Source organism: Dokdonella fugitiva, from assembly GCF_004342425.1.
Taxonomy (GTDB): domain Bacteria; phylum Pseudomonadota; class Gammaproteobacteria; order Xanthomonadales; family Rhodanobacteraceae; genus Dokdonella_A; species Dokdonella_A fugitiva.
The window spans coordinates 763,280-819,822 of the sequence record NZ_SLWQ01000001.1 but is presented as its reverse complement, the minus strand read 5'-3'; the positions used below and the strand labels follow the sequence as shown (position 1 = coordinate 819,822).

Below are 56,543 nucleotides of genomic sequence, written 5' to 3'. Positions count from 1 at the left end.
CGGCGAGGCCGCGAGCGACAAGGCCAAGCTCGAGCAGCGCTTCGCCGCCGACGCCGAGCGTTACGGCGAAGCGAAGACGGTCGAGTTCGACGGCAAGGCGCCCGTGCTCGGCGAGCCGAATTCGGCCGACGTCGTCGTCACGTTCCGCAACGTGCACAACTGGGCCGTCGGCGGCACCGCCGAGGCGAAGTTCAAGGCGTTCTTCGACGTGCTCAAGCCGGGTGGCGTGCTCGGCGTGACCGACCACCGCGCCGCGCCGGACGCGGACTTCGGGAAGATCAAGGATTCGGGCTACCTGCCGCAGGACATGGTCGTGAAGTTCGCCACCGATGCGGGCTTCAGGCTGGTCGAGTCGAGCGAGATCAACGCCAATCCGAAGGACACCAAGGACTACGAGAAGGGCGTGTGGACGCTGCCGCCGACGCTCCAGCTCGGCGACAAGGACAAGGACAAGTACCTCGCGATCGGCGAGTCGGATCGCATGACGCTGAAGTTCGTCAAGCCCGGTGCCGACACGATCTTCCGCCAGCCGGACCAGGCGCAGAAGCACTGACGTGATCCCGGCGCGGTCGCCCCGTGCGAACGCGCCGTCCGGCGGCGCGCATGCTCGTCCTGCTCAACAAGCCGTACGGCGTGCTGTGCCAGTTCACCGACCGCAGCGTGCCGCCGCGACGCACGCTGGCCGAGTTCGTCGACGTGCCGGACGTCTATCCGGCCGGACGGCTCGACCACGACAGCGAAGGCCTGCTGCTTCTCACCGATGACGGCGCGCTCGCGCATCGCCTGACCGATCCACGCCACAAGCAGCCCAAGACGTATCTCGTGCAGGTCGAGGGCACGCCGACGGCGGCCGCGCTCGACGCACTTGGGCGCGGCGTCGTGCTCGCCGATGGCCCGACCCTGCCGGCCGAGGTCGAGGCACTCGCGGCGGAGCCCGACTGGCTCTGGCCGCGCGACCCGCCCGTGCGCTTCCGCAAGACCGTGCCCGATGCATGGCTCAGGCTCACGATCCGCGAAGGCCGCAACCGCCAGGTGCGGCGCATGACCGCCGCGGTCGGCCTGCCAACCTTGCGCCTCGTGCGCGTGCGCGTCGGCGCGTATGCGCTGGATGGGCTCGCGCCAGGCGGAATGCGCGTGCTGCGTTGAGGGCACGGCTTCCTGAGGAGCCCCCCCGGGGTGACCGCGACACCGCGATACGACGGGCGTCGGTCACCGGGTGCGCTCGCGCATGGGTGTGTCGTGTGCCGCGCAACGCGATACACTGGAAGGTGACGGTCGCGCACAGGGTGCGCTCCTGCACGGGTGTCATGAGCTTCAAGGATCACTTCTCCGGCCACGCAGGCGCCTACCACGAAGCGCGCCCGACCTATCCCGAAGCGCTGTTCGACTGGCTCGCCTCGCAGGCGCCGTCGCGCGATCTCGCCTGGGATGCGGGTTGCGGCAACGGGCAGGCGAGCGTCGCGCTTGCACGCCGCTTCGCGCGCGTGCATGCGACCGACCCCAGCGCGGCGCAGATCGCCAATGCGGAGGCGCGGCCGAACGTCGACTACCGCGTCGAGCCTGCGGAAGCGTGTTCGCTCGCCGGCGCGAGCGCCGGCCTTGCCACCGTCGCGCAGGCGCTGCACTGGTTCGACCATGCGCGCTACCACGCCGAAGTGCGGCGCGTGCTCGTGCCGGGCGGCGTCGTCGCGGCGTGGGCGTATGCCGACTGCAGCGTGGCACCTGTGGTCGACGCGGCGAAGGACCGCCTCTACGTCGATCTCACCGGCCCGTACTGGCCGCCGGAGCGGCGCTACATCGACGAGGGCTATCGCACCGTGCCGTTCCCGTTCGACGAGATCGACGTGCCGGCGTTCGACATGCACGTCGACTGGACGCTCGCGCAGTTCCTCGCCTATCTGCGCTCGTGGTCGGCGACGCAGCGCTACCTCGCCGCGAACGGCGAGGATCCGGTCGCGCTGGTCGAGGACGAGATCACGCGCGGCTGGGGCGACCCGCACGCGGTGCGGCGCGTGCGCTGGGACTTCCACCTGCGCGCGGGGCGCGTCTGACGCAGCCGATCGGCTCCATCGACCGCGCGCGAAGTGGACCGTGGCAGCGGACAGCGCCCGACTAGACTCGTCGGCGATGCGGCTCGCGCATCGCCACCACGAGGTCTCCCATGCGCTGCCATCGGTTCCTTCGCCGCGCGACGTTCGCGGCCGCATGCGCCGCAACGACGGCCGCATCCGCATCCACGTCGCCCCCGTCGCTGCCGGACCCGCCGGGCTACACGACCGCGCGTACCGGCGGCGCGCACGACTTCGAATACTTCGCGGGCGGCTGGCGCACGACGCAGCATCGACTGAAGGCGCGCGGCGTCGGCAGCACCGAGTGGGACACGTTCCCGGCGACGTTGTGCATGACACCGTACCTCGACGGCCGCGTCACCGCGGACGAGATCCGCTTCCCGACCAAGGGCTGGGCCGGCTTCACCCTGCGCAGCTATGACCTCGCGAAGAAGCAGTGGTCGATCTGGTGGATCAACAGCACGAGCGGCCGACTCGAAACCCCGGTCGTCGGCGGCTTCGACGGTGCGCGCGGCGAGTTCTACGGCGAGGACGTCGACGACGGCCGGCCGGTCAAGGTGCGCTTCCGCTGGGACAAGGTCGACCACGGGCACGCGCGCTGGGAACAGGCGTTTTCCTACGATGGCCATGCCTGGGAAACCAACTGGACCGCCGACTTCGCGCGCGCCGACACCGCGAGCGCATGCCGCGACGGGCGGCCGCGCGACTGAGCCGGGTCGTCGTGGCGCTAGAGGCGCGTCCAGTCGATGCCGAGCGCGCGCAGGCCGGCATCGCCGTGCGCGCCGAGCGCGAGCGCGCGTGAATCACGCCGCGGCCGCAGCCAGCCGCGCTCGAACAGGCGCGAGGCGAGGTGGTTGCCGAGCGCGCCGGCGAGATGGAAGCGGCGCTCGGTCCAGTCGACGCAACTGCGCCCGCCGAGCGCGAGACCTTCGTCGTCGTCGTCGAACAGGCCGGCCTCGTGCAGCCAGCGCGCGCCCGCCGCGTTGAGGCGGATCGCGTCGCTGCCGAGTTCGAGTGCATCGTGCCCGCGCAGGCACTCGAACAGCGCGACGCCGAGCTGGCCGGCGAGGTGGCGGTAGCGTCTCGACGAGGTGCGCGACGTCTTCGTCGGCGAGGTGGAAATAGCGATGCCTGCCTTGCGCGTGCACGGCGAGCAGGCCGCCGGAGACGAGGCGCTGCAGGTGTGCGCTCGCGGTCGCGGGCGCGATGCCGGCGAGCGCCGCGACCTTGCCCGCCGGCCGCGCATGGCCGTCGATGAGCGCGAGCAGGATGCCCGCGCGCGCGGGCTCGGCGAGCAGGGCGCCGATCTCGGCGAGGCGGCGGCGGCTGGTCGGTGCGGCATCCGTCATGCGACCGGACCTAGCCGATCCGTGCCGGCGTCGTTTCGTCCGGCGCCGAAGCGTCGCGCGCGGCCTTCCGGCATGCTGCGACCGGTCCCATCCGATCCACGCGAACTGGACCGCCGCGGGGACTGGATCTGGCCGAGACTGGCCACATGCAGGGACACCTGCCGCCCCGCGATTGCCGGAGTACCGCGCCATGAACGACACGCTCGCCGCGACCGCCGCGCCGCGGACCGACTGGTTCACCCCGCTCGAACTCATCGCGCTCGGCGCGATCTGGGGCGGCTCGTTCCTGTTCATGCGCGTCGCCGCGCCACAATTCGGCCCGTTCGCGCTGGTCGAGGTGCGCATCGTGCTCGGCGCGCTGATCCTGCTGCCGTTCCTCTGGCACGCGCGCGCGCTGCTCGATGCGAAGCGTATCGTCCAGTTCGCGATCGTCGGCGCGCTCAATTCGGCGATTCCGTTCTCGCTGTTCGCCTGGGGCGCCGAGCGCGCGCCCGCCGGCGTCGGCGCCATCGCGAACAGCCTCACGGTGCTGTTCACTGCGCTCGTCGCGCTGCTCGTCTACGGCGAACGCGTGAGCCTGCGCCGCGCGCTCGCGATGATCGTCGGCTTCGTCGGCGTGGTCGTGCTCATGAGCGGCAAGGTCGCCGGTTCCGACGTGTTCTCCGCCGCGCTCGCCGGCACCGCGGCATCCGCCTGCTACGGCGTCGCCGCGAACTTCACCAGGCGCTGGTTCGCCGGCGTGCCGCCGCTCGCCGCGGTCGCGGGCACGCTCGGCAGTGCGGCGATCCTGCTCGCGCCATTCGCACTCGCGAGCTGGCCGGCGCAATCGCCGTCGGGCGCGTCCTGGGGCAGCACGATCGCGCTCGGCGTGCTTTGCACCGGCATCGCCTACGCGTTGTTCTTCCGGCTGATCCAGCGCGTCGGCGCCGCCCGCGCGACCACCTGCACCTACCTCGTGCCGCTGTTCGGCGTGTTCTGGGGATGGCTGCTGCTGGCCGAAACGCCGACCGTGACGATGCTGGTCGCCGGCACGATGATCCTCGGCAGCGTGATCGCGAGCCAGCGCGAGGCGCAGGCCCGGCGTTGAGCTGCCGCCTTCGGTGGGCCAAGGGCTGGCCCGGGGCGACCGCGGCGCCGGTCGCGCACAGGGTGCGCTCTGCAGGTGATGTGCGCCCGCGCTTGTGGTGCCACCGCGATGCCGCGGCGTCTCCAGCCGCAGCGTCGCGTTGTGCCGAGGCGCGCCCGATGGGCCTTCGCTCGTGTGGGAGCGATGCTCTCCAGCCCCGGGGCCCTCGGCGTCACGTCCCGCGCGGTTTCGCCCGATGCGTCGGCGCCGCGGTCCAGGGATCGTCCGGCCACGGGTGCTTCGGATAACGACCCTTGAGCTCCTTCTTCACTTCCGGATACGTGCGTTCCCAGAAGCTGCGCAGGTCCTGCGTGACCTGCACCGGCTTGCCGCCCGGCGAAAGCAGGTGCAGGGTGAGCGGCACGCGGCCGCCGCCGATGCGTGGCGTGTCGGCGAGGCCGAACAGCTCCTGCAGCTTCACCGCGAGCACGGGCGCCGCGCCGTCGGCATAGCTGATGCGGCGTTCCATGCCGCTCGGCACGCGCAGCGCGACCGGCGCCTGCTCGTCGAGCGCGCGCCGCTGCGCGAAGTCGATGCGCGAAGCGAGCGCTTCGGAGAGTTCCGCTGCCTGCAACGCATCGAGGCGGCGCTTGCCGGCGAGATACGGTGCGAGCCATTCATCGAGCGAGGCGAGCAACGCCGCGTCGGAGAAGTCGGGCAGGCCGAGTTCGGGGCACCAGCTGCGCAGCGCGTTGACGCGCAGGCGCAGTTCGCGCGCATGGTCGCTCCACGGCAGTGCCGCGAGGCCGAGTTCGCGTACCGCGCCGAGCAAGGCGGGCACGGCGTCTTCCGGCCGCGCCGGCACGCCGCGCCGCTCGAGCACGATCGCGTCGAAGCGGCGCAGCTCGAACGCATCGACCGCGCGCGTGTCGCGATTCCAGGTGACGCTGCGTTCGCGCACGAGGCGATCGGCGAAATCGCGCTCGAGCAGCGCAGGATCGAACGGCGCGGCGGCATGCACGAGGCTGTCGCGGTCCTCCTGGCGCAGGTCGACGACGACGAGCCACGGCTCGCCGTACAGCGCGCTGTCGTCGGCAAGGCGCGCACCGCGGCCGTTGGCGAGCGTGTAGCGGCGCGGATTGCCCGGGTCCTGGCGGGCGATGCGATCGGGGAACGCATGCACGAGCACGTCGCCGATCGCGGTCGCCGATGCAACGGCATCGCGGCCGGAGCCGCTCCCGGCGCGGGGGTCGCCGCAGCGGCGGCGCCACGCGTCGGCGGCCTGGGCGATCGCCGCGAGCGCCTTCGGGTCGGCGCCGGCATCGCGGACGCGTGCCTGCTCGCGTGCGCGCCACGCCTGCAATGCGGCGACGCGCACGCGGAAGTCGTCGTTGCGGCCGGCATCGCCGCGCAGCGGATTGCGCGCTTCGACGAGCGCGACCACGTCGCAGGCGAGCGCCGCCTGCGCCGCGTCCGCGCGCAGCACCGCGGCGGCGAGCCGCGGCGTCGCGCCGAGGGCGAGCATGCGCCGGCCGACCTGCGCGAGGCGGCCATCGGCATCGAGGGCACCGAGGCGCCGCAGCAGTTCGCGCGCCTGCGCGAGTGCGCCGGCGGGCGGCGGGTCGAGCCAGCGCAGCGCGTCGCTGCCCCAGGCCGCGAGTTCGAGCGCGAGCTGCGACAACTCGACCTGGGTGATCTCCGGCCGGCGCTCGGCTTCGAGGCGGCGGCTCTGTGGCCACAGCCGGTAGGCGTGGCCGGGGCCGAGGCGCCCGGCACGCCCGGCGCGCTGGTCCGCCGACGCCTGTGAAACCACGCTGGTGTCGAGCCGCGTGAATCCGCTGTTGGGGTCGAAGCGCGGTTCGCGCGCGAGGCCGAGGTCGACCACCGCGCGCACGCCGGGCAGGGTCAGGCTCGATTCGGCGACATTGGTCGCGAGCACGACGCGCCTTCGCCCCGGCGCGGCGGCGGAAAGCGCCGCGTGCTGCTCGGCGAGGGCGAGGTCGCCGTGCAGGGCCACCACGTCGACCGCGTCGCCGATGCCGGCGAGCGCGGCGTGCACGCGTTCGATCTCGCGCTTGCCCGGCAGGAACACGAGCACGTCGCCCTCGCCGTCGGTGAGCGCCGTCTCGATCGCGCGGCGCACGCCGAACGGCCAGCCGCGATCGGGCCACGCTTCGCCGCTGCGCGCGGGTGGATGCACGACGCGCACCGGATGGCTGCGCCCTTCGCTGGCGAGGCGCGGCGCGTCGAACCAGCGCGCGACGCGCTCGCCGTCGAGCGTCGCCGACATGATCACGAGGCGCAGGTCCGGGCGCAGGTTCGCCTGCACGTCGAGCGCGAGCGCGGCGCCGAGGTCGCCGTGCAGGTGGCGTTCGTGGAATTCGTCGAAGAGGATCGCGCCGACGCCGCCGAGCTCGGGATCGTCCTGGATCAGGCGCGTGAGGATGCCTTCGGTGACGACCTCGATGCGCGTCGCGGCCGATACGCGGTTCTCGAAGCGGATGCGGTAACCGACCAGCCCGCCGACGCGGCTGCCGCCCTGCGCGGCCATGAATTCCGCCGCCGCGCGCGCGGCGATGCGGCGCGGCTCGAGCAGCAGCACCTTGCGCCCGCCGAGCCAGTCGGCGTCGAGCAGCGCGGGCGGCACGCGCGTCGTCTTGCCAGCGCCGGGTGGCGCCTCGAGCACGAGCCGCGTGCCGTCGGCGAGCGCGCGCAGCAGCCCGGGCAGGATCGCGTCGACCGGGAAGCGCGCGCCGTCGTCACGCATGCGGAGTCATCGTGGGTGCCGGAAAAAACGATCCCGCCGTGCGGCGGGATCGTCGTTGCAGCCAGGCGCGCGGCTTATTCGCAAGCGAGGCCGTTGATGTCGGCGACGCGCGTCCAGATGCGCGTGCCGCTGCCACCGGGGCCGCCGTCGCCGCTCGCGGTATGGCCGTCGAAGCTGAAAGCCATGTGCATGCAGTCGGGGAACGACACCGAGATGGTGCCCCAGCTGGCGAGGTTCACGCTGGAACCGAAATCGCCGGCGAAGCCGCCGCCGCTCGTGTAGTAGACCGGCACGTTGTTGAGGTCGGTGCGGAAGTGCGGCAGCGTGCCCTGGATGACGAGCCAGTACGGCAGGCCGAGCTGGTCGTAGGTGTACCACGCCGCGAAGAACGTGCGCGAGCTCGCGTTGTTGTCGATGACCTGCGTGAGCATGCCTTCGCCATTGTGCGCGGGGTCGTACCACGAGGCGCTCAGGTAGCCGTCGATCGGAAGCGGCTCGAACGCGGCCGGGTATGTCGCCTGCGTCGGCACGTAGTCGGCGATCGAGAACTCCGCCGGCGTCACGTTGCCCGCATACGGATGTACGCGCAGCTTGAAGGCGTAGTTGTACATGTGCAGATAGTCGGCGCCGAGATTGTAGTTCTCGAGCACGAACGTCGTGCTGTTGAACACCGGCGTATCGAACATGAAGTCGGAGACGAACGTGTTCGGTTCCGTCGCCGCGCGCACGTAGCTGGCGGCGTCGTTGTAGTCCACGCTGCCCTGCGTGATCTGCAGGGCCGGGAACGTCGGGAAGTAGTCCGTGTGACCTTCATTGGCCGCGTCGCGGTCGATGCGCATCAACGTGATCGCGTTGTAGCCGCCGTCGCTGTTGTACGGCGTCTCGGCGCCCGAACTGCTGCACGGCACGCGCCAGACCGAGATGGTCACGGTTTCGGGATTGAGTACGTTGCCTGCGCTCGTGCGCGTATACAGGGGCAGGCGTGCCGTGGAAACGACGCCGCTTGCCTTGTCCGGCAGCGGCCACGCGGCGCAGCTCGGCGGATAGGCCCGATATTCGTTCGCGAGCGGCGTGCCGGGGAACACGTTGTTGCCCATCGCCTTGCTTCGCTTGGCCGTGCCGGCGGCAGCTTCACGCGCTGCATTGGCGAGGGTGGCACGTACGTGGTCGACGGCGGCCTGGTGCGCAGCCTGTATGTCGACCGGCGCCGGGGCCGGCGCCGCAGCCGCGTGCGCGGCAATGATGCCCGCGGTCAAGGTGAGCATCAGGCGGAGCGAGCTTTTCATGGTGGTTCCCCGAGTTGGACCGCGCGAGCTTCCCCGGGCGGCGATGAATTCGCAATGAACCGCCGACGGATGCGGGCCCGTCGCGGAGTGCGCATAATCGCGCGTTTGCACGGCCGGATGAAGAGCCACCCGACGATGAAGCATGCCGTACCGGCGCTGATCGACATCGGCGCGAACCTCACGCACGAATCGTTCCGCCCCGACTTCGACGCGGTGCTCGACCGCGCGCGCGCGCACGGCGTGTCGCGCATCGTCGTCACCGGCGCGAGCGCGGGTGGCAGCCGCGCCGCGCATGCGCTCGCCCTTGCCCATCCGGGCTTCCTGCATGCGACCGCAGGCGTGCATCCGCACCACGCGCACGAGTACGACGATGCCACGGACGAACTACTGCGCGAACTCGTCGCAACGCCGGAGGTAAAGGCGGTCGGCGAAACCGGACTCGACTACTACCGCAACTATTCGCCGCACGCGGCGCAGATCGCCGCGTTCGAGCGCCAGCTCGCGATCGCGGTCGACAGCGGCAAGCCGCTGTTCCTGCACCAGCGCGACGCGCACGCGGACTTCATCGCCTGCCTCGACGGCGTGCGCGGACGCATCGGTCGCGCGGTCGTGCACTGCTTCACCGGCGAGCGCGCCGAACTCGTCGACTACCTCGACCGCGGCTGCCACATCGGCATCACCGGCTGGATCTGCGACGAGCGCCGCGGCGAGCACCTGCGCGAGCTCGTGCGCCTCGTACCCGCGGACCGCCTCATGATCGAAACGGACGCGCCGTACCTGCTGCCGCGCGACCTGCACCCGAAACCGTCGCACCGCCGCAACGAGCCGATGTACCTCGCCCACGTTTGCGCCGCCGTGGCGCGCGCGCGCGGCGAGGACGTCGCCGTGACCGCGGCACTCACCAGCGCGACCGCGCGCGCATTCTTCGCGCTCGATGCGTGACGGCGGGCGCGCTTCGCGCGCCCGCCGCCGGGGACGTCACTCGCAGACCAGTCCGTTCGGCGCGAACAGGCGTTCGTAGGTGACAGGTCCGTCGAGCACCGGCACCGGCGCGGCGACGTCGTCGCGTGCGGTGTAGTCGAGCGTGAGATGGTTGCAATCGGTGGTCGTCACGGTCACGTGGCCCCACGGCACGTGCTCGAGGCCCGCGCCGAGATAGATGAGGTCGACGTCGACGCTGGCCTGGCCGACGGCGAACGCGGCATTGCCGACCAGCCAGAGCGGATCGCCGTCGTCGTCGGCGAGCAGCACGTCGAGCACGAGCTGGCGCACGGTCGAACCATCGCCCTGCAGCTGCTCGGTGACCTGCGCGAGCAGGCTCTGGTTTTCGGCGTAGTTGATCCATTGCGCGGCGGCGTAGGCGTCGATCGCGCGCGGCGTGGCCTGTGGCGCGGCATAGGCGGGCACCGCGATGTCGACCGGCTGGACCGTGCCGGGCACGTTCGGGTCGACGCGCAGGGTGAACGCATCACCGTAGGTGAAGTAGCCGGCGTCCGGGTCGGGGAAGTTCTCCAGCACGAAGGTCGTGCTGTCGATGATCGCGTTGTCGTAGTTCGCGCTTTCGCGCACGGTATTCGGTTCGGACGCGACGCGCGGGTAGCTCTTCGGGTTGCGCACGGTCGCATTGCCCGCGGTGACCGTGAAGTCGATCGAGCCCTGCTTCACCTGCAGGATCGGGAAGGTCGGGTAGACGTCGTCGTGGCCTTCGCGGTCGGTCGAGCGGTCGATGCGCAGCAGCGTGATCGAATTCGGCTGCCCGTCGGCGTTGTACGGCGTCGCCGCGCCGCTGCTGCTGCACGGCAGGCGCCAGACGGTGACCGTGACGTTCTCGAGATAGCCGTGGTTGAGGTCGGACGGCTTGCGTGCCCAGAACGGCATGTTGATGGAGTACGTCGGGGCGACCGGCTTGTCGGGCAGCGGATCGGACGCGCAGCTCGGCGGATAGGCGCGCCAGCGGTTGGCGAGCGGCGTACCGGGCGAGGTGTGGTTGCCCTCGACCTTGGCGAGCGGGCGATGGATGCCGGCTTCGCGCGGCGCGGCCGCGGCGCGCGCGGCCACGACGTCGGCCGGCAGCGGCTGGCTGGTGGCCGCGGCGGATGCGGGCGCGGTGGCGAAGCCCGCGAACAGCGCGAGCGGGGCAAGGATCGTCTTGTTCATTCGTTCTCCCAGGGGATTGCGGATCGTCGTGCGATCGGCGGCGGTGCATTTTCGCACGCTTGCCGGCGATGCCGCCCACGGCCGCGCGGGGTGGCACGCGCGCGCGGCCCTTGCTGGACGCATGGGCGCGCGCGATCGTCGCAACGCGGGCGCGCGGGCCACGCGGCGCGTGGTCAGCGCACCGCGTCGTCGCCTGCGGTGCGCGCGGGTGCCTGCGGGCGTGCGTGCCGCGAGTGCATGGGCATCGGTGCGGCGGAGCCATCGGCGAGTGCGGCGAGGCCGACGCGCGTGATGCCGTCGACGGCGTCGAACTGGCCGCCGATGTAGATGCCGTCGGGCGCACGGGTGATCGCGTGGATCGCTGCGCCGTCGACGACGGCGGGCGGCACCGATTCGGAGCCGTCGACGCGCGACCGCCGGACCAGGCTCGACGTTGCCGCATACGGGAAGTCGCTGTAGCGCGTGCCGCCGACGACGACGAGGTCGCCGTCGACGAGCAGCGCGGAAGCGATGCGATGGCCGTCGTGCGTCGTGGTCGCCGCGTTCCACGGCGCGTCGGGTTCGCCGGCGGTCGAAAATGCGAGCACGTCGCTCGTCGCATCGCCGGCGATGAACTCGCCGCCGACGTAGAGCATGCCGTCCGGCGCGAGCGCGAGCGCAGCGGGCATGCCTGGCAGGCTTCGCCGCCAGCGCAGGCTGCCGGTCGCATTCGAGAAGCGCGCGAGCGAGTTGCCGCCGCCCAGCGGGAGCGAGTACGTGCCGTAGCCGTCGGCGAGGTAGAGCGCGTCCGCGGCCTCGTCCACGACGATCGCGTTGACCGGGTACATCGGCGTGTCCCAGGCCGGGAGCACGCCCGCATCGCGCAGCGACAGGCGCGCGAAATGCTCGCGGGCGAGGCCGGCCACGTGGGCGAAGTAGCCGCCCACGTGGAGCCCGCCATGCGCGTCGGGCGCGAGCGCGTGGACCCAGCCGTCGACGACGACGTTCCAGCCGGCATCGACCGCGCCCTCGCCACTGCCACCGACGCGGACGATCATCGAGGTACTCTGGTACGTCGTCGGGTACGACGCCACGGTCGATTCGCCGCCGGCGTACACCTCGCCCTGCGGGCCGACCGCGAGGGCGTCGACGCTGCGCAGTGCGGTGGACGGATGCCATGTCGCGTCGAGCCGGCCTTGCGCATCCAGTCGCAGCAGGTTGTCGCGCAGGCTCGTGCCGGCGACGGCGAAATGGCCGCCGACGATCTTGCCGCCGTCGGGCGCGACGGCGATGGCATGGACGGCCCCGGGCCTTGCCGCGTCCGCGCTTGCAAGGAGCCGCCCGTCCGCGCCGGCGAGGCGTGCCAGGGCGAGGCGCGAAGGCAGCGCCGATCCGCTCGCGTACACGGAGCCGCCGGCGCCCGGCGCGAGCAGCCGCACGCCTCCGCCCGGCGTGCGCCATGCCATCGCAGCGGTACGGGCGGACCAGCGCACGAGTTGCGGTCGATCGTCGCCGTTCCCGTCGAGCGCCGCGAAGACGGCATCGCCGTCGACGGCGAGCGCGGTGACCGGCGCCGGACACGGCGGATTCCACGCCGGATCGAAGCGGCCGTCGCTGCCGGCCGCGATGCGCGCGACGAATCGCGGTGCCGCGCCGCTCGTCGCGGGGAAGCCGGACGCCGGGGCGGCGAGGTAGAGGGAGCCGTCCGCGCCGACCGCCGTTGCACGCGGCGGACCCCCGAACGCGGGCTGCCAGCCGGCAACGGCGTCGCCGCGGCCGCTCTCGGCGACCTTGTGCACGGCGACACCGCCGTTGGACGCGCCGCCGATGACGTACAGGAAGCCCTTCGAATCGGGCCGGATCGCGTGCACGCCGCTGCGCAGGCTCGGGTTCCATTGCGGGTCGATGAGGCCGGCGGCGGAAATCTTCACCGCATGTCGTCCGGCCAGCGGCGCGGACGTGATCTCCGCGGCCGCGAACACGTCGCCATGCACGCCGACGGCGAGGGCAGCGACGCCCTGCGTGGTGTCGATGTTCCTGCCCGGGTTCCACGTGCGATCGACGTCGCCGTGCGGGCCGGCCGTGATGCGCGCGATGTCGTGGCGCGGTTCGCCATCGACGGCGGCGAACGATCCGCCGACATAGACGCGTCCGGCCGCATCGACGGCGAGCGCGCGGATCGTGCCATCGACGGAAGGGGCCCAGTCCGGGTCGAGCGAACCGTCCGCGCGCAGCCGCGCGAGATGGCTGCGCTGGACGCCGTCGATCATCGAGAAGTCGCCGCCGATGACCAGCCGCCCATCGGGCTGGCGCGCCATCGCGTACACGTCACCCGCGAGGCCGAGTGGAAGCTCCGGCAGTGGCGATGGCGCGGCGGCGCGCGCCCAAGGCAGCACCACGCACAGCCATCCGGCCGCGAGGACTGCCGCGATGCGACACCGTGCCGAATGCTGCATGCCGCGCCCTCGTCCGTCGCCGATGGTCACCGCGCATGATAGGCGACCGGCGACAGCGAGGACACCGCGGCACGGCGGCGCTGTTCAGGCGCTGTCGACGAGCACGACCTCGGCGTCGTCGAGCGCGGTCACGCTGAACGCATCGATGTCGCGGATCGCCGCACCATCACGCGCATCGATGCGCACGCCGTCGACCTCGATGCGGCCGGCGGCAGGCACGAGATAGGCGTGGCGGCCGGCGCCGAGTTCGTAGCGCACCGATTCACCGGCCCTGAGCGTCGCGCCGAGCACGCGCGCGTCGGTGCGGATCGGCAAGGCGTCGCCGTCGCCGGCGATGCCGCTGGCGAGCGCGACGAAGCGGCCGGAACGATCGCCCTTCGGGAACGGCCGCGCGCCCCACGATGGCTCGCCGCCGCGGCGCGTGGGCAGGATCCAGATCTGGAAGATGCGCGTGGTCTCGTGCTCGAGGTTGTACTCGGCATGCTGGATGCCGCTACCCGCGCTCATGACCTGCACGTCGCCGGCCACCGTGCGGCCCTGGTTGCCGAGGCTGTCACGATGCGTGATCGCGCCGTCGCGCACGTAGGTGATGATTTCCATGTCCGCGTGCGGATGCGGCGGGAAGCCGGTCTGCGCGGCGATCTCGTCGTCGTTCCACACGCGAAGGTTGCCCCACGCCATGCGCGAGGGGTCGTGGTAGCCGGCGAACGAGAAGTGGTGCTTCGCCTTGAGCCAGCCGTGGTCGGCCCCGCCGAGCTGGTTGAACGGCCTGCGTTCGATCATCGTCGTGTCCTTCGTGCCCGCAGCGGGCACCGCTGGCGAACAAGGTAGGGCCGGCGTCGTGCGCGCACCAGTCGGCGCGGCGGCGACGCAGCGTTCGCGGGGGTGGACGAAGGAGAGGGCCGAAGGCCCAGGCGGCGGATGTCTCGATGCTCTGCAGGGCGGTACGCGCGCAGCGCGTGCCGCCGGCGACCCCTCAGCTCCGCAACCCGACACCGCGCCGCAGCAGCGTCAGCGCGATGGCCGCGAGCACGACCGCGAACGCGAGCATGACCGCGTAGGCGGTCCACATCGGGATGTCGCTGATGCCGAGCAGCCCGTAGCGGAACGCATTGACCATGTAGAGGATCGGGTTCGCATGGCTGATCTCGCGCCATGGCGTGCCGAGCTGGTTGACCGAATAGAACACGCCGCCGAGGTAGGTCAGCGGGGTGAGCACGAAGGTCGGCACCAGCGCGATGTCGTCGAACTTCTTCGCGTAGACCGCGTTGACGAAGCCGGCGAGCGAGAACACGACCGCGGTGAGCAGCACGGTCGAGAGCGTGATCCACGGGTGGTAGAGGTGGATGCGCGTGAAGAACAGCGAGATCGCGAGCACGATCAGCGCGACCATCAGCCCGCGCAGCACCGCGCCGGTGACGTAGCCGGCGAGCACGACCCAGCTCGGCATCGGCGAAGCGAGCATTTCCTCGACGTAGCGGCCGAACTTGGAACCGAAGAACGACGAGGAGATGTTGCCGTAGCTGTTGGTGATCACCGCCATCATGATGAGGCCGGGCACGATGTAGTCGATGTACTGCACGCCGTCGGCGACCTCGCCGATGCGGCTGCCGACCATGCGCCCGAAGATGACGAAATAGAGCGTCATCGTGATCGCCGAAGGCAGCAGTGTCTGCATCCAGATGCGCAGGATGCGCACGACCTCGCGGCGGGTGATCGTGCCGAAGGCGACGAGGTTGGCGTTGGCGCTCATGCGACCGCCTTCGCCGCGTCGGCGGCACCGCCCTCGACGAGGCGCACGAACAGTTCTTCCAGGCGGTTCGCCTTGTTGCGCATCGAGCGCACGGCGATGCCGCGTTCGCTGAGAGCGGCGAACATCGAGTTGAGGTCGTGCTCGCGCGACATTTCCGCCTCCAGCGTCACCTCGTCGATGCGCGTGAAGGCGACGCCGGGCACGTCGGGCAGCGCCGTCGCGGGTTGCTCGAGATCGAGCACGAAGGTTTCGACGTCGAGCTTGGACAGGAGCGCCTTCATCGTCGTGTTCTCGATGATGCGGCCCTTGTCGATGATCGCGATGTTGCGGCAGAGCTGCTCGGCTTCCTCGAGGTAGTGAGTGGTGAGGATGACGGTGGTGCCGGCCGCGTTGATCGCGCTGATGAACTTCCACATCGAGCGGCGGATTTCGATGTCGACGCCGGCGGTCGGCTCGTCGAGGATGAGGAGCCTCGGCTCGCTCATCATCGCGCGCGCGATCATCAGGCGGCGCTTCATGCCGCCGGACATCGTGCGCGCGGGCTGGAACGCCTTGTCCCAGAGCTGCAGCTGCTTGAGGTACTTCTCCGCCCGCCCCGCCGCCTCGGCGCGCGGAATGCCGTAGAAGCCGGCCTGGTTCACGCAGATGTCGAACGGCTTCTCGAACATGTTGAAGTTGAGCTCCTGCGGCACCAGGCCGATCAGGCGCATCGCGGCGCTGCGCTGCTCGCGGATCGACACGCCGAAGATGCGCGCGTCGCCGCCGCTCGGGTTGACGAGCGAGGACAGGATGCCGATCAGGGTCGACTTGCCGGCGCCGTTGGGGCCGAGCAGGGCGAAGAAATCGCCGGGCTGGACGCACAGGGAGACGCCCTTGAGCGCCTCGACGCCGTTCGAGTAGGTCTTCTTGAGCTCGACGACGTCGAGCGCGGGGATCGTGGTCATGGAGCCTTGGGGAGGGGCCGGGACGGGGTCGCTCGGCGGCTGCTGGTAGTATAGCGGGCCGTTTTGCGCGTCCTACGTTCGGTCTCGATGGAACATTTCAAGCTCCGCCTCGCCGCGAGCCACATGCTCGCCCCCACCGTCCGCCACCTCGCGTTCGAGCGCGAGGACGGGGCGCCGTTCGCTTTCGTGCCGGGCCAGTTCCTGCAGATCCACTTCCACTACGCCGACGGCAAGCCGACCAAGCGCAGCTATTCGGTCGCGACGGTCGGCGACGGCAAGGGACCGGTGCAGCGCATCGAAATCGCCGTGTCGTATGTCGAGGGCGGTGCCGCGACCGAACTGCTGTCGACGCTCGACGAGGGCGGCACGATCGAGGCGAGCGGTCCGTACGGGCGCTTCTGCCTCATGGACGGCGACACCAACGCGCGCTACCTGCTCGTCGCCACCGGCACCGGCGTCACGCCGTATCGCGCGATGTTGCCGCAGATCCGCACGCTCACGCAGTCGCGCGGTTGCACGTTCGCGCTCGTCTACGGCGCGCGCAACGAGGGCGAGCTGCTCTACGGCGAGGAGTTCGAGGCCTTCGCGCGCGAAGTGCCCGGCTTCACGTTCCATCCGTGCCTGAGCCGCACGCCGCGCGCGGTGCCGCGCCCGCACGACCGCCACGGCCGCGCGCAGGTCGCGCTCGGCGAGCTCGGCCCGAACGCGGCGACCGATATCGCCTACCTGTGCGGCAACCCGAACATGGTCGACGAGGCGTTCGCGATGCTCAAGGAAGCGGGCCTGCCGGTACCGCACATCCGCCGCGAGAAATACGTCTCCTCGCGCTGACCGTCAGTAGGTCACGGTAACCGTGATCTTGTCGCTGTAGGCGCCGGCCGGCATCGGTGCCTGCGGGGCGACGCGCCCGTACACGGTGAGCGCCTGCGCGAGGCCGGTTCCGCTACCGGTCAGCGTGTCGGTATTGAGGGTCGTGCCCCAGCGCTGGGTGCGCGCGCTGTTGCGGTAGAGCTCGTAGGCGACGCGGCCGGCGCCGCCGGCCATGCGGCGGGTCGTGCCGAGCGCGTTCTGGCCGTTGTCGAGGCCCACCTGCCACGCGGTGTTGCGCGTGCAGGTCATCGTGATCGTCGATTGCTGGTCGATGTTCGCGCCGAAGTTGCTCGGCGCCGAACCGAAGTTCATGTCGCTGGCCGTGCCGATCCGGCAAAGCGAGGCGACGCTCGCCCTCGCCTGGAAATCGAAGTTGTCGCTGCCGTCGCCGGTACACGTCGCCGGGTACGCCGGTGGCCCGAGGAATCCCTCGCTCGCGTTGTAGGTCATCTGCGCGCCGTTGCCGGTGAACAGGCTCGAGTACGCGCCGGCGGCGAGGCTGGTCTGCCCGGCCGGCACGCGCCCATAAAGCGTGAGGCTGCCGTTCTGGGTGGTCGTGCCGAGGACCGTGCTCAACTGCATGTGCGTGGTCACCGCGGGCAGGCCGGGCGCGGTGGACGAGCCCCAGACGACGTTGCGCGCCGCATCGCTGTAGATCTGGAAGTTCATCGACTCGCTGCCGGCCTTCATCGTGCGCGGCGTGTAGCCGGTGCCGCCCGAGCCCGGACCGATGTTGAAGCACAGCGTCACCGACGAGCCGCTGAGGATCCCGGTGAACGTGCAGCGGTAGTTGAGCGTCGCCGTGGTGTCGACCAGGGTGCCGGTCGGGTCGACGTTGCCGAACGCGAGGTCGGTCATCGAGGTGACGCTGCAGCTCGTCGCCGCCGACGCGCCGTGCGCGGCGGAGAGGCACGACAGCAGCACGGCCATGCGTGCGCGGATGCGGGTCATCTTGGTTTCTCCTCGACGCAGCGCAGCGGGCCGAGCTGCGCGATCACGTCCTTCGAGTCGGGCACGTCGATGCGCACGCTGCAGGCGCCGGCCGGGCCGTCCACGCGTGCGCGCTGGCTCCGTTCGAGCCCTTCCAGGTAGACGACGCCGTCGAAGCCGACCAGCGCGGCGTCACCGTCGCGGCCTTCGATGCGCACGCGGCTGCCGATCGCGAGCGGCGTGCCCTTCGCGTCGACGAGCGCGACCTGCGCCGCGCGCGACTGCTTCATGCCGAAGCGCACGAAGGTGCCGGCGCGGTCGCCCGGCGTCGCATCGGCGCTGACGCGCTCGACCTGCATGTTCGCCGGCAGCTGCATCGGGTCGATCGAGAGGCGGTTGTGCTGGTAGGCGTTGAGCCTGGCGACGAGCAGCAGGCCATCCTCGTCGGTGTGGCCGATCGTGCGGTTCTCGAGTTGCACGGGCACGCCGGCGATGCCGTCGGTCGAGACCACCGCGAACGCGTCGTCGATCGCGCGCGAGGCGAACGCATGGCCGCCGATGAACGCGAATGCCCCGCTCGCGTCGCCGTAGCCGTAGTGGCTGTCGCCGAGCGCGCTGACGCCGATGCTCGCCGCGCCGCGGTTGCCGAGCCAGCTCGCCTCCGCGGCGCCGCCATGGTTGCCGCCGTCGCCGCCCTGGGCGAGCACGCGCCAGCCGAAACCGCCGTCGCCGGGAACGGGTTGGCTCGCCTGCACGGCGAGGTTGTCGCTGTCGCGCCGGTGCTGCGCGCTGGCACTCACGCTGCGGCGGCTGGGGAGGCTCCAGGTCACGTTGGCGAACACGCTGCGGTCGCTCGTGTGCTCGAGGTTCTGGTTGAAACCGATGTTGAGCGAGAGTGTGCCGCCGAACGTGTCGGACCAGAACAGTCCGGCGTAGCGTGCGGTGGGCTCGCCCTCGTAGGCCTGGCGCAGGTAGTTGAGGCCGAGCGAGCCCGCGTGCTCCGTCGCTACGCTGAACGTCGCGCGATCGGTCGCGCGCGGCGGCGCCGTGCCGTACGCCGAGGCGGCATCGCGGAAACCCTTCTGCGCACGCGTGCTGTCGACGGAAAACGCGAAGCGGCGGTCGGCCCAGTTGTAACCGACCGAGACCTGGCCGGCGCCGTCGCCGTGCGCCTGGCTGCGCGCGAGCGAGGCGCTGAGCACGCCGCCGCGGCTGCCGAGCAGCCAGACGCCGCCGACGCCGCCGAGCGCGAGGCCGGGCGCGTGCTCGGCGTGCGCTTCGAGCGTGAAGCGGTCGCTGACGCCATAGCGCAGGCTGCCGATGCCGAGCAGGTCGCGGCCGTAGTCGAACGAGGTGATGCCGTAGTTGCGCCGCACCCAGCCGAGGTCGACCGACCAGTCGGCCAGGCCGCGCGCGAGCAGTTGCCGGCTCGCGTAGAGCGAGAGGTCGATCGTGCTCGCGCGGCCGAGTGCATCGGTGACAACGAGCTGCGCGCTGCCGGCACCGTTGACGACCGGCATCGTGTTGAGCTGGAACGGCCCGGGCGCGACCTGGCCGCTGTACTGGCGCACGCCGTCGACGTAGAGGTCGACCGCGGACGGCAGCGTCGCCGAGCCGAAGAAGGCCGGCAGCGGCGTCGTCACGCGGTACGGCTGCAGGCCGAAGTCGGTGCCGATCGAGACGCCGCCGAGGCGCGTGGCGCGCGTCCAGTCGAGCGCGTCCGTGACGGTGTCGCCGACGCGCAGGCGCAGCATCGAATCGGGGAAGGCGAGCTGCCAGTTCGAATCCAGGCGCGCCGAGTCGCCACGCCAACCGCCGCCGTCGGCGCGCGCGCCGCGCATGATCGCGGTCGTCTCGAACACGCCGGCGCGGTCGGCGAACGCGCGCAGGTCGGCGGTCGCGGCGAGCGAGCGCGTGCCCTCGCCCGCGGTCGCGTACAGGTCGTAGCCGAGCACCGCGCCGGGCGAACTCGTCGCGCGCGGCGTCTCGGCCGATCCCGCATTGAGCGTCTGCGTCGCGAGCGCGAGCCGCGCGAGTGGCGCGGTGAGCGAAAGGTGTTGGCGCTCCGCGTCGAAGTCGACGACCACGTCGCCGAGCGCGGCCAGCGGCATCGGATCGCTGGCACCGGGTTCGATCACGAAGCCGAGCGCGCGCAGGGTGGACGCGCGCACCCACAGTGCCCCGTCACGCTGGTCGAAATGCGCGATGTGGCCGGTCGCGACGCGGTTGAGGGTGACGTCGAGGTAGAGGCTCGTGCCGCGCACCCACGCCTCGTCGTCGGCGATGAGGCCGCCGTCCGTCGCCTGTGCGTGGCCGTGCGCGGAAGCCAGGGCGAGGGCGACCGCGGCGAGGCAGCGCGCCAGCACCCTACGGGCGCGCGCCGATCGCCGCCACAACGCGTTCGACTGCATCGCCGTTGATCCGGGATTGCAACTGCGCGTCCTGCGTGCCGGCCGGGATCTTCACCGGCCAGCGCATCGTGCTGCCGGGCAGCACGTAGCCGACCAGGCCGGGCACGAGTTCGCTGCGCCGGCCCCGCGACTCGAGGGCGAGGTTGCCGAGCTGCGCATGCGTGCCACCGTCGTTGCGCAGTTCGAGCGCGGTTTCGCCGTCGCGCTCGACCAGCGTCCCATGCAGGTCGGGGCCGGACTGGCCCTCGGCCGTGACGAACACCGGGATCGAGTAGCGCAGCACGAACTTGAGCTGGGTGGCTGCGCTCGCCGGCGGCGGCGCTTTCGCGTCCGCCGCGGGTTCGTCGACCGGCAGTTCATCGACGATGATGCGGTACGCCGCCTCCGCGCGCGCCGGCGGCGCGCCGACGCGGATCACGCGCACGAGCTGGCGCGCGCCCGGGGCGAGCTGCAGCATCGGCGGGCTGATCGCGAGCGCGCGCGACGGCTCGAGGTGGTCCTCGCCGCCGCTTTGCGTCCATTCGTACACGCGAGCCTGCGCGTGCAGCGCTTCGGCGCTCGTATTGGTGAGCCAGAGGCCGTCGGCGTTCTGCGCCGGCCCGAGGTTGAGCGTCGTCGGTGCGACCTGCAGGCCCGTGGCCCCGGCCGCGCCGGCGAGCGCGAGCGAAAGCAGCGAGGACGCGAGCAGCGCCGTGCCGTGGTTCATTCGCCCGCGCATCGGCATCGCCTCAGTACGTGACCGTCGCGGTGACGACGTCGGTATAGCTCAGCGCCGGGAAGTTCGCGCTCGGCACGCGGCCGTAGACCGGCACGTTCTGCGTCGCGCCCGTGCCGCTGCCGGAATAGACGTTGCCGCCGGCACCCGTCGTGCTGCCCCAGACGTCCGCCGCGGTGCGCGTCGTCGCGCGATAGAGCTGGTACGGCACGAGGTTGGAGCCGTTCTTCATCTTGCGCGTGTTGACGTCGGCGCCGTTCTGGCCGTTGTCGAGCGCGATCGTGTAGGCGGTCTGCGGCGTGCAGTTGATGTTGAGCGCGCCGTCGGCGTCGACGTTGACCGCGGTCGAGGAGACGGTGCCGAAATTGACGTCGGTCGCCGCGGTGGTGTGGATGTCGCAGGTGCTGGTGATCGTGAGCTTGACGTTGAACGTGGTGCTGTCGGTCGCGGCGAACGCGGAACCGGCGAAACAGGTCGCGAGCGCGAGCGTGAGGATGCGAACCTTGTTGGAGAGCATGACCGTGTACCCCTTCAGAAAGAATGTCCAGTCGCGGACGGAAAACCCGCATCGAGCGAAATCGACCCGTTCAGGGGTCGTCGACAAGCGCAGGCGCAGGGGTATAAGCAAGGGGTGTGCCAACTGAGAACCACGTCACATTTCGGCAGAGCGTGACAATCCGTGGATCCACGTAGGCGCGAGGCGTCGCATTCGCGCGATCGCGCGCGAAATTTGCGCGAGTGCGGCAACCAGCGCGGCGCCGCGTGTCAAGGACGCTTGACACGACGCGCGGCGAGGGAGCACGCTTGTGTCAAGCGTACTTGACAGGCCCGGCCCATGTTCCGCGACTACTTCTGTGCCGGCACCACGCCGCGCTACTGGCGTCTAACCGCGTTGCTGATGGTGCTGTACCTCGGCGGCATCGCGCTCGCCTTCGTGTTCGGCCCGGACTTCACCACAGCGGGGGCGCGCGCCGCCGCGGCGCTCGCGCCGGTGCCGCCCGTGCTCGGCTTCGTCGCGCTGGAATTCCGCCGCATCCGCGCGACCGACGAGCTGCGCCAGCGCATCGAGCTCGAGGCGGCGACTTCGGCGCTCGCGTTCGGCGTGCCGCTGCTGCTCGCGCTCGGCCTGCTCGACGGCGCCGGCATCGTCCACGTGCGCATGATCTTCGCCGCGCCGGCGCTGATCGGCATTTACCTGGTCGCGCAGCTGTGGGCGCACCGGCGCTACCGATGAACAACGAGGTACGCACGTTGCGCGAGGCGAAAGGCTGGTCGCAGGGCCAGCTGGCGGAGCAGCTCGCCGTGTCGCGCCAGACCGTCAATGCGATCGAGACGGGCAAGTACGACCCGAGCCTGCCACTCGCGTTCCGCATCGCGCGGCTGTTCCGCAAGCCGATCGAAGCGATCTTCGATCCGGAGGACTGAGATGGACAAACGCAACCTGACCCGCATGGCGGTCGTCGCCCTCGGCTTGGCCGCGCTCGCCGGCAAGGCGCTGTGGCAGCGCAGCCACGCACGGCCGGAGGAGCCGGGCGCCGACATCGTGCAGAAGGCCGGTGAACGCGGCTTCATGCTCGGTTCGCTCGCGTTCGAAGCCTGCGAGCTCGGCCAGTCCCACAGCGCCGCGACCACCTCGGCGTTCTGCGCCCCGATGCAGGTGCCGGAAGACCGCGCGCACCCGCAGGGGCGCCGGATCGCGCTGAAGCTCGCGCTGGCGCGATCGACCGCGCCGCTCGCCGCGCGCGACCTCGTCGTGCTGCTCGCCGGGGGGCCAGGCCAGGCGGCGACGTCGGCGTGGCCGGGCGTGCGCGCGAGCTTCGCGCCGCTGCTCGAGCGCCGCAACGTGCTGCTGCTCGACCAGCGCGGTACCGGCGGCTCGAATGCGCTGACCTGCGCGCGCGCCGCCGACGAGGGCAGCGACGAGCTGCCGTTCGACCCCGGGCGCGTGCAGGCGACGACGCGCGCCTGCCTCGCCGGGGTCGCGCAGCACGCCGACCCCCGGTTCTACACCACCACCGACGCGGTCGCCGACCTCGAAGCCGTGCGTGCCGCGCTCGGCTCGCCGCGCTTCGACCTCGTCGGCGTTTCCTACGGCACGCGCGTGGCCCAGCAGTACGCGCTGCACCACCCGGAGGCGATCCGCAGCCTCGTGCTCGACAGCGCCGTGCCTAATGACCAGGCGCTCGGCAGCGAATTCGCGATCAACCTCGATGCCGCGCTGCAGGCGCAGTTCGCCGCCTGCGCCGCGGATGCCGCCTGCGCCAAGGCGGTCGGCGACCCATGGGCGAACCTGCAGCGCCTGCGCGAGCGCCTGCGCGCGCAGCCGGTCGACGTCGCCTTCCGCGATCCGTACTCGAATGCGCCGGGCACGCGGCGCCTCGGCGAGCGGTCGCTGGCCGCGCTCGCGCGCATGTATGCCTACCTCCCGGAAACGAGCGCGCTGCTGCCGCTCGCCATCGCCCGCGCCCTCGATGGCGACTACGCCTCGCTGGCCGCGCAGATGCGCATGCTCGAACGCCAGATGGAGGAGCTGTCCGAAAGCGCGATGCAACTGTCGGTCGTGTGCAGCGAGGACGCCGACCGCGCGGTGCCGAACCCGGCCGATGCAGGCACGCTGCTCGGCAGCGAGTTCGTCGAAACGCTGCGCGCGCAGTGCGCGATCTGGCCGCACGGCAACCGTCCGGCCGACTTCACGCAGCCACTGCGCGGCGACCTGCCGGTGCTCGTCATCGGCGGCGAATTCGACCCGGTCACGCCACCGCGTTACGCCGAACGCATCGCGTCGACGTTGCCGCGATCGCGCGTGCTGGTCGCGAAGGGGCTCGGCCACAGCGTCATGGGGCGCGGCTGCTTCCCGAAGCTCGTCGCGCGCTTCGTCGACACGCTCGACGCGGCCGCGCTCGACGCGGGCTGCATCGCAGACTTCAGCGCGACCCCCGCCTTCATCGACTACAACGGAGCCGCGCCATGATCGAAGTCCGCGACCTCCACAAGGCGTTCGGCGAGGTGCGCGCGGTCGACGGCGTCTCGTTCGTCGCGCGCGACGGCGAGATCACCGGCCTGCTCGGCCCGAACGGCGCCGGCAAGACGACCACGCTGCGCATGCTCTACACGCTGATGCGACCGGACCGGGGCAACGTGCTCGTCGACGGCATCGATGCCGCCGTCGACCCTGCCGGCGTGCGCCGGCGGTTGGGCGTGCTTCCGGATGCGCGCGGGCTGTACAAGCGCATGAGCGCGCGCGAGAACATCGACTACTTCGCGCGCCTGCACGGGCTCGACCCGGCGACGCGCACGAGTTGCATCGACGCGCTGGTCCGCGCGCTCGACATGGCCGACATCATCGACCGGCGTGCCGAGGGCTTCTCGCAGGGCCAGCGCGTCAAGACCGCGATCGCGCGCGCGCTCGTGCATGACCCGCGCAACGTGATCCTCGACGAGCCGACCAACGGCCTCGACGTGATGGCGACGCGCGCGATGCGCGCGTTCATGCTGCGGCTCAAGCAGGAAGGCCGCTGCGTGCTGTTCTCCAGCCACATCATGCAGGAGGTCGGCGCGCTCTGCGACCGCGTCGTCGTCGTCGCGCGCGGCCGCGTCGTCGCCAATGCCGCGCCCGACGCATTGCGCGCGCAGACCGGCGCGGCGACGCTCGAGGACGCGTTCGTGAAGATCATCGGTTCGGAAGAAGGACTCGCCGCATGAAGGCCGCGCTGACCGTGTTCTGGAAGGAGGTGCGCGAGAACCTGCGCGATCGCCGCACCGTCATCAATACGCTGCTGACCGGCCCGCTGATGGCGCCGCTGATGTTCGTGCTGATCATCAATGCGGCGGTCACGCGCGAGTTCGACAAGGCGGACAAGGCGCTGCCGGTGCCGGTCGCGGGCGCCGCGAACGCGCCCAACCTGATCGCCGCGCTGCGGCGCGCGGGCGTCGAGATCAGGGACGCGCCGGCCGATCCCGAGCGTGCCGTGCGCGAGCAGGAAGTCGATCTCGTGTTGCGCATCCCGGCCGGCTACGCCGCCGCCTGGAACGCCGGCGACCCGGCCCAGGTCGAGCTCGTCTATGACCAGTCGCAGCGCGATGCACAGGGCCCGGTCGCGCGCCTGCGCGGCCTGCTCGACGCGTATGCCGCCCAGAACGGCGCGATGCGCCTGGTCGCGCGCGGCATCGCGCCGGCGCTGACGCGCCCGCTCGTCGTCGCCGAGCGCGACCAGTCGACGGCGCAGGCGCGCAGCGGCACGCTGTTCGGCATGCTGCCGTACTTCTTCATCCTCGGCGTGTTCATCGGTGGGATGGCGCTGGCGATCGACACCACCGCGGGCGAGCGCGAACGGCAATCGCTCGAACCCTTGCTGGCGAACCCGGTGTCGCGCGGCGGCCTGCTCGCCGGCAAGCTCGGCGCGACGAGCGCGTTCGCACTGACGACGCTGCTGCTCGGCATCACCGCGTTCTCGATCGCCGGACGCTTCCTGCCGACGCACAAGCTCGGCATGAGCCTCGAGCTCGGCCTGCACTTCGCCGCGCTCACCCTGCTCGTGATGCTGCCGCTGGTGGTCCTGCTGGCGAGCCTGCAGACGCTCGCGGCCGCGTTCGCGAAGAGTTTCCGCGAGGCGCAGACCTACCTGTCGCTGCTCATGTTCGTGCCGGCGATCCCGACCCTGCTGCTGTCGCTGTACCCGCTCAAGACGCAGGACTGGATGTATGCGGTGCCGTTGATGGGCCAGCAGGTCACGATCATGCGCCTGCTGCGCGGCGATCCGATCGCGCCGTACCAGTTCGGCCTCTGCTTCGCCGCGACCGCGCTCGCGGCGCTGCTCGCCTGCCTGGTCACGGCGTGGGTGTACCGGAGTGAGCGGTTGGCGATTTCCGCCTGACCTGCGGCGCGATGCGACGGCCCGGTCAGCTTGCCGCAATCCGTGAGCGCCGAGCGCAGCCAATCCCGAATCCCGAATCCCCGCCCCTGCTGCACCGCAGCGCCCCCAACGCTATCCTACGAAGTTGCGGGCGCCGTTCGCCCGCGGGAGAGCGGCAAGCGTGATCAAGTGGATCGTCCTCGTGGTGTTCCTCGCGTGCGCGGCGTACGTGCATTTCCGCGGCCGCGTGCGCCTGCGCCTGACGCGCCAGATCACCGACCACTCGACCTTCATGGCGCCGCTCAACGTGCTGCTGTACGCGTGCTCGGGCGTGCCGAACGGGCGCTACGTCGGCGTCGAGCGTTTCCCCGAACTCGCGCCGCTGCGCGAGCGCTGGCAGGAAATCCGCGCCGAAGCGCTCGCGTTGCGCGAGGCGCAGCAGATCAAGGCGTCCGACCGGCACAACGACGTCGGCTTCAATTCGTTCTTCCGCCGCGGCTGGAAGCGCTTCTACCTCAAGTGGTACGACGACGCGCACCCGTCCGCGCGCGAACTGTGCCCGCGCACGACCGAACTGCTGCGCTCGATTCCGAGCGTGAAGGCGGCGATGTTCGCCGAGCTGCCACCCGGCGGCGAACTGCGCAAGCACCGTGATCCCTATGCCGGCTCGCTGCGCTACCACCTCGGTCTCGTCACGCCGGGCGACGACCGCTGCTACATCGAAGTCGACGGTGAACGCTACAGCTGGCGCGACGGCGAAGCGGTGATGTTCGACGAGACCTACATCCATCGCGCCGAGAACGGCACCGGGGCCAACCGCATCATCCTGTTCTGCGATGTCGAACGGCCGATGCGCTGGCGCTGGGCGGCCGCGCTCAACCGCTTCGTCGCGCGCCATTTCGTCGCCGCGGCGAGTTCGCCGAACACCGACGCCGACCGCACCGGCGGCCTCAACCGCGCGTTCGGCTGGTTCTACAAGCTGCGCCAGCCGGCCAAGCGCCTGCGCGAGTGGAACAAGCACGTCTACTACGTCGTCAAGTTCGGCGTGCTCGGGGCGTTGCTGTACCTGATCTTCCTGCGCTGAACCTGCAGCGCGCCGGGCCGCGTGCCGCGGCGCCATCGGCGAGCGCGGTGGCGTGCCGGCGACGGTGGTTGTCAGCCGGGCGATCCCGTTTGCGTAAGGACCGGGAACGGACCCCCGGAGACTTCGCATGTCGCGTCATCCCATCTGGTCACTGCTGCTGGCCGGCATCGCCGTCGCTGCGCCCGCCGCGGCCGACACCTACTGCGTCGGCTCGACGGCCGAACTGGCTGCCGCACTGCAGCAGGCAAAGGGCAATGGCGCCGACGACGCCATCCATCTGCTCACCGGCACCTATGCCATCACCGCGCTCGACGTCGACGTCACCGACGCGCATGCGTTGCAGCTCGAAGGCGGCTATGCCTCGTGCGCGGCAAACCCGGTGCCGCGCCCCGCGGACACGGTCCTCGACGGCCAGGCCGCGGCCGGAAGCTTCGTGCGCATCCGCAACTACGGCGGCGCGCTCGGCGTGCGCGGCCTGTCGTTCACGCGCCTCAAGCCACCGGCCGGCACGCATGCGATCACCCTGGGGGTGAACGCCTATGACGACCTCCTGACCGCGTCGAACCTCGACGTCGGCGCCAACGCGGTCGCAGGCATCAACGACAGCATCCTGCAGCTCAACGCGACCGGCGGCCTGGTCCTGCGCGACAGCATCGTGCACGACAATGCGAACGCCGCGGCGGCGGTGAAGATCGGCGCCCTGTACCCGGAAAATCCGGTCATGGTCGTGAACAACACGATCACCGCGAATGCGGGACCCGGGCTCGTGTTCTCCGCCTATGCGCTGACGCCCGCCGCGCTCTACAACAACATCCTCTGGAACAACGGCACCCTCGACCTCGTCCTCGCCAACGTCCCGTCGTCGCCCCCGCCACTGGCGATGAACAACACCTGGCTCAACTGCAGTGGTTGCGACTGGTTGTCGGCCGCCTCCGCCAACAACCTCACCAGCAACCCGAACCTGACCACGAGCGAGCCGAAATACCGCCTCGGCACGCCGTCGCCGGCGATCAACTCCGGCATGCCGGTGCCTTTGGTCATCGGCGACGTCGACGCGGCCGGCGCGCAGCGCGTACAGGGGAGCGCGCCCGACCGCGGCGCTTACGAAACGTCGAACGACGACCTCGGCGCGAGCACCTGGCTCGTGACCTCGATCAGCGACGATCCGGGCAACCTGTTCGGCCTGCGCCACGCGATTCTCGCGGCGAACGCCTCCGGCAAGCCGTCGCGCATCCGCTTCCATTTTTCCAGCTGCCCGCAACTGCTGCCGATTGCCTCGCCGCTGCCGCCGATCCAGGTGCCGCTGCTCGTCGACGGCTACTGGGACCCCGCTTCACACCCGAACACGCAAGCGCCGCTCGCCGACGGCGCGATTCCCTTCGACGCGGAACTCTGTGCGATCCTGGTCGGCAGCGGCTCGCCGCTGCCGGAGACGGCGTTTTCGATCGCCCCTGGCGCCGGCCCGGGCGTGCACGTGGAGGTGCGCGGACTGCGGATCATGAACTTCCGTACCGCGATCGCGTTGAACGCGGGCAACGGCCATTGGATCCACGGCAATGCGTTCGTCGGCGGCCTGCTCGGCACGGTCGGCAACGGCGTCGCGCTGGACATGACCGCAGGTGTCGGCAACGTCATCGGCGGACCGGCCGCAGCCGACGTCAACCTCGTCGGCGGCAGCTCGACGGGGCCGGCGATACGCATATCCGGCGTCGCCGCCATCCCGACCGCGAGCAGCCAGGTGACGGTGATGAACAACAACATCGGTGCCGATCCGAGCGGCGTCGGCAGTACCGTGTTCGCGAACGCCTTCGGCGGCATCCAGCTGCTCGACACGCTGCAGGCGACCGTGGCCCGCAACTGGATCGTCGCCAACGGCGGCGACGGCGTCACCATCGACCGCAGCGACTACGCGCGCGTGCAGTCGAATGCGATCGGCTCCGCGGTCGTGGCCGGCTTCGGCAACGCGGGCGCGGGCGTGCGCGTGACCCACGGCGCGCGTGGCGCCTGGATCGGCGCGATCTCGCCCGGCGGCGAGGTCGGCGGGAACACAATCACCGCGAACGCGGGCGCCGGCGTCTGGATCGACCCGGACGCGGGCACCTACGACCAGGTCGCCGGCAATGCGATCTGGGACAACGGCGGCCTTGCGATCGACCTGGGCGCACCCGGGCCGACGCCGAACGCGGGTGACGAGAACAGCGGCCCGAACGGCCTCCTGCACAAGCCGGAACTGTCGGGCGCGGTGGCTTCGGGTGCATCGATGCGGCTCAGTGGGCACATCTCCACCGCGCCCGACACCTATCGCTACATCTCGATCTACGCGAGCACGCGCTGTGGCGGCGACGCCCGCCTGCCGCTGGGGTTGTGGGTCGCCCAGGCCGACGCGAACGGCTCGATCGACTTCGCGGCGGACGTGCCGCCGCCACCGTTCGGCAATGCGTGGATCACCGCGACGGCCCATGGCTACACCGCGGGAGGCACGGCCACGTCCGAGATCAGCAACAGCGTCTTCTACCGCGGCGCGGACGGGGTGTTCGCGAACGGGTTCGATGGCGGGTGTGGGTAGTCCGCGAGTTCAGGGCTGGGGGCGGAGGGCCGGGGGTGAGCAGGCCGGAGTCGAAGGACGCATTCGTGCAGGCGCGAACGGCTTCCTTCACGCCGCGCGGGCGACGCCCGCGAGTGCGTCGCGCAGAGCGAGCGCGAGCCAGCTCGAACGCGCGAGCGGAATTCCGGCCGCGTGCAGCGCGGCGATGACGTCGTCGTGCAGGGCGTCGTCGCACGCGGCCTCCGCGTGCGGTCGGGGCGTCGCGTCCGCGTAGCCGAGCCAGGCGCGCACGTCGGCGAATTCGTCACGCAACCAGGCGAGCGTCGCCGCATCGAGCGCGCGCGCGGACTCGCCAGGCGGTTCGCCGCGCACCAGCGTGGAGTCGACGACGCCGAGGCGGTGCAGGCGTTCGTCCTCCGCCTTGACGCGTTCCACCGACGACTCCTCGACCGCGTGGGCGAGCTGCGCCGGCGTCGCGTCGATGCCAAGCCGGACCAGGATGGCGCCGAGGGTCGCGCGCGCATCGGCGCGGTAGTCCTCGAAACGCACGACGTGCACCTCGGCGCGCTCCGCTTCGCGCCGCCACGTGCGCAGGAAAAGCCGCAGGTAGTCGAGCCGCGATACCGGATAGTGGTAGTAGCGGGATCGACAATAGGCGGGGAACGCCCCGGGCTGCTCGCCCAGTGCGAGGCGTCGCCGCCAATCCGAGTAGAGCGCATCGCATGGGTCGCGCACGAACAGCGCGCGGCGCGCCGCCGGCAGATAGACGTCGGGCCAGACGTGGTGCACGCGCGCGCAGGCGTCGGCGCGGAAGCGGAACGTGCGGCCATCGCGCAGCGCGGGCAGCACGCGGCTCCAGCCGTTGTCGCCGCCGACGTAGCGATGCGCTCCGTCGGCGCACGCCGCCCAGTGCGCGCCGTCGTCGCAGCCCCAATGCTTCCATGCCGGCACGCCGAGTTCGAGCAGGCAGTTCGCCAGCCACGCGGCACCGCAAGGAAGTTCCGGCGACGCCACTTCGATCGTGTAGCGATCGTAGCCGGGCCGGTCAGGTACCGCGTGGAAACCGGTCAGGTCACGCATCGCGGCCGGCCCGCCACTGCGCGACGATACGCGTGGCGATCTGCGCCGCCGGCACGGCGCCGCTGTCCAAACGCAGGTCTGCCGCGAGCGGCCAGTCGAACGCGAGCTCATGGCCGACTTCGGGCCCGGCCGAGGCGCGCGGTCGCCGGCGCGCGCGTTCGGCTTCGTCGCAGACGAGCAGCACCTCGAGGTACCGAGCGAACCGTTGGCGGTTGTTCGCGTGCACGTCGGCGAACAGCGATACCGTCGCGACCACCGCGGTGAGGCCTTGCACGCACGCCTCCCCGGCGAGGTTGGCGTACACCGAGGCGAGACGGCGCCGTGAGGCTTCGTCGTAACCGCCGCCGAGCGGCGCGAGTGCGGCGCGCAGGCGGTCGCCGTCGAGCAGCAGCGCGGCCTCGCCCGCGTGCCGCAGCAGCGCGACGGTCGCCGCCGCCGCACTGCTCTTGCCGGCTCCGGGCAGGCCGGTGATCCAGATCACGCCCACGACGCGCCCATGCCCTGCGCTACGGGCTCGCGCCAGTCGTGGCTCCACGCATCGTTCGCGTGAAGGTGGCGGCGGCACAGGCGCAGGTCCTGCGCGCCGTCGATTTCGCACCAGCGTCCCGCGAGTGGCACGTCGGCGACCGCGATGCCTTCGCGCAGCATCGCCGCGAGCAACGCCGTCGCATCGTGGGCCGCGTGCGCGAGCGGCTCCGCGCGGGCCCAGCCCGCGGCGCTGAAACGGACGAGTCCGGCGAACTGCGCCTGCACCTCGTCGAGCGAATGCGGAGTTGCACCGATCGCGCGCAACCGGCCGCCATCGGCGACGTAGCTCTCCGCATCGACGAGCGGATCGCCATGGCGTGCGCGCCACAAGGCCTGCCACGCGCGATCGCCCGCGACGGCGACCTCCGCATGCGCGGCGAGCAGGGCGGCGATGTTCGCCGGATGATGCGGGCAGTCCGCATAGGCGAGCACGAAGCCCTCGTCGAAGCGTGCAGGTCGTGCGGCGAGGAGCGACGCGATCGGCCCCGTCTCGTTCCAGCGCGCGGCCAGCACGAGTTCCACGCCGGTGCGGGCGAGCTGCTCGCCGCGATAGCCACCGACGACCACGATCCGCTCGATCCCGCACGCGCGCAGCGCCTGCAATTGCCAGTCGAGCAAGGTGCGGCCGCCGGCGCGCACGAGCGCCTTCGGCAGGTGGCGCGCGTGTCGGCCGAGGCGCGAGCCGCGGCCCGCGGCGAGCACGATCGCGGAGGTCACGGGCCGGCACGCCGCCGCGCGAACCAGATGCGCGTCGTGAACGGCACATCGACGACCTCGTGCCCGGCCAGCGCGCGGTGCATCGCGTCGAGCACGCGCGGCATCGCTTCGCCGGCCTGGCGCACGAGCGTCGCGTGCGCACGGAAGCCTTCGACGAAATCGACGGCGCGGACGCGGTGCGAGAAGCGGCCGCGGATGTGCGCGGCCGCCTCGAAGCGTCCATCGGCACCGATCGTCGCGGTCGGATCGTCGCGGCGGCTGCCATGCGCGTAGCCCGGGACGTGTTCCTCGATCGCCTCCTGCAGCCGCTGCTGCAGCGGATCGTCGAGGTCGCGGTGGTTCCACAGCACGACGAGCGCGCCGCGCGGGCGCAGCAGGCGCGCGGCGAGGTCGAGCGCGACCTGCGCCGGCATCACGTTGAACGACGAACCGAACGTGAGCACGGAACAGCAGGCGTCTTCCAGCGCGCAGTGCTGCGCGTCCGCTTCGATCCATCGTGCGCCCGGCACGTCGCGTGCGCCGATCGCGCGCATCGACGCGCTCGGTTCGATCGCGGTCACGCGCAGCCCGCGTGCGACGAGTTCGGCGGTGAGGCGGCCGCTGCCGGCGCCGACGTCGACGCAGTCGGCGCGTGCGTCCGGCGCGAGGCGCGCGAACAACGCGTCGAGCGCGGCCGCGTCGTACGGTGCGCGCAGCCGATAGTGCGCCGCGAGCGCGTCGTAATCCCATTCCCTCGTGTCCGCGTTCACGCCTTCGTCCATGTGCGCGCCTCGAAATCGATCGCGAGTGTGGCAGCGTCGGCCATGCGGCGGAATGCCTCCGGCCCGACGCCGAGCAGGGCCGGCACGCCGGCGGCGGCGCAACGGATCGCCATGTGCGAGTTGGGTCCGCCGAACGCGGTGAGCAGCGCGGCCGGCTCGCGCATGAAGATCCAGTCGTAGCCCGGATCGGCACTCGCGATCGCGATGATCGAGCCCGGCGGCACGTGCTGAGGCAGCGTCGTCGCATCGACGCGCGCGATGTGCCCGTGGACGCGGCCATGGCCGACGTAGTTGGGCTGGCCGGCCGCATGGTGCACGACGCCGAGGCAATGGCCGTCGATGAGCAGGGGCATCGCCACGGCCGCCTCCACGGCGTGCCGCCGCCGCGCGGCCTCGATAGCGCCGTGCAGCACGCGCGGCTCGGCCGAAGGGTCGAGCAGTGCGTCGAGCTCGAGCCAGCCGGCGTCGTCGCGCGCGACGCCGCAGGCGTGCGCGCGTGCGCCGAGTGCGTCGAGGCCGAGCGACACCGCGCGCGCGAGCGCGAACTTGCCGAGCTCGCGCGTGCGCAGCACCGCGGCGTAGTGCGCGAACAGCGCCGCAGGCGCAATCGTGATGCCGAGTCCCGCCAATGCGGCGTCGAGGCGGGGTGCGTCGCGCGCCGTCGGCATCGGCGCCGGCATCGCACGCGCGGGCCGTCGCGGGCCACCCGTCCACTCGCGCCGTGCGGGCGCGGAAATTTCGAAGGTGCCGGCGCGCACGTGGTCGTCGTCGCCGTCACCGACCCGGTCCGCGGTCGCCGCGGCGCGCAGGCGTTGCAGGATTCCGCCATCGAGCAGCTGCTGTTCGACCGCCGAGCGCATGAGCGCCTCGAGCACGAACGCCTGCCGCGCGGCCTCGGCGAAGCGCGCCGCCGTGCGCAGCTCCACCCGCGCCAACCAGTGCGCGAGCAGCGCCGGTTCGTGCGCCGGCTCGCGCAGCCCGAGGTCGCGTTCGAAACCGCTACGCAACCGCATCGTCCGCGCGTGGTCGAGCGCACGGCGCAAGGGCTCGCGCAGCGCGGCCGCGACCGCCGCGACGTCGGCCGCGTCGAAGCCGGCATGGCGTGTAGCGAACCATGCCTCGAAGCCGAAGCGCAGCGCGGCAGGCACCACGTCGAACTCGACCTTGTCGTGCAGGTGCGGGTGCGCGCGCAGTCGCGCGCACGCCGACTCGACCAGGCGTGCGCCGAGATCGGCATCGAGCGCCACGGGCAGCAGCGAACGGAAGCTCGTGCGCACGTCGACGTAAGGCCGACCCGCATGGAAGCGCAACAGCGGCCGGGCGCCGGCGGCGTGGCCGAGCGCGGCGCGGCCGATCGCCCACGCGCGGCGGGTGACGAGGCGATCGAACAGCGTGCGCGCGAGCGGCCGCGGGTGTTCGCCGAGCAATTCGGCAGGGTTCCAGTCCGGCATCATGCCGAGCAGCGGTGGCACCGCTTCGCGCGCCAGCGCGGCCTCGACGGTGCGGCGCGCGGCGATGGCCGCATGGCCGGCGTGCTGCGCGCAGGGCAGCGCACGCGCCTGCAGCAGCCACGCGACGCCCCATGCATCGATGACGAGCTCGATTTCGCACGCCTGCAGCGCAGCGATGCGCTCGACCTCGCAGACCGCGTCGAGGCAGGTGCGTACCGCATCAGGCAGCTCGACGGTCGCGGCGCGATCGCGTGCGACGTACCAGGTGTCGACGTCGGCGTCGCCGCGGGTGACCGCGTCGGTGCGCCGGCCGCCGGCCAGACTCACGACGTAGTACGGCGCCGCGTCCGGCAACGCGTGCGTGAACGCGACGCAGGCGTGCTGCAGCGCCGTCACCTGCCGTTGCACGAAGGCCTCGTCGTGCCGGCCCGCCTCCGCGTAGCTCGCGAATACGGCATCGATGGCGCGCGCGACAGCGTCGGCGTCGTCGGCCACGACGCCGAGGACGCTGCGGTAACGTCCCGCATCGGCGCCGGCCGTCGCGTCCTCGCCGGCGGCATCGCTGCGCACCGCGAGGAGTGCGTTGCCGAACCGCTGCGCGATCGCTCGCAGGCTTTCGCCACGCGCGGCACGCCACGCCATGTGTGCGACGCCGATCCCCTCGGGCACGCGGCTGCTGCGGAGCCGGGGCCGCAGCCATTCGAGCATCGCGCGCTTGCCGCACGAACCGGTGACATCGTTCCGAAGCGGGATTTCGGCGCTTGCGTGCATTCGCGGGGGTCAGGGGTCGTGCGGCAGCGAGTCTAGCAGGAGCCGAAAAAGGGCTTTCTGGATTTTTCCGGCGCGCCCGCGCCCGCGCGCATGCCTGGACCCGACGCGTCAGCGGGCGCCCTCGTCGCGCCGGGCGGCGTCGACGAAATGTCGAAGCAGGAGCGCCCCGTCGATGCGGCCGTCGGCGCGATGGTCGAACTCCGGATGCCATTGCACGCCGAGCAGGAGCGGCTCTTCGCGCGCACGCACGGCCTCGACGACGCCGTCTTCGACGCAGGTGGCCTCCACGACGAGACCGTCGCCGACGCGTGCGACCGCCTGCCGGTGCGCCGAACAGACGAGGCCCCCGGCGGCGGCGTGGAGCCGCGCCAGCAGGCCGCCGTCGCTGAACGACACGGCGTGCTGGTGCGCCGCGTAGGCGGACGGGTCGCTGTGCCGTCGTGCCTCGACCGGATCGAGATCGCGCAGTGATCCGCCGCAGGCGACGTTGACGAGCTGCGCGCCGCGACAGATGCCGAGCACCGGCTTGCCGAGCGTGCGGAACGCGTCGAGCAGCGCGAACTCGAAGCCGTCACGCGCGCGGTCGAGCGGCGTGAGGTCGTCGGGCGAGCGCGCGAGGTTCGTGCCGCCCTGCAGGAGGAGCCCGTCGCACCAGTGCGCGTAGGCGCGGGCCGTGACGGCCGCGCGCGCGCCATCCGTGGCGAGGCCGGTGCCGACGACGAGCGCGCCCGCGTCGGCGAGACGCTCGAGCAGTGTCCGTTCGAAGAACAGCTGTTGCCGCGTCCAGCCGCCCCCGGCCGAGGCGTCGCCGCCGAACAGGCGGGGGGCGACGGCAATGCGCGTGGCGGGAACGGTGTCTGGTGCGGACATGGGCGACCCTCGGCGGCCGCGCATCATAGCTCCGCGCGCGACGTGCATTTCAGAACAGCTCGCCCTGCGGCGACGGCGCACGGGGCGGCGTGAAGCGCGAGGTGTCGAGGCCGAGGTCGCGCTGCGCGTTGATGCCGTGGCGGCGGCAGGCGAGGCGGAAGCGCTGGCGCACGAGGTTCGCGAATTCGCCCTCGCCGCGCATGCGCGAACCGAAGCGCGCATCATTGTCCTTGCCGCCGCGCATCTGCCGGATCAGGCTCATCACGTGCCCGGCGCGCTCGGGCACGTTGAGTTCGAGCCATTCGCGGACCAGGTCCTTGAGCTCGTACGGCAGGCGCAGGATCGTGTAGCCCGCGTGGCGTGCGCCGGCCGCGGCCGCGCGTTCGACGATCTGCTCGATCCAGCGGTCGGTCACCATCGGGATGATCGGCGCGACCATCACGCCGCAGGGCACGCCGGCGGCGTTCAGCGCGGCGACCGCTTCGAGCCGGCGGTGCGGCGCGCTCGCGCGCGGCTCGAGCGTGCTCGACAGGCGGTTGTCGAGCGAGGTGACCGAGACGAACGCATGCACGAGGCGCGCCTTCGCCATCGGCGCGAGCAGGTCGAGGTCGCGCTCGATCAGCGCGTTCTTGGTGATGATCGTGCACGGATGGTTGCACTCGGCGAGCACTTCGAGCACCGAACGCGTGATGCGCCAGCGCCGCTCGATCGGCTGGTACGGGTCGGTGTTCGCGCCGAGGTTGATCGGCGAGCAGGCATAGCCGCGCTTGCCGAGTTCGGCGCGCAGCAGTTCGGCCGCATTGGTCTTGGCGAACAGTTTCGTCTCGAAATCGATGCCGGCCGACAGGTTGAGGTAGCCGTGCGAAGGCCGTGCGTAGCAATAGACGCAGCCATGCTCGCAGCCGCGATAGGGATTGATCGACTGCTCGAAGTGGATGTCCGGCGAGTCGTTGCGGCTGATGATCGAGCGCGCGCGCTCGATCGTTACGACCGTGTCCGGCCGCGCTGGCGGTTCGTCATCGCGGTGCCAGCCATCGTCCTCGCGCGTCTTCGCGATGCCCTCGAAGCGACCTTCGGGATTGGACGCGGCACCGCGCCCCTTGATGCGCGCAGGGGCGTCGAGGCGGTTGGGATCCGAGGGCGGCTGCAGTTTCATCGCGGCGAGTATGCGCCGGCGTGTCTCAGGTGGCGCGATGGCGGCGACGGCTGGGCGAGCGCTAGCCGTGCCGCCCGGTGCGTGTCGCATCCGTCGCGTGCAGGACGCCGTGGCGGCCCAGGTCGGCCGGCTGTTCGCTGACGAGCCCGTGCACGAAATCGATCGCGCGCGCGACCACGCCGCCGTTCGGTTCCCAGTACGCCGCGTCGCGCACGTGCACGCGCAGCACGGCGAGATGCGGATCGTCCTTGCCCTGCGGGAAGAACACGCGCTGCGGCAGCGACCACAGTTCGTCGATCGTCGCGCGGTCGCGCTCGACGCGCGCGCTGCCTCGCACCGAGATGAAGCGATGGCGACGCGGATCGGCGAAGGCGAGGTTGACGTCGGCGTGCTCGTCGAGCTGGGCGACCTTGTAGCTGTCGATCGCGGTGAAGAACACGAATTCGCCGTCGCCGTCGAACTTGAGCACTTCGAGCGGACGGCTCACCATGGAGCCGTCCTCCGCGTGCGTGGTAAGCATCGCGACGCCGATGCCGTCGACGAGGCCGGCGAGGCGGCGCAGCTCCGCCGTGCGCTGTTCCTCGATCTTCATGGGGTGCTCCTCCGGGGACGGGCCACCACGCTCACACCCGGCGCGTTAATCGCCCGTGACCGGCGCCGTGGCGCGTGCACGGCGTTCAACGTCGATCAAGGCGCGCTTGCGCGGCAGGCCCCAGCGATAACCGCCGAGGCCGCCGTCGCCGCGGATCACGCGGTGGCAGGGCACGAGCACCGCGACGTGGTTGCTGGCACAGGCGGACGCGACCGCGCGCGTCGCGCGCGGCGCATCGATCGCCGCCGCGGCTTCGGCGTACGAAACCACGTCGCCATACGGGATGCGGCGCAGGTAGTTCCACACGCGCACCTGGAACGCGGTGCCGCGCAGGTCGAGCGGCAGGTCGAGATCGGGCGCGCGGCCCTCGAGGTGCGCGTTCAGTGCCGTCATCCAGGCGTCGAACGCCGCGTGCGCTTCGTCGCGCATCGGCACGAGCCTTGCCTGCGGGAACTCCGCGGCGAGCGCGGCGCGCAGCGCGTCGGCATCGTCGCCGAACTGCAGGAAGCAGATGCCGCGGTCGGTCGCGCCGATGCAGGCGAGGCCGAGCGGCGTCGTGCCGGTCGCATGCGAGATCTCGAGGCCCGCTCCGCCGCTGCGGTACTGCTTCGGCGTCATGCCGAGCGACGCCGGCGCGCGTTCGTACAAGCTGCGGCTCGAACCGAGGCCGGCGTCGTAGATCGCATCGGTGACCGACGCGGAATGGCGCAGTGCGTGTCGCACGCGCCGCATGCGCACGCTCTCGATGTAGTCGCCGGGCGTGATCGTGAGATAGCGCTTGAACAGGCGGTTGAGCTGGAACACGTCGCGCCCGGCCGCGCGCGCGAGCGCGGCGCCGTCGGGCAGGTCGTCCGGCGCGGCGTCGATGCGCCGGCACAGCGCGAGCAGCACGGCGATTTCGGGGTCGTCCTGCCAGCGTTCGAGCGGCCGGCAGCGCTTGCATGGCCGCAGGCCGGCCGCGGCGGCCGCGGCCGGATCGTCGAAGAAGCGCACGTTGTCGCGGCGCGGCCGCCGCGAGTCGCAGGACGGCCGGCAGTACACGCCGGTGGTCAGCACGCCGTAGACGAAGCGCCGGTCCATCGCCGCGTCGCGTTCGAGGACCGCCTGCCATTTCGATGCGTCGCTCATGGGTTCCTCCATCCGTCGATGGGGGCATGCTCGCGCCACCGCAAGCGCGCGGCCATCCGTCCCTTGCACCGCATGCGCAGGCGGATTCGCCGCAAGAGGCGGATGGTCCGCGGCGGCCGTGGCGGGGATGCTGCACCAGCCTTCCCCGGAGCGACACGATGCTCACCCTCTACGACTACCTGCCTTCGCAGAACGGCTGGAAGATACGCCAGCTGCTCGCCCATCTCGACCTGCCGTACCGCAGCGAACTCGTCGCGATCTTCGACGGCGAAGGCCAGTCGGCCGACTACCGGCGCATCAGCCCGACCGGCACGGTGCCCGCGCTCCGCCTCGCCGACGGGCGCACGCTCGCCGAATCGAATGCGATCCTCGCCTTCCTCGCCGAAGGTACGCCCTACCTCCCGGGCGACGCGTACGGCCGCGCCAAGGTGCTGCAGTGGCTGTCGTTCGAGCAGGAGCGCATCGAGTCGACCGTCGGCACGCTGCGCCACTGGCGCCTCACCGGCAAGCTCGCCAGGCGCCCGCCCGCGCTCGTCGCGATGAAGCGTGACGCGGCGGTGCATGCGCTGGCGATCCTCGATTCCGAACTCGAAACGCGAGCGTTCGTCGCGCGTGATGCGTACACGATCGCCGACATCGCGTTGTACGCCTACGCCGCGCACGCGCAGGAAGCCGGCATCGCGCTGCGGCCGTTCGTGCACTTCAACCGCTGGCTCGCGCGCGTGCGCGCGCAGCCCGGCCATCTCGCGACGACGCATGCGTACGCGCTGGATCCGCATTCGTCGCGCGAGCTGGCGCATCGGCCGCTGCCGGCGGAAGTCGCCTTCATGCAGGCCGACGACGCTGGCGGAGCCGGCGCGGATTGAGGCTCAGGCGCGCGCCACGCGCGCGAGCAGCCGGTCGAGCTGGTTCGCGAACGCGCGCGCATCGCGCGCGTCGTAGGCAGGCGGGCCGCCGGTATCGACGCCGGCGCCGCGCAGGCCGTCCATGAAGTCGCGCATCGACAGCTGCTGGCGCACGTTTTCGGCGGTATAGAGCTCGCCGCGCGGGTTCAGCGCGGCGATGCCCTTGTCGACGAGGATCGCCGCGAGCGGAATGTCGTGCGTGACGACGAGATCGCCCGGCTCGGCCCAGCCGGCGATCGCGCGATCGGCCGCATCGAGCGTGCGCTCGACCGTGCGCCGGCTGATCAACGTCGAGCGCGGCACCGCGATCGCCTGGTTCGCCACCAGCACGAGCTCGATGCGCGTCCGCTCCGCGGCGCGATAGAGGATGTCCTTGACCGCGCGCGGGCAGGCGTCGGCATCGACCCAGATCTTCATGTTTCCCGTTGCATTTCGCTTTAGGATGAGTATGCCCTGCCGCGCGAGGCGCGTGGTCCGGGCGCGGTAGACCGAGGCTCTGCTACTCACGCACGGCCGCGCGGATCGGAGTGCGGCCCGGTTCACGAACAGCGAGGTACCGACATGAAGCGAGTCGCATCGAAGAAGTCCGCGGCGAAGAAGGCGGCCAAGAAGGCCGGCGCGAAGAAGGTGGCCGACAAGGCGACCAAGAAGACGGCAGCGAAGAAGGCGCCTGCGAAGAAGGCAGCCACGAAGGCAGCGAAGAAGGCGGTCCGCAGGCCGGCGCGTGCGGCGGCGAAGAAGGCCGCGAAGACGGTGGCGCGCAAGGCGGCGAAGAAGGTCGCGAAGAAGCCCGCCGCAGGCAAGGTAGCGACGAAGGCGCCGCCGCGGAAAGCCGCGCCGGCGAAGAGTGCCGCGAAGAAGGGCGCGGTGAAGAAGGCCGCGGTGAAGAAACCCGCGCAGAAGGTGGTCGCCGGGAAACCGGCACCGCGCCCGGCGCCCGCGTCCGCCGCGACGTCGAAGCCTGCACCGCCGGCTCGGCCGCAGGCTGCGGCGAACACGTCGCGCCCGGCGCCAACGCCACCGGCACCGTCGAAACCGGCGGCCGCGGTTCGACCCAGGCCCGCGGCACCCGCGCCGGCGTCATCGACTCCCGCGCCACCGGCGCAGGCCTCGACGGCGACATCCGCGACGCCGCCTGCCGCGGCGGCCGCCACCGGCGCGGTCAGCGCCGAGGTCGCGATGCAGCATTTCCGCGAGGTCCTGCGCGCGAAGCAGGAACGCGTGCGCCAGGGCCCGAGCTATCCGGCGCCGAACGCCTACACCGGTCGCCACGACGGCATGGCCGGCCAGGGCGACGACGACGAGTGAGCCCGAACGAATGACGCGCGCGCGTCCGTCGCGAGACGGCGGATGCCGCGCACCGGTCGTGCACCTCTGCACGAGGGCTCGATTCCCGTGCATCGCGCGCCGCGTCCTCGCCGCGGGCAAGGCCTTGCATCCATGCGTTCCGCCGCCACGTCGAGGCGACGCCTGCGCCGGCTCCCGCCGCCGCGCGTCCCACCCGTCGAGGAGTTACGCATGACGCTGTCGATGTACGAAGCTTCGATCCCCGTGTTCCAACGCGCACTCACCCAGCTGTCGGCCGTGCTGAAGAAGGCCGCCGCGCATGCCGAGGCGAAGAAATTCGATCCGGCGGTTCTCGTGAATGCACGCCTCGCGCCGGACATGCTGCCGCTGTCGCGGCAGATCCAGATCGCCTCCGACCACGCCCGCGGCGCCGCCGCGCGCCTCGCCGGACTCGCGCGCCCATCGGTGCCCGACGACGAGGCCACGCTCGACGACCTGCAGGCGCGCATCGCCGCGACGCTCGAGTACATCGGCCAGTTCACGCCGGCGCAGATCGACGGCAGCGAAGTGCGCGAGATCACCCTGCCGCTGCGCACCGGCGAAGTGAAGCTGCAGGGGCAGCCGTATCTCCTGCATTTCGCGTTCCCGAACTTCTGGTTCCACGTGACCGTCGCATACGCGATCCTGCGCCACAATGGCGTGGACATCGGCAAGCAGGATTTCCTCGGGCCGTTGCCGGTGTAGGACGGGTCCGCACAGGAACGTCAGCCGCCACAGCCAACATACGGATGGCGGCTTGCCGTAGGGCGGCTCGGGGCTGAAGGCCGGAGCCGCCGTGTATGTCGGAGGCGCGAAGACGCAGGCTGAAGCGGATCCGCCGCTGCGCGGCTTGATCCGCCCTACGATCTGCGGCAAAGGCGCGAGCTGCGATCCTCTTGGGTCTCGGCGCAGCCTCAGCCCTTCAGAAGACGACACCGTACGAAGAGCACGGCGCCGTCCGCCACGACACCGGCCCTCACCGCCGCTCCAGCTTCCCCGCCGCCGTCTCGGTATTGTCCAGTTCCGACTTCGCGTGCTGGCGCTGCGCCTCGGCGTTCGCCTTCGCGGCATCCTTGCAGGCGCCCTGCTGCGCGTCGGGCAACGTTTCGCACTTCTTCACGGCGACGTCGTAGTCGGCGTCGGCCTTCGCGATCGCCACGTCGTAGCGCGCCTTCGCATCCTTGACCATCGCGTCGGACTGCTCGTCGGCGAGGTCGTCGCCTGCCCGGCGCTCGACCTTGGCGGCATCGGCGCTCGCGTCGTTGATCGTCTCGCCCGCCTCGGCGTTCGCCTTCTGCACGTCGGCGTTCGCCTCGGCGCGCGCCGCATCGAGCTTCTGCTGCGCTTCGGCCGACGTCTCGGCGGCCTTCTGCTGCGCCTTGGCGACGTCCTGCGCCGCCTTTTCCTGCGCCTTCGCGACATCCTGCTGGGCCTGCTCCGGCGATTTGCCGCACGCGGCGAGTGCGAGCGCGCTGCCGAGCGCGATGTGCCATGCGGATCTGTTCATGCGTACTTCTCCCTATGCCATCGGCGACGGCGCATCGTCGAATCGCGGCGCTTTACGACCAATGAACGTGGCCGGCGCGCCCGCGCCGGCGTTCAGCACGCCCGCGGGCGGCTAGAATGCGCGCATGTACGCGTTCTGGAATTCACTCGTCGACGGGCTCGATGCACACGCGGTGACGCCATTCCTCGCGTTCGCGCATCTCACCGGACTCGCCGGCGATCCGCGCGAGATTGCCGAGGCGTTGCTCATCGCGCTCGCGCAGGTGCTCGTGATCGGCCTCGTGTTCCGGCCGCTGGAGAGCCTCGCGCCGGCCGAGCGATGGGCCGACCGCCGGCTCGCGCGCATCGATCGCACCTATACCTTGCTGATGCTGCTCGGCCTCAACCCGCTGTTTGCCTATCTCGTGCTCACGCCGTTCGCGAACGCGTTCGGGGGCGGCGCGGAGGAGGCGGCGAGCGGGCTGGCGGCGTGGCTGCCGTGGTTCCAGCAGCATCCGCTCGCGCTGTTCCTCGCCTACTATGCGATCTACGACTTCGCGTACTACTGGATGCACCGCGCGCAGCACTGGATCCCGTGGTGGTGGGCGCTGCACAGCATGCACCACAGCCAGCGCCAGATGAGCTGCTGGAGCAACGATCGCGGCAGTTACGTCGATGGCGTGCTGCAGTCGATCTTCCTCGCCACGGTCGGCCTCGTCGTCGGCGTCGGGCCGGACCAGTTCGCGCTGCTCATGTTCGTCGGCGAACTCGTGCAGAACTGGTCGCATGCGAACGTGCGCTTCGGCTTCGGCCGCGTGCTCGAGAAGCTGTTCGTCGATCCGAAGTTCCACCGCCTGCATCACATGATCGTCGATCCCGAACGCCCGCGACTGCACGATTGCAACTACGGACAGGTGCTGTCGATCTGGGACGTCCTGTTCGGCACCGCGCTGTACGGCGAACCGCCGCGGCCGACCGGTGTCGGCGACCCGATCGTGGACGCGGACAACGGGCGCGGCGTCATCGCGATGCAGTGGGGTGCATTCCGCCGCTTCTGGGGCGCATTCTGGTGCGCGGCCGGCTGGAAACCCGGCGATGTCGCGTTCGGCCCGGACTACGTGCCGGTGCCGACGCGGCACATGGACCTGCATCGTTTCGACCGCGCGGCGCCGGTCGACGCGCCGACCGCGGACGCGCCCCGCGACGCCACCGCGATCGTCGATGCGCCCGTCGGCGCGCCGGCGCGCGGGTCGGCTTGAGGCGGCGCGGGCGCGGCGTATGATGGCTGCACGGGTACCGGCATCGCCGCCCCGCGTCCGGTCGCTGCACGCCGGCGCGTCCGATATCGAGTGCCCGCTCGGGAAACGGGATCGAGGATGATCGACGACCGCTCCAGCGCGGCGCTGCAGCGTCTCCAGGGCGAGATCCTGGAAGCGATCGCGCGCGGCGAGCCGCTGCAGCGCATCGCCGACCTGCTGTGCCGCCGCGTCGAAGGCCTCGTCCCCGACGTCGTCTGCTCGATCCTCGTCGTCGACGCGCAGGGGCGCGTGCACTCGCTCGCGGCGCCGAGCCTGCCCGAACCGTATTCGCACTCGCTCGACGGCATGTCGATCGGACCCGTCGCGGGCTCGTGCGGCACCGCGGCCTGGCGTGGCGAGCCGGTCGAGGTCACGGACATCGAAACCGATCCGCTGTGGGTCGACTATCGCCACCTGGCGCTGCCGCTCGGCCTGCGCGCGTGCTGGTCGAGCCCGATCAAGGCGCGCGACGGCCGCGTGATCGGCACGTTCGCGTTCTACTACCGCACCTGCCGCGGCCCGGCCGCGATCGAGCGTGCGATCGTCGAGCGCTGCGTCGACCTGTGCGCGATCGCGATCGAGCACGACGCGGTGCAGGCGCACGTGCAGCGCCTCGCCTTCCACGACCCGGTCACCGGCCTCGCCAACCGCTCCGCGTTCATCGAGCGCGCGACGGCCGCGCTCGTCGCGCTCGCGCCGGGCGAGGCGGTCAACGTGCTCTACATCGACCTCGACGACTTCAAGGCGGTCAACGACACGCTCGGCCACCGCCTCGGTGACCAGCTGCTCGGCGGCGTCGCGCAGCGCCTCGCCGCCTGCATACACGCCGACGCGTTCGTCGCGCGCCTCGGCGGCGACGAGTTCGCGGTGCTGCAACCCTGTCGTGACGCCGAGGCGGAAGGGCACCAGCTTGCGGCGCGCATCAGGGCCGCGCTCGACGAACCGTTCGACGTCGACGACCAGCGCGTCATGATCGGCGCGAGCGTCGGCATCGCGCACGCGTCCGCGCCCGGCCTCGACCTCGACGAACTCGCGCGGCGCGCCGACATGGCGCTGTACGAGGCCAAGGCGGCCGGACGGCGCACGCACCGCTTCTTCGACGCCGCGATGGACACGCACGTGCAGATGCGGCGCAGCCTCAAGCAGGACCTGCGCGCGGCGATCGAAGCGGGCGCGTTCAACCTCGTCTACCAGCCGATCGTCGCGCTCGAGACGGGCGAGCCGGTCGCGGTGGAGGCCTTGTTGCGCTGGAGCCATCCCGCACGCGGCAACGTGCCGCCGGCGTCGTTCATCCCGGTGGTCGAGGAAATGGGCCTGATCGGCCCGCTCGGCGACTGGGTGCTGCGCACGGCCTGTGCCGCCGCGGCGCGCTGGCCGCGCGGGATCAAGGTCGGCGTGAACCTGTCGCCGTTGCAGTTGCGCAGGAGCGGCTTCGTGCTCGACGTGGTCGGCGCGCTGCAGCAGTCCGGCCTGCCGGCCGAACGGCTCGACCTCGAAGTCACCGAGAGCGCGCTGCTGGCCAGCGACATCGCCACGCGCACCGCGATCAACGAGCTGCACGACCTCGGGGTGCGCCTCTCGCTCGACGATTTCGGCACCGGTTATTCGTCGCTGCAGCTGCTGCGCGCGTTCCCGTTCGACAAGATCAAGATCGACATGTCGTTCGTGCGCGACATCGGCATCGATGCCGACTCGGAAGCGATCATCCGCGCGGTGATCCGCCTCGCGCGCGACCTCGGCATCCGCACGGCCGCCGAAGGCGTCGAGACCGCGGCACAGTACGACTGGCTCGCGCACCACCGCTGCAGCGAAGTGCAAGGCTTCCATTGCAGCCGCCCGCTGGTCGAGGCGGACCTGCGCGCGCTGCTCGAGCGGGGTGCATCGAGCGAAGTCGCGGCGGGCGCGGACCTGCGCTCCTCGTCCTGACGCGCGCTGCGGCCGGCCGGACATCCGCCATGCCGGGCGCGCCGCGGCCCGCGTCGGCGGAACGACGTCAGGCCTTCTTGACGAACTCCGACTTGAGTTTCATCGCGCCGATGCCGTCGATCCTGCAATCGATGTCGTGGTCGCCGTCGACGAGGCGGATGTTCTTCACGCGCGTGCCGACCTTGACGACGAGTGACGAGCCCTTCACCTTGAGGTCCTTGATCACGGTCACGCTGTCTCCGTCGGCGAGCACGGTGCCGTGCGCGTCCTTGACAACACGCTCGTCGGATGCGTCCGACGCATCGACGGCGCCGGGCGTCCATTCGTGCGCGCATTCCGGGCAGACGAGCTGCGTGCCGTCCTCGTAGGTGAACGTCGACGCGCATTCGGGGCAGGGGGGCAACTCGCTCATCCGGACTCCTCGTTCATGTCCGCCAGCACGCTGCGGCGCGACAGGGGCCGCGATTATACGTGCCTCGATGTGGTCGCCATGCCGCGCGTACGGTCGCCCGGCACGCACCCCCGTCGGCACGCTGCCGCTGCGGGACACGCCCTCCGAACGTCAGCGTCCTGTCACCGGATCGAAATGCTGCCCTCCGGATACGGCACGGCAGGTGGAGCAGGACCATGGTCGCCGGTCCTGCGAGCGGGAAGGCGCCGCAAGAGAGCACCAGGGACGACGCGCCCTCGCGGGTGTCGAGCGTGATGGCGGTGCTGGCCTGCAGCGTCCACGGCGCGGCGCAGGTCCGCGCGGCCGCGTGGCCGGCGACCCGCGCGCATGCGACGTCGCACGAAGGAAGTCGCGGATTCATCGCTGCCTCGTGGAGTCGGGGGAGGCGAACGGCGGGGGCGGGTCGGCCGCGTCGAAGTCGTCGGCGAAGATGCGGTCGTCCGTCGCGTGCAGTTCGACCGCGCCGATGTCGGCGTCGGCGCCCGCGACGCGCGCGGCACCGCGCTGGTCGACGCTGAATCCGTGCGCGTCGCCGCGATCGATCACCGGACTGTCGGGCAGCGGCAGGTGCGTGCGGGTGGGACCGCCGTTGTCGTGCAGCGGGGCGAGTCGCGGGGCGGACTCGAAGAGCGTGTCCGCGGGTACCGGTCGGTGCGACCAGCCGACCATGTTGCTGTCGCCGAGGATCGTGAGCGATTCCGGGCCATCGATGTCGTCGGCGGCGTACGGTGGTTGCCCGTCGTCGAAATAGTTGCCCGCGGCGATCGTGCCGGACATCGTCACGTCGACGACATCCCGACCGAAGATGATGCCGGCGCCGAACTTCGTCGCGACCGGGTTCGATTCGCGGTTCGCCGTTATCGTGCAGTTGATGATCCGGGTCGTCGCCGTGTCCAGGTAGAGCCCGCCACTCATCCATTGCTCGGATCGTTCGGCGACATTGCCGGAGATCGTGCTGCTGTAGATCGAGGCCGTGGCATTGTCGTGGCCGAGCATGACGATTCCCGGCGTGCCGGCGCTGGCGACGTTGTTCGAGATCGTCGAGCGCACCAGCATGCCGCCGCCGCCCACGAAGGCGGCGCCGGCATCGACCGCGGACACGTTGCCGTCCAGCGTGCTGTCTTCGATCACGACCGATGATGGTGTGAACAGGCCGCCGCCTTGCGGGAACGCGCCGCTACCGCCGGTGGGGCCGCTGGCCGACACCGAGTTGTTCGTGATCGTGCTCCTGCGCACGAGGACGTGCCCCTCGGCGTACAGTCCGCCGCCGCGCGCGGTGTCGTGGTCGGTGCGCGCGAGGCTGCTGTCGATCGTCGTGTCGTACAGGCGGATGTCGCCGTTGCCGTAGGCCGCGATCGCGCCGCCGCGCGCGTGGCCGGCCTGCCCGACCGGCGTGACGACCATGCAATTGCGGAATACCGAATCGTGGATGCGCAGGTTGCCATTGACGGAACGCAGGCAGCCGCCACCGAGGCCGGCATTGGAAACGTACTTGCCGCCGTTGATCGTGACGCCGCTGATCGCGAGGTTTCCGCCGCCGCCGGCATGGTTGAAGATGCGGCGGTTCTGGTTGCCGGTGCCGTCGATTTCGAGCAGGCCGGCGCCGGGGCCGGTCAGCTCGACGTCGTGCAGCGTGATCGCGCCGGACGTCACCGAAATCGTGCTGCAGGCGAGGCCGCCGAGATCGATGCCGTCGCCGTGGTTGGCGTGCGCGGCGGCGTCGCGCAGGCTGCCCGGACCGGCGTCGTTGCAGTTCGACACGGGCCAGAGCACCGATCCATCCGGTCGGTGCACACCGGCGGCGGCGACCGCAGGGTCGGGGGCGACGCTCGCGCCGGCGGCCATCGCCAGTGCGAACGCGAGCGGCTTCATGCGCGAGGTCGTCGGGGACGTCGCCGGGGTCTTCGTGGGCATCGTGGTCTCCTTGCCAGGACGGATTCGATCGCGGAGGTTGCGCCCGGCGTAGGGATGGATGCTTGAGGTTCGCGTTGGAGCTTCGTGAGGCCGCCGCATGAGGTTTGTAAGGGCCATGTCGGGTCACGGCGGGAAAAGGAGTTTTACGGGTCGACGCACCACGGAGCACAATCGTGTTGACCGGCCTGGACTATGCAATGGACGACGCCGATCACGGCCCTCCCCGTTATCGCTGCGGTGACCTCGAAATCGACGTGGGCCGCCACCGCGTCCTGCGCGGTGGAACGGAACTCGCGCTCGAACCGAAGGCCTACGGCGTGCTGTTGGAACTGGTGCGCCGTCGCGGCGGCGTGGTTACCCGCGACGCGCTGCTCGACGCCGTATGGGGCCACCGCCACGTGACCCCGGCGGTGCTGAACCGGATCATCGCCCTGTTGCGGCGCGAACTCGGCGACGAGGCGGATCGCCCGCGCCTGATCCGCACCGTGCATGGCGTCGGCTACGAGTTCATCGGCGCTGCCGTGGCCGAGACGAAAGGCGACCTGCGGGCCGCCGTCATCGAAGCACCGGCCGCGCTCGACGTGCGGCCCGCCGCGGTCGGCGCCGCCACGGCGATGCCGATGCGCGCGGCCCGCTCGACGCTTGCGCGGACCGCGCGCGGCCTCACGCTGGCCGTCGTCCTGCTGGCGATCGCACTGTCCGCGCTGCTGGCGTGGCCGCCATCACCGCACTCGCAGTCCGGCGCGCCGGACGTCGCGCCGGTGCCCGTGCGCAGCGTCGCGGTATTGCCGCTGGTGGACGCCGGCGGGACCGATCGCCGCTTCTTCTCCGACGGCCTGTCGGAGAACCTCATCACCACGTTGTCGCAATACCCGGGCCTCAAGGTCATCGGGCGCCGCTCCTCGTTCCTGTTCCGTGACAGCACGGAGAGCGCTGCCGTGATCGGCGCGAAGCTCGGCGTCGCGCATCTGGTCGAGGGCAGCGTGCAGCAGGTCGGCGACGAGGTGCGCGTGAGCATCGAACTGATCCGCAGTGCCGACGGCGCCGTCGTGTGGACGAAGCGTTTCGATCGCCCGTACACGGACCTGTTCGCGTTGCAGGACGAGATCGCGCTCGCCGTCGCGGGTGCGCTGCAGGTGAAGCTGCTGCACGCGATGCCGTCGATGGTCGAGGCGGGCCGGCCCGCCAGCGGCAACCTCGCTGCCTACGAGGCCTACCTGCGCGCGACGGCCGAGATGAGCGGCGACGCGAGCCAGGTCGGCAAGGCGATCGAGTACTTCGAGCAGGCGACACGGGCCGATCCCGGATATGCACAGGCATGGTCGTGGCTCGGTTTCGCGCGGACGATGAATGCGCGCAGCGACCGCGACCGCGAGAAGGTGCGTGCGCGCTACGCGCAGGCGCGCGAGGCGATCGAAACCGCCTTGCGGTTGCAACCCGAGTTCGGCCAGGCGCATGCGATCCGCGCGAACTGGCTCGGCATGGCCGAACACGACTGGGACGGTGCACTGGCGGAATTCCGCGTCGCCCTGCGCCTCGTGCCGGACAACGATCCGACCCACGGCGCGGTCAGCCGCCTGCTCGCCACCCTCGGCAGGATCGACGAGGCGATCGTCGAGCGCCGCAAGTACATCGCCGGCGACCCGCTGGCTGCGTTCGCCCGCATCTACCTCGCCCAGCTGCTCGCCAGTCGCGGGCGGCTCGACGAAGCAGCGGCGAGCCTGCGCGATGCGGACGAGCGCATCCTCGATCGGGCGTCGTACCTGCGTGACTGGTCGATCGACGAGGGCGCCTACCTCGCGATCCTGCGCGGCGATGCCGCCGCGGCGCTCGCCGCGATCGAAACGACGCAGCCGGGACCGTGGCGTACGCGCTGGCACGCCCTCGCCCAGCAGGTCGGCAGCGACCAGGCGGCGGCCGACGCGGCATTGCAGGGCCTGCTGGAAGCCGATGCACGCGGCAAGGGAGATGCCTACACGATCGCTCGCGTCCACGCGTTGCGTGGCGATGCCGATCGCGCGTTCGAGTGGTTGCAACGCGACATCGAGCGCGATGGCACCGCGGTGCACTACGTGCTGTTCGACCCCTTGTTGCTGCGTTTCCGCGACGACGCGCGTTTCGCGGCGTACTGCCGCCAGGCCGGCCTGCCGCCCCCGCAATCGAGCGAGGCGCTCGGCATCGACGAGATCCGCGCCGCGATCGCGCGACGCTGACGGACGGCCTGCCAGTCGTCGTAGCGGCCGGCGTTGCGTCGCCTCAGCCTGCGACGGCATCCGCGCCGCGCGCGAGCGCCGCGCGGATTTCCTCGAGCGCACTCGCGTCATCCAGCGTCGACAGGTCGCCCGCGTCGCGCGACTCGGCCAGCGCCTGGATCGAACGGCGCAGCAGCTTGCCCGAGCGCGTCTTGGGCAGGGCGGCGACGATATAGACACGCGCGGGACGCGCGATCGCCCCGAGCTGTTCGCACACGCGCTGCTGCAACGCGCTCGCCATCGCGCGACGCGCGTCCGGCTCGACCGCCGCCTTCAGCGTCGCGAACACGTGCGGCGCCTGGCCCTTGATCTCGTCGCGCACGCCGATCACCGCCGCCTCGGCCACCGCGGGGTGCGTCGCGACGGCTTCCTCGATCTCGCGCGTGCCGAGCCGGTGGCCGGCGACGTTGATGACGTCGTCGGTGCGCCCGAGGATGAAGGTGTAGCCGTCGTCGTCGCGAATCGCCCAGTCGAGCGAGCTGTAGAGGAGTTCATTGAAGTGGCCGAAGTAGCTGCGCAGGAAGCGTTCGTCGTCGTTCCACACGGTCGTGAGGCAGCCCGGCGGCAAGGGCGGTTCGACCACGAGCACGCCCTTCTCGTTCGGCGCCGCATCCGCCCCGGTGGTCTCGTCGATCACGCGCAACTTGTAGCCGAAGTTCGGAAAACCGGGTGAGCCGTAGCGCACCGGTTTCAGGTCGAGCCCGGGTTGCAGGCAGAGCACGGGCCAGCCGGTTTCGGTCTGCCAGTAGTTGTCGATGACGGGCTTGCCGAGCCCGTCGGCGATCCAGCGCGCGGTCGGCTCGTCGAGCGGTTCGCCGGCGAGGAACAGCCAGCGCAACGCCAGCAGGTCGTGCCGCCGCAACCAGGCCGGGTCGTGCTTCTTCAGCACGCGGATCGCGGTCGGCGAGGAGAACATCGTGCGCACGCCGTATTCGGCGCAGAGCTGCCACCAGATGCCGGGATCCGGATTCACCGGCGTGCCTTCGTAGAGCAGCGAGGTCGCGCCGACGAGCAGCGGGCCGTAGATGGTGTAGCTGTGGCCGACCGCCCAGCCGACGTCGGAGGTCGAGAACATCACCTGGCCCGGGCCGACGTCGAACACCGTGCGCATCGACAGCGCGAGCGCGACCGCGTGGCCGCCGACGTCGCGTTGCACGCCCTTCGGCTTGCCGGTCGTGCCCGAGGTGTAGAGCAGATAGCTCGGCTCGTTCGACTCGAGCCAGGCGACCGGCACATCGGTGCCGGCATGGCGTTCGCGCAACGTTGCGTAGTCGAGGTCGCGTCCGTCCACGCGTGCGAGCGCCGGGTCGAGCCCGCGCGAGACGACCAGCACGTGGCGCGGCGGGTGCCGTGCCTGCGCGATCGCCGCGTCGACGAGCGGCTTGTAGGGGATCACCTTGCCCGCGCGCATGCCCGCGTCGGCGCAGACCAGCAACGAGGCCTGCGCATCGTCGATGCGCAGCGCGAGGTTGTGCGCGGCGAAGCCGCCGAACACGACCGAGTGGATCGCGCCGATGCGCGCGCAGGCGAGCACGGCGAATACCGCTTCGGCCATGTTCGGCATGTAGACGACGACGCGGTCGCCGCGCCCGACGCCGAGCGCGACGAGCACCGCGGCGAAGTCGTTCACTTCGCGATGCAGTTCACGGTAAGTGAAATGGCGGCGCTGGCCGGTCTCGGTCGAGATCGCGGCGAGCGCGAGCTGGTCCCCGCGCGCGGCGAGATGCCGGTCGACCGTGTTGTAGCAGAGGTTGGTTTCGCCGCCGGCGAACCAGCGGCGGAACGGCGGCCGCTCGACTTCGAGCACGCGGTCGTACGGCCGACGCCAATGGATCGCCTGCGCCTGCGCGTCCCAGAACGCTTCGGGCTGTTCGATCGATTGCCGGTACAGCGTTGCGTAGTCCACGGCCCCATCCCGCGCATGCGACCGCGGCAGGCTAGCCGATGTCCGCGCGCCGGGCGCTGCGACTTTGGTCGAGGCGCGGCAGCGTGCCGCAGCGGCTCAGCCGACCGCGGCTCCGCCCTGCGCGGCGACGACGCGCGGATCGTTCGCCCAGGCCGGCATGCGCGCCATGTAGGCGAGCGGTTCCGCCTCGGCCTCGGCCCGCTACAGCGCGGGCTTCTCGCGCCGCGCCCATTGCACCATGCGCTCGAAGCGCACGTCGAAATCCTGCAGGTGCCCGTGCTCGTGGACGCAGTAGCTGCAGTAGCAACCATTGTCGATCGGCATGCCGCAACTTTCGCACGGATATTTCATGGCGGGTCTCCTTCGTTGAGGCGAGTCGCGCGGCCCGGCGCGGTCACGCGCACGCCTGCGCCAGCGCGAGGTGGAACAGCGGGTGGTCGTCGGTGAGCGGCATGCGCACGCGCGCGGTTGCAGCGCCATCGCCACCCGCGCCGCGCTGGACTTTCACACGATGACGCCCGCGCGTGCGCCGCGTTACGCTGCGTGGATGCGCCGGCTCGTCCGCCCCTGCTGTCCGTCCTGTTCGCCGCCGGCGCGATGCATCGCGTGCCGGAGGTTCCGATGACGACCAACGGATTCGACGGCGACGTGCGCGAGAGCGTGCACTGCGCCGGCGACGACCTGCTCAGCGCCGCCCTCGGCCTCGATGGCCTGCGCGGGAAGCCGCCCGCGTTCGCCGACGCCGCGGCGCCGACGCCGCAGGAGTTGCGCCGGCGTGCGATCCACGCGAGCTGGAACGGCATCGCCGACCTCGGCCCGCTCGGGGGTTACGGTCGCGTCTACGGCGCGGTGCCGGACGTGCCGGGCCGCGAATACCAGGCGTTCGCCCGCGTGCCCGGCGCACGCTCGCCGCATCGCGTGCTGTTGCAGGCCCCCGACGCCTTCGATGCGCGCGCGCGTTGCCTCGTCGTCGCCGCCTCGTCCGGTTCGCGCGGGGTCTACGGTGCGATCGCGCTCGCCGGCGCATGGGCGTTGCCGCGCGGGTGCGCGGTCGCGTACACGGACAAGGGCACGGGCCCGGGCTACTTCGATCTCGACGGCGACACGGGCGTCGCGCTCGACGGCACGCGCGTGGCGCGCGGCGCCGCACCGCTCGAATTCGAGCCCGCGCGCGCCGCGGATGCCAGGGGCGTGGCGATCAAGCACGCGCATTCGGGCGACAACCCCGAAGCCGACTGGGGCCGCCACGTGCTGCAGGCGGCGCGCTTCGGCCTCGCGATGCTCGATCGCGCGTACCCGGCGCAGGCGCCGTTCACGCCGGCCAACACGCGCGTGATCGTCACGGGCCTCTCGAATGGCGCCGGTGCCGCGTTGCAGGCGGCCGGGCTCGATGCCGAAGGACTCGTCGACGGCGTCGTCGCGCTCGCGCCGAACGTGCACGTCGAAGGCGCGCGGCCGCTCTACGACGTCGCCAGCGAAGCCGCGCAACTTCTGCCGTGCGCGCTCACCGATGCGCGCTACGACGCGACGCCGTTTGCGCGCATCGATGGCGCGGTACCGCCGGCGTGGCTCGCGCGCTGCGCCCATCTGCGCGAACGTGGCCTCGTCGACGGCGCCGACCGCGTCGCGCAGGCGCGCTCGGCGATCGAGCGCCTGCGCGCGGGCGGCTGGGACGAGCGTGCGATCGAAACCGCGGCGAGCTCGACCCGTTTCGACCTCTGGCGCGCGATCGCCGCGACCTATGCGGCGTCGTACCTGCGTGCGACGCCGGCGACGATGCCGTGCGGCTTCCACTACGCAGCTGTCGACGCGCACGGCAGGGTGGTGCCTGCCGATGCGGCGATGCGCGCGGCCTGGTGGTCGGATGCGAGCGGCATCCCGCCGGGCGCGGGCGTGCAACTGCTCGGTGGCATCGACGCGTCGTCGGCGGACCCGACCGCATCCGGCATCGATTGCCTGCGTGGCTTGTGGAGTGGCGACGGCGCCGCCGCGCGCGCGCTGCGCGCGGCGGTCGCCGCGACCGCGGTGAAGCTGCCGCGTGCAGGCCTGCCGCTCGTCGTGATCCATGGCGAAGACGATGGCCTCCTGCCCGAAGCGTTCCATTCGCGCGCCTACGTCGCCGCGCTGGAGGCAGCCGCGCGCGCGCCGGTGTACTGGCGCGTGCCGCACGCGCAGCACTTCGAGGCCTTCCTCGCGCTGCCCGGGTTCGGCGACCGCTACGTGCCATTGCTCCCGTACGGCCATGCCGCCCTCGACGCGCTCTGGTCGCACCTCGCCGAGGGCATGCCGATGCCGCATGCGCGGCGATTCGCGACCACGCCGCGCGGCACCGGCTCGCTCGAACGCGCTGCACTCGGCCTCGGGCGCTGACGCGCCGCGCCGCACGCCGCGATGCGCGTCCTGCGTGCTGAGACGCGTGGCTGCCTCGACGAGGCGGAGCCGCGCGCAGGCTCGTGCGGGAACACGACGAGGCGCTTTCGTGCGGGGCCCTTTCCCCCGGGCCTTCCGTGCTCCGTGCTTCAGTCTTTCCCGCTTGCGGTGGCTGGCGATCCCGCGGTCGCGTTCGTCCGCAGTCCCGCGGGACTCCAGCGCGAACCGGGCAGGGTCCACATCGGTGGCAACCGGGTGAACGGCGGGCGCCGATGCACGGCGAGCGCGGCGCCGAGGCGATCGTCGACGCCGAGCTTCTCGAACACCTGGCGCACGTGGCTCTTGACCGTGTCGAGGCGGATGCCGAGCAGTTGCGCGATCGCCTCGTTCGACTTGCCGTCAGCGATCCAGCGCGCGACGTCGCGCTGGCGCGGCGTGAGGTCCGGGCAGAGGTGGATCAGGCGCTCCATCGGCGGCATCTCCCGCACGGAACGCTCGAGCGCGTGCCGGTAGACGCGCGCGACGTGCGCACGCAGTTCCTCGAGCCGGTCGCGCTCGGCATCGGAAAACGCGGGCGCGCCGAGCGCGCGGTGGGCGGAGACCGACAGCGCGTAGCCTTCGTGGACGATCACGAACGCGATCTGCCGGTGCGCTCCGCTCGGCAGGAACGCTTCCTGCGCGATCGGCAGCGCCATGAATTCCTCGTCGCTGAAGAAGTCCGACTCACGCAGCGCGCGCTCGCCGAAGAACGCCGGGTCCTTGCTCCAGAACGGATGGCTGCGCGAGTGCTGCAGGAACGCCGCGGCCGCGCGCGCGCGGCGCTCGGGGTCCGGGTCGATGCGCGAGAACTCGGCGCGGAACTCGCTGCTGTCGAGGTGGAACTCGGCATAGGCCACCATGTCGTTCGCGGCGGCCGCATCGACGCACTCGAACACCTCGCGCGGCAGCGTGTGCAGGTCCGGCTCGGCGGCGTACAGGTCGATCAGTCGCCGCTCGAACCGGTTGTGCACGGTGTCCAACTGCATCGACTCACTCCAAAGTGTGATTGCCCCGCAGGCTGGCGAGTCTAACCTTTCCGATCTTCGGCAAAGGGGTTGCGTGCCCGACGCATCGTGGCTCGTGGCGCGCACCGTCTGCTCGACGGATGCACGGCCTCGCCCGCGCAGACGATGGTCGCGCACGCGAACGACCCAAACACGCACGACCGAGGGCCACCCGTGAACTCCATACGCACCGCCGCGCGTCGCATCGCGCGCCTGTTCCACGCCATCGTCCTCGCCGCGTGCGCCCTGCCGGTATCGGCCCAGGTCAACACCTGGAGCTGGCAGCCGGCGCCCGGCTATCCGGGCAAGTGGCACGAGACGCTCGTATGGACCGCGCCGGCGTGCTGTCCGAACAGCTATCCGAACAGCGCGACCGCCGACGCGCGCATGCTGCCGTACTCGCCGGGTTACGTCGGCGCGGCGGATCTCGACGGTGGCACCTACACCGTCAACCGCCTGCGCTTCACCAACATCAGCACGTCGGGCGGCAACTTCACGCTGACCGGCCATGGCGGCAAGCTGCAGCTGCGCGGCACCACGCCCTACATCCAGACCGGCACGCAGGGTGGCGTTTTCGCGCGCATCGTCGGCACCACGCTCGATCTCGCCGACCACACGCGTTTCGACATGACGGTCGCCGACGATGGACTGGTGGTCGAGGCCGGCTCCAGCGTCGTGATGACGTCGGGCGCGACCACGTTCGACAAGACCGGCCCCGGCGTCCTCGTGCTCGCCGGCTCGAGCGCGGGCCAGATCGCCTTGCAGGCCGGCACCGTGGCGGTGCAAGGCAACCACGCCGGTGGCGTCAGCACCGCCGGCGGGACCGACTTCGGCGGCGCCGGCCAGGTCGGTGGCGCGACCACCATCGTCGGTGGCGCTGCCCTGCACCCCGGCACCTACGACGTCGCCTGGCACGGCTTCGGCACAGGCACGCTCACGTTCGGTTCGTCGTTGACGATGCAGTCCGGCTCCACGTTCGTCGTCTACGTCGATGGCGCCACGAACTACAGCCGAGCCGCCGTCGCCGGCGCCGTCAGCATCGGCGGCGCCCAGCTGGCGGTCAGCGTCGCCACGCCGCCGCCGGCCGGCACCGCCTTGCGCATCATCGACAAGCAGGGCAGCGGAGCCGTCAGCGGCACCTTCGCGGGCCTGCCCGAGGGCACCATCTTCAACGCCGGCGGCGGCGGCGCGTTCCGGATCAACTACGCGGGCGGCACCGGCAACGACGTCGTCCTGACCGCGATCGGTCCGCCGACGATCACGACCGTGGCACCCGCTGCCGGTCCGGCCGCGGGTGGCCAGTCGGTCACGATCACCGGCACGAACCTCGCGGGCGCGACCGCGGTCAGCTTCGGCGGCACCGCAGCGACCGCGTTCAC

General features: G+C 71.3%; 51 protein-coding genes (1 of these 51 cut by a window edge). 22 read left to right on the top strand and 29 right to left on the bottom strand.

The features are described 5' to 3' along the window. The 4 genes from EV148_RS03450 to EV148_RS03435 form a co-directional block, all read left to right on the top strand. On the top strand, positions 1-553 hold the 3' portion of the coding sequence (locus EV148_RS03450) for a class I SAM-dependent methyltransferase (RefSeq protein ID WP_241987957.1). It extends 404 nt beyond the left edge of the window; the window shows 553 of its 957 coding nt (coding positions 405-957); its start codon lies beyond the left edge, outside the window; it ends in the stop codon at positions 551-553. A 50-nt stretch (positions 554-603) separates the two neighbouring features. Next, positions 604-1,146, top strand: a complete 543-nt coding sequence (locus EV148_RS03445) for a pseudouridine synthase (protein ID WP_131993456.1) — start codon at positions 604-606, stop codon at positions 1,144-1,146. Positions 1,147-1,307: 161 nt separating this feature from the next. Further along, positions 1,308-2,051 carry a class I SAM-dependent methyltransferase gene (locus EV148_RS03440; RefSeq protein ID WP_131993453.1) on the top strand — a complete coding sequence of 248 codons (744 nt, stop codon included), beginning with the start codon at positions 1,308-1,310 and terminating at the stop codon, positions 2,049-2,051. A 110-nt stretch (positions 2,052-2,161) separates the two neighbouring features. Beyond that, positions 2,162-2,779 (top strand): hypothetical protein, encoded by a 618-nt coding sequence (locus EV148_RS03435; RefSeq protein WP_131993450.1) that lies wholly within the window; start codon positions 2,162-2,164, stop codon positions 2,777-2,779. A gap of 93 nt (positions 2,780-2,872) precedes the next feature. Here EV148_RS03435 and EV148_RS03430 read toward each other — a convergent pair whose 3' ends face one another. Then, on the bottom strand, positions 2,873-3,418 hold the full coding sequence (locus EV148_RS03430) for an ArsR/SmtB family transcription factor (RefSeq protein WP_158287300.1): 546 nt from the start codon (positions 3,416-3,418) through the stop codon (positions 2,873-2,875). A gap of 190 nt (positions 3,419-3,608) precedes the next feature. Here EV148_RS03430 and EV148_RS03425 point away from each other — a divergent pair, with 190 nt between their 5' ends. Further along, a complete protein-coding gene (locus EV148_RS03425; RefSeq protein WP_131993444.1) occupies positions 3,609-4,505 on the top strand; it encodes a DMT family transporter in 897 nt (298 codons plus the stop codon). Between the two features lie 211 nt (positions 4,506-4,716). Here the strand turns inward: EV148_RS03425 and hrpB are convergent, their stop codons facing one another. Continuing rightward, entirely contained in the window at positions 4,717-7,251 is a 2,535-nt protein-coding gene (hrpB, locus tag EV148_RS03420) for an ATP-dependent helicase HrpB (protein ID WP_131993441.1), read from the bottom strand. Between the two features lie 74 nt (positions 7,252-7,325). Next, positions 7,326-8,537, bottom strand: a complete 1,212-nt coding sequence (locus EV148_RS03415) for a hypothetical protein (protein WP_131993438.1) — start codon at positions 8,535-8,537, stop codon at positions 7,326-7,328. 117 nt (positions 8,538-8,654) lie between these two features. Between EV148_RS03415 and EV148_RS03410 the strand changes: the two genes are divergently transcribed. Further along, positions 8,655-9,479, top strand: a complete 825-nt coding sequence (locus EV148_RS03410) for a TatD family hydrolase (RefSeq protein WP_241987955.1) — start codon at positions 8,655-8,657, stop codon at positions 9,477-9,479. A 36-nt stretch (positions 9,480-9,515) separates the two neighbouring features. On the opposite strand, the gene EV148_RS03405 is transcribed toward EV148_RS03410, so the two are convergent. The 5 genes from EV148_RS03405 to EV148_RS03385 all read right to left on the bottom strand — a co-directional run bounded on the left by EV148_RS03405 (position 9,516) and on the right by EV148_RS03385 (position 15,826). After that, positions 9,516-10,694, bottom strand: coding sequence for a hypothetical protein (locus EV148_RS03405; RefSeq protein WP_131993435.1), 1,179 nt, complete (start codon positions 10,692-10,694; stop codon positions 9,516-9,518). Positions 10,695-10,867: 173 nt separating this feature from the next. Then, a complete protein-coding gene (locus EV148_RS03400) occupies positions 10,868-13,072 on the bottom strand; it encodes an outer membrane protein assembly factor BamB family protein (protein ID WP_158287299.1) in 2,205 nt (734 codons plus the stop codon). A gap of 141 nt (positions 13,073-13,213) precedes the next feature. After that, complete coding sequence (locus tag EV148_RS03395) at positions 13,214-13,912, bottom strand: pirin family protein (RefSeq protein ID WP_131993429.1); 699 nt, start codon at positions 13,910-13,912, stop codon at positions 13,214-13,216. A 193-nt stretch (positions 13,913-14,105) separates the two neighbouring features. Then, positions 14,106-14,882: an ABC transporter permease gene (locus EV148_RS03390; protein ID WP_131993426.1), complete on the bottom strand. Its 777-nt coding sequence runs from the start codon at positions 14,880-14,882 to the stop codon at positions 14,106-14,108. Further along, positions 14,879-15,826 (bottom strand): ABC transporter ATP-binding protein, encoded by a 948-nt coding sequence (locus EV148_RS03385; protein ID WP_131993423.1) that lies wholly within the window; start codon positions 15,824-15,826, stop codon positions 14,879-14,881. The genes EV148_RS03390 and EV148_RS03385 overlap by 4 nt, the downstream gene beginning before the upstream one ends. Positions 15,827-15,913: 87 nt before the next feature. On the opposite strand from EV148_RS03385, the gene EV148_RS03380 reads away from it, so the two are divergent. Continuing rightward, positions 15,914-16,657, top strand: coding sequence for an FAD-binding oxidoreductase (locus EV148_RS03380; protein ID WP_131993420.1), 744 nt, complete (start codon positions 15,914-15,916; stop codon positions 16,655-16,657). A gap of 3 nt (positions 16,658-16,660) precedes the next feature. Here EV148_RS03380 and EV148_RS03375 read toward each other — a convergent pair whose 3' ends face one another. From EV148_RS03375 to EV148_RS03360, 4 genes are read right to left on the bottom strand one after another with little or no spacing between them, the layout of a single operon-like run. Continuing rightward, positions 16,661-17,647 (bottom strand): Csu type fimbrial protein, encoded by a 987-nt coding sequence (locus EV148_RS03375; RefSeq protein WP_131993417.1) that lies wholly within the window; start codon positions 17,645-17,647, stop codon positions 16,661-16,663. Further along, positions 17,644-20,037 (bottom strand): fimbria/pilus outer membrane usher protein, encoded by a 2,394-nt coding sequence (locus EV148_RS03370; protein ID WP_131993414.1) that lies wholly within the window; start codon positions 20,035-20,037, stop codon positions 17,644-17,646. The genes EV148_RS03375 and EV148_RS03370 overlap by 4 nt, the downstream gene beginning before the upstream one ends. Beyond that, the gene (locus EV148_RS03365) at positions 19,994-20,743 is read right to left on the bottom strand and encodes a fimbrial biogenesis chaperone (RefSeq protein ID WP_131993411.1); all 750 of its coding nucleotides are present in this window, start codon (positions 20,741-20,743) and stop codon (positions 19,994-19,996) included. Before EV148_RS03365 ends, EV148_RS03370 begins: the two co-directional genes overlap by 44 nt. Positions 20,744-20,765: 22 nt before the next feature. Next, positions 20,766-21,269 carry a Csu type fimbrial protein gene (locus EV148_RS03360; RefSeq protein WP_131993408.1) on the bottom strand — a complete coding sequence of 168 codons (504 nt, stop codon included), beginning with the start codon at positions 21,267-21,269 and terminating at the stop codon, positions 20,766-20,768. A 318-nt stretch (positions 21,270-21,587) separates the two neighbouring features. On the opposite strand from EV148_RS03360, the gene EV148_RS03355 reads away from it, so the two are divergent. The 7 genes from EV148_RS03355 to EV148_RS03325 all read left to right on the top strand — a co-directional run bounded on the left by EV148_RS03355 (position 21,588) and on the right by EV148_RS03325 (position 29,255). Then, entirely contained in the window at positions 21,588-21,986 is a 399-nt protein-coding gene (locus EV148_RS03355; protein ID WP_131993405.1) for a hypothetical protein, read from the top strand. After that, positions 21,983-22,177 (top strand): helix-turn-helix transcriptional regulator, encoded by a 195-nt coding sequence (locus EV148_RS03350; RefSeq protein WP_131993402.1) that lies wholly within the window; start codon positions 21,983-21,985, stop codon positions 22,175-22,177. Before EV148_RS03355 ends, EV148_RS03350 begins: the two co-directional genes overlap by 4 nt. Position 22,178: 1 nt before the next feature. Beyond that, complete coding sequence (locus EV148_RS03345) at positions 22,179-23,723, top strand: alpha/beta hydrolase (protein ID WP_131993399.1); 1,545 nt, start codon at positions 22,179-22,181, stop codon at positions 23,721-23,723. Continuing rightward, a complete protein-coding gene (locus EV148_RS03340) occupies positions 23,720-24,454 on the top strand; it encodes an ABC transporter ATP-binding protein (RefSeq protein ID WP_131993396.1) in 735 nt (244 codons plus the stop codon). The genes EV148_RS03345 and EV148_RS03340 overlap by 4 nt, the downstream gene beginning before the upstream one ends. Next, on the top strand, positions 24,451-25,626 hold the full coding sequence (locus EV148_RS03335; protein ID WP_131993393.1) for an ABC transporter permease: 1,176 nt from the start codon (positions 24,451-24,453) through the stop codon (positions 25,624-25,626). Before EV148_RS03340 ends, EV148_RS03335 begins: the two co-directional genes overlap by 4 nt. Positions 25,627-25,786: 160 nt before the next feature. Further along, positions 25,787-26,689 (top strand): lipid A hydroxylase LpxO, encoded by a 903-nt coding sequence (gene lpxO / locus EV148_RS03330; RefSeq protein ID WP_199222705.1) that lies wholly within the window; start codon positions 25,787-25,789, stop codon positions 26,687-26,689. Between the two features lie 127 nt (positions 26,690-26,816). After that, positions 26,817-29,255, top strand: coding sequence for a right-handed parallel beta-helix repeat-containing protein (locus tag EV148_RS03325; RefSeq protein WP_131993390.1), 2,439 nt, complete (start codon positions 26,817-26,819; stop codon positions 29,253-29,255). 87 nt (positions 29,256-29,342) lie between these two features. Here EV148_RS03325 and EV148_RS03320 read toward each other — a convergent pair whose 3' ends face one another. The 9 genes from EV148_RS03320 to ada all read right to left on the bottom strand — a co-directional run bounded on the left by EV148_RS03320 (position 29,343) and on the right by ada (position 38,288). Beyond that, positions 29,343-30,314: a sulfotransferase domain-containing protein gene (locus EV148_RS03320; protein WP_158287298.1), complete on the bottom strand. Its 972-nt coding sequence runs from the start codon at positions 30,312-30,314 to the stop codon at positions 29,343-29,345. Next, positions 30,307-30,795: an adenylyl-sulfate kinase gene (locus EV148_RS18365; RefSeq protein WP_158287297.1), complete on the bottom strand. Its 489-nt coding sequence runs from the start codon at positions 30,793-30,795 to the stop codon at positions 30,307-30,309. The genes EV148_RS03320 and EV148_RS18365 overlap by 8 nt, the downstream gene beginning before the upstream one ends. Next, the gene (locus EV148_RS18360; protein ID WP_158287296.1) at positions 30,792-31,559 is read right to left on the bottom strand and encodes a phosphocholine cytidylyltransferase family protein; all 768 of its coding nucleotides are present in this window, start codon (positions 31,557-31,559) and stop codon (positions 30,792-30,794) included. The genes EV148_RS18365 and EV148_RS18360 overlap by 4 nt, the downstream gene beginning before the upstream one ends. Next, positions 31,556-32,308 carry a class I SAM-dependent methyltransferase gene (locus EV148_RS03305; protein ID WP_158287295.1) on the bottom strand — a complete coding sequence of 251 codons (753 nt, stop codon included), beginning with the start codon at positions 32,306-32,308 and terminating at the stop codon, positions 31,556-31,558. The genes EV148_RS18360 and EV148_RS03305 overlap by 4 nt, the downstream gene beginning before the upstream one ends. Then, positions 32,305-34,440 (bottom strand): PEP-utilizing enzyme, encoded by a 2,136-nt coding sequence (locus EV148_RS03300; protein ID WP_158287294.1) that lies wholly within the window; start codon positions 34,438-34,440, stop codon positions 32,305-32,307. The genes EV148_RS03305 and EV148_RS03300 overlap by 4 nt, the downstream gene beginning before the upstream one ends. Positions 34,441-34,650: 210 nt before the next feature. Further along, positions 34,651-35,412: a gamma-glutamyl-gamma-aminobutyrate hydrolase family protein gene (locus EV148_RS03295; protein WP_158287293.1), complete on the bottom strand. Its 762-nt coding sequence runs from the start codon at positions 35,410-35,412 to the stop codon at positions 34,651-34,653. 49 nt (positions 35,413-35,461) lie between these two features. After that, positions 35,462-36,568, bottom strand: a complete 1,107-nt coding sequence (locus tag EV148_RS03290) for a PA0069 family radical SAM protein (RefSeq protein WP_131993372.1) — start codon at positions 36,566-36,568, stop codon at positions 35,462-35,464. A 61-nt stretch (positions 36,569-36,629) separates the two neighbouring features. After that, a complete protein-coding gene (locus EV148_RS03285; RefSeq protein ID WP_131993369.1) occupies positions 36,630-37,160 on the bottom strand; it encodes a pyridoxamine 5'-phosphate oxidase family protein in 531 nt (176 codons plus the stop codon). Between the two features lie 45 nt (positions 37,161-37,205). Then, positions 37,206-38,288: a bifunctional DNA-binding transcriptional regulator/O6-methylguanine-DNA methyltransferase Ada gene (gene ada / locus EV148_RS03280; protein WP_199222704.1), complete on the bottom strand. Its 1,083-nt coding sequence runs from the start codon at positions 38,286-38,288 to the stop codon at positions 37,206-37,208. A 158-nt stretch (positions 38,289-38,446) separates the two neighbouring features. On the opposite strand from ada, the gene EV148_RS03275 reads away from it, so the two are divergent. Further along, positions 38,447-39,154 (top strand): glutathione S-transferase family protein, encoded by a 708-nt coding sequence (locus EV148_RS03275; RefSeq protein WP_131993363.1) that lies wholly within the window; start codon positions 38,447-38,449, stop codon positions 39,152-39,154. A gap of 3 nt (positions 39,155-39,157) precedes the next feature. Here the strand turns inward: EV148_RS03275 and EV148_RS03270 are convergent, their stop codons facing one another. After that, positions 39,158-39,610 carry a YaiI/YqxD family protein gene (locus EV148_RS03270; RefSeq protein WP_131993360.1) on the bottom strand — a complete coding sequence of 151 codons (453 nt, stop codon included), beginning with the start codon at positions 39,608-39,610 and terminating at the stop codon, positions 39,158-39,160. Positions 39,611-39,732: 122 nt separating this feature from the next. After that, positions 39,733-40,347 (bottom strand): hypothetical protein, encoded by a 615-nt coding sequence (locus EV148_RS03265; RefSeq protein ID WP_199222703.1) that lies wholly within the window; start codon positions 40,345-40,347, stop codon positions 39,733-39,735. Between the two features lie 25 nt (positions 40,348-40,372). Between EV148_RS03265 and EV148_RS19055 the strand changes: the two genes are divergently transcribed. Then, complete coding sequence (locus EV148_RS19055) at positions 40,373-40,501, top strand: hypothetical protein (RefSeq protein WP_259393250.1); 129 nt, start codon at positions 40,373-40,375, stop codon at positions 40,499-40,501. 210 nt (positions 40,502-40,711) lie between these two features. Then, a complete protein-coding gene (locus EV148_RS03260) occupies positions 40,712-41,224 on the top strand; it encodes a DUF1993 domain-containing protein (protein WP_131993357.1) in 513 nt (170 codons plus the stop codon). A 271-nt stretch (positions 41,225-41,495) separates the two neighbouring features. Here EV148_RS03260 and EV148_RS03255 read toward each other — a convergent pair whose 3' ends face one another. Then, entirely contained in the window at positions 41,496-42,026 is a 531-nt protein-coding gene (locus EV148_RS03255; protein ID WP_131993354.1) for an SPFH domain-containing protein, read from the bottom strand. A gap of 124 nt (positions 42,027-42,150) precedes the next feature. Between EV148_RS03255 and EV148_RS03250 the strand changes: the two genes are divergently transcribed. Both EV148_RS03250 and EV148_RS03245 read left to right on the top strand, forming a co-directional pair. Next, a complete protein-coding gene (locus tag EV148_RS03250; protein ID WP_131993352.1) occupies positions 42,151-43,263 on the top strand; it encodes a sterol desaturase family protein in 1,113 nt (370 codons plus the stop codon). 117 nt (positions 43,264-43,380) lie between these two features. Further along, complete coding sequence (locus tag EV148_RS03245; protein WP_131993349.1) at positions 43,381-45,228, top strand: putative bifunctional diguanylate cyclase/phosphodiesterase; 1,848 nt, start codon at positions 43,381-43,383, stop codon at positions 45,226-45,228. Between the two features lie 67 nt (positions 45,229-45,295). Here the strand turns inward: EV148_RS03245 and EV148_RS03240 are convergent, their stop codons facing one another. Both EV148_RS03240 and EV148_RS18355 read right to left on the bottom strand, forming a co-directional pair. Beyond that, positions 45,296-45,640 (bottom strand): zinc ribbon domain-containing protein YjdM, encoded by a 345-nt coding sequence (locus tag EV148_RS03240; RefSeq protein WP_131993346.1) that lies wholly within the window; start codon positions 45,638-45,640, stop codon positions 45,296-45,298. Positions 45,641-46,036: 396 nt separating this feature from the next. After that, entirely contained in the window at positions 46,037-47,593 is a 1,557-nt protein-coding gene (locus tag EV148_RS18355; protein ID WP_158287292.1) for a choice-of-anchor Q domain-containing protein, read from the bottom strand. Positions 47,594-47,766: 173 nt separating this feature from the next. Here EV148_RS18355 and EV148_RS03230 point away from each other — a divergent pair, with 173 nt between their 5' ends. Next, the gene (locus tag EV148_RS03230) at positions 47,767-49,806 is read left to right on the top strand and encodes a winged helix-turn-helix domain-containing tetratricopeptide repeat protein (protein WP_131993343.1); all 2,040 of its coding nucleotides are present in this window, start codon (positions 47,767-47,769) and stop codon (positions 49,804-49,806) included. A gap of 43 nt (positions 49,807-49,849) precedes the next feature. Here EV148_RS03230 and prpE read toward each other — a convergent pair whose 3' ends face one another. Then, on the bottom strand, positions 49,850-51,781 hold the full coding sequence (gene prpE / locus EV148_RS03225; RefSeq protein ID WP_277871119.1) for a propionate--CoA ligase: 1,932 nt from the start codon (positions 51,779-51,781) through the stop codon (positions 49,850-49,852). 171 nt (positions 51,782-51,952) lie between these two features. Further along, complete coding sequence (locus EV148_RS18350) at positions 51,953-52,102, bottom strand: hypothetical protein (RefSeq protein WP_158287291.1); 150 nt, start codon at positions 52,100-52,102, stop codon at positions 51,953-51,955. Positions 52,103-52,372: 270 nt separating this feature from the next. On the opposite strand from EV148_RS18350, the gene EV148_RS03220 reads away from it, so the two are divergent. Next, the gene (locus EV148_RS03220; protein WP_131993337.1) at positions 52,373-54,121 is read left to right on the top strand and encodes a 3-hydroxybutyrate oligomer hydrolase family protein; all 1,749 of its coding nucleotides are present in this window, start codon (positions 52,373-52,375) and stop codon (positions 54,119-54,121) included. Between the two features lie 149 nt (positions 54,122-54,270). Here the strand turns inward: EV148_RS03220 and EV148_RS03215 are convergent, their stop codons facing one another. Continuing rightward, on the bottom strand, positions 54,271-55,146 hold the full coding sequence (locus EV148_RS03215; protein ID WP_131993967.1) for a helix-turn-helix transcriptional regulator: 876 nt from the start codon (positions 55,144-55,146) through the stop codon (positions 54,271-54,273). Positions 55,147-55,338: 192 nt separating this feature from the next. Between EV148_RS03215 and EV148_RS18625 the strand changes: the two genes are divergently transcribed. Continuing rightward, positions 55,339-56,543: IPT/TIG domain-containing protein (locus EV148_RS18625; RefSeq protein WP_199222702.1), on the top strand; the 1,205-nt coding region annotated here is incomplete at its 3' end.

Bases quoted from the DNA above. Each gene is read 5' to 3' on its own strand.
- EV148_RS03270 (WP_131993360.1), bottom strand. From the start codon at position 39,610: ATGAAGATCTGGGTCGATGCCGACGCCTGCCCGCGCGCGGTCAAGGAC.
- EV148_RS03320 (WP_158287298.1), bottom strand. From the start codon at position 30,314: ATGCGTGACCTGACCGGTTTCCACGCGGTACCTGACCGGCCCGGCTAC.
- EV148_RS18355 (WP_158287292.1), bottom strand. From the start codon at position 47,593: ATGCCCACGAAGACCCCGGCGACGTCCCCGACGACCTCGCGCATGAAG.
- EV148_RS03250 (WP_131993352.1), top strand. From the start codon at position 42,151: ATGTACGCGTTCTGGAATTCACTCGTCGACGGGCTCGATGCACACGCG.
- EV148_RS03395 (WP_131993429.1), bottom strand. From the start codon at position 13,912: ATGATCGAACGCAGGCCGTTCAACCAGCTCGGCGGGGCCGACCACGGC.
- EV148_RS03440 (WP_131993453.1), top strand. From the start codon at position 1,308: ATGAGCTTCAAGGATCACTTCTCCGGCCACGCAGGCGCCTACCACGAA.
- ada (WP_199222704.1), bottom strand. From the start codon at position 38,288: ATGAGCGACGCATCGAAATGGCAGGCGGTCCTCGAACGCGACGCGGCG.
- EV148_RS03245 (WP_131993349.1), top strand. From the start codon at position 43,381: ATGATCGACGACCGCTCCAGCGCGGCGCTGCAGCGTCTCCAGGGCGAG.
- EV148_RS03445 (WP_131993456.1), top strand. From the start codon at position 604: ATGCTCGTCCTGCTCAACAAGCCGTACGGCGTGCTGTGCCAGTTCACC.
- EV148_RS03435 (WP_131993450.1), top strand. From the start codon at position 2,162: ATGCGCTGCCATCGGTTCCTTCGCCGCGCGACGTTCGCGGCCGCATGC.
- EV148_RS03425 (WP_131993444.1), top strand. From the start codon at position 3,609: ATGAACGACACGCTCGCCGCGACCGCCGCGCCGCGGACCGACTGGTTC.
- EV148_RS03405 (WP_131993435.1), bottom strand. From the start codon at position 10,694: ATGAACAAGACGATCCTTGCCCCGCTCGCGCTGTTCGCGGGCTTCGCC.
- EV148_RS03290 (WP_131993372.1), bottom strand. From the start codon at position 36,568: ATGAAACTGCAGCCGCCCTCGGATCCCAACCGCCTCGACGCCCCTGCG.
- EV148_RS03215 (WP_131993967.1), bottom strand. From the start codon at position 55,146: ATGCAGTTGGACACCGTGCACAACCGGTTCGAGCGGCGACTGATCGAC.
- EV148_RS18350 (WP_158287291.1), bottom strand. From the start codon at position 52,102: ATGAAATATCCGTGCGAAAGTTGCGGCATGCCGATCGACAATGGTTGC.
- EV148_RS03375 (WP_131993417.1), bottom strand. From the start codon at position 17,647: ATGACCCGCATCCGCGCACGCATGGCCGTGCTGCTGTCGTGCCTCTCC.
- EV148_RS03380 (WP_131993420.1), top strand. From the start codon at position 15,914: ATGGAACATTTCAAGCTCCGCCTCGCCGCGAGCCACATGCTCGCCCCC.
- EV148_RS03255 (WP_131993354.1), bottom strand. From the start codon at position 42,026: ATGAACAGATCCGCATGGCACATCGCGCTCGGCAGCGCGCTCGCACTC.
- EV148_RS03240 (WP_131993346.1), bottom strand. From the start codon at position 45,640: ATGAGCGAGTTGCCCCCCTGCCCCGAATGCGCGTCGACGTTCACCTAC.
- EV148_RS03345 (WP_131993399.1), top strand. From the start codon at position 22,179: ATGGACAAACGCAACCTGACCCGCATGGCGGTCGTCGCCCTCGGCTTG.
- EV148_RS03370 (WP_131993414.1), bottom strand. From the start codon at position 20,037: ATGCAGTCGAACGCGTTGTGGCGGCGATCGGCGCGCGCCCGTAGGGTG.
- EV148_RS03350 (WP_131993402.1), top strand. From the start codon at position 21,983: ATGAACAACGAGGTACGCACGTTGCGCGAGGCGAAAGGCTGGTCGCAG.
- EV148_RS19055 (WP_259393250.1), top strand. From the start codon at position 40,373: ATGCAGCATTTCCGCGAGGTCCTGCGCGCGAAGCAGGAACGCGTGCGC.
- EV148_RS03360 (WP_131993408.1), bottom strand. From the start codon at position 21,269: ATGCTCTCCAACAAGGTTCGCATCCTCACGCTCGCGCTCGCGACCTGT.
- EV148_RS03335 (WP_131993393.1), top strand. From the start codon at position 24,451: ATGAAGGCCGCGCTGACCGTGTTCTGGAAGGAGGTGCGCGAGAACCTG.
- EV148_RS03430 (WP_158287300.1), bottom strand. From the start codon at position 3,418: ATGACGGATGCCGCACCGACCAGCCGCCGCCGCCTCGCCGAGATCGGC.
- EV148_RS03415 (WP_131993438.1), bottom strand. From the start codon at position 8,537: ATGAAAAGCTCGCTCCGCCTGATGCTCACCTTGACCGCGGGCATCATT.
- EV148_RS03295 (WP_158287293.1), bottom strand. From the start codon at position 35,412: ATGTCCGCACCAGACACCGTTCCCGCCACGCGCATTGCCGTCGCCCCC.
- EV148_RS03285 (WP_131993369.1), bottom strand. From the start codon at position 37,160: ATGAAGATCGAGGAACAGCGCACGGCGGAGCTGCGCCGCCTCGCCGGC.
- EV148_RS03260 (WP_131993357.1), top strand. From the start codon at position 40,712: ATGACGCTGTCGATGTACGAAGCTTCGATCCCCGTGTTCCAACGCGCA.
- EV148_RS03365 (WP_131993411.1), bottom strand. From the start codon at position 20,743: ATGAACCACGGCACGGCGCTGCTCGCGTCCTCGCTGCTTTCGCTCGCG.
- EV148_RS03275 (WP_131993363.1), top strand. From the start codon at position 38,447: ATGCTCACCCTCTACGACTACCTGCCTTCGCAGAACGGCTGGAAGATA.
- EV148_RS03340 (WP_131993396.1), top strand. From the start codon at position 23,720: ATGATCGAAGTCCGCGACCTCCACAAGGCGTTCGGCGAGGTGCGCGCG.
- hrpB (WP_131993441.1), bottom strand. From the start codon at position 7,251: ATGCGTGACGACGGCGCGCGCTTCCCGGTCGACGCGATCCTGCCCGGG.
- EV148_RS03390 (WP_131993426.1), bottom strand. From the start codon at position 14,882: ATGAGCGCCAACGCCAACCTCGTCGCCTTCGGCACGATCACCCGCCGC.
- EV148_RS03385 (WP_131993423.1), bottom strand. From the start codon at position 15,826: ATGACCACGATCCCCGCGCTCGACGTCGTCGAGCTCAAGAAGACCTAC.
- EV148_RS03220 (WP_131993337.1), top strand. From the start codon at position 52,373: ATGACGACCAACGGATTCGACGGCGACGTGCGCGAGAGCGTGCACTGC.
- EV148_RS03325 (WP_131993390.1), top strand. From the start codon at position 26,817: ATGTCGCGTCATCCCATCTGGTCACTGCTGCTGGCCGGCATCGCCGTC.
- EV148_RS03410 (WP_241987955.1), top strand. From the start codon at position 8,655: ATGAAGAGCCACCCGACGATGAAGCATGCCGTACCGGCGCTGATCGAC.
- EV148_RS03355 (WP_131993405.1), top strand. From the start codon at position 21,588: ATGTTCCGCGACTACTTCTGTGCCGGCACCACGCCGCGCTACTGGCGT.